Annotated in this window: 46 protein-coding genes and 5 pseudogenes (2 of these 51 cut by a window edge); 21 read left to right on the forward strand and 30 right to left on the reverse strand. The window is 40.1% G+C overall.

The window, feature by feature from the left end:
- Positions 1–375, reverse strand: partial view of a magnesium transporter gene (locus tag PLL47_RS01730; protein ID WP_324444128.1) — the 5' portion only. 183 nt of this gene lie to the left of the window's left edge; the window shows 375 of its 558 coding nt (coding positions 1–375); the start codon lies at positions 373–375; its stop codon lies off the left edge, out of view.
- 17 nt (positions 376–392) lie between these two features.
- Complete coding sequence (locus PLL47_RS01735; RefSeq protein WP_324444131.1) at positions 393–1,019, reverse strand: magnesium transporter; 627 nt, start codon at positions 1,017–1,019, stop codon at positions 393–395.
- Positions 1,020–1,625: 606 nt separating this feature from the next.
- Here PLL47_RS01735 and PLL47_RS01740 point away from each other — a divergent pair.
- From PLL47_RS01740 to PLL47_RS01765, 6 genes and pseudogenes are all read left to right on the forward strand, one after another.
- The gene (locus PLL47_RS01740; protein ID WP_324444133.1) at positions 1,626–2,834 is read left to right on the forward strand and encodes a C39 family peptidase; all 1,209 of its coding nucleotides are present in this window, start codon (positions 1,626–1,628) and stop codon (positions 2,832–2,834) included.
- Positions 2,835–2,860: 26 nt separating this feature from the next.
- Positions 2,861–3,505, forward strand: coding sequence for a UPF0228 family protein (locus PLL47_RS01745; protein WP_324444135.1), 645 nt, complete (start codon positions 2,861–2,863; stop codon positions 3,503–3,505).
- 198 nt (positions 3,506–3,703) lie between these two features.
- A pseudogene (locus PLL47_RS01750) lies at positions 3,704–3,958 on the forward strand (transposase-like zinc-binding domain-containing protein); the annotation flags it as partial.
- Between the two features lie 388 nt (positions 3,959–4,346).
- Positions 4,347–4,780: pseudogene (locus PLL47_RS01755) on the forward strand (IS1 family transposase); the annotation flags it as partial.
- A gap of 61 nt (positions 4,781–4,841) precedes the next feature.
- Positions 4,842–5,564, forward strand: coding sequence for a phospholipase C/P1 nuclease family protein (locus tag PLL47_RS01760; RefSeq protein ID WP_324444137.1), 723 nt, complete (start codon positions 4,842–4,844; stop codon positions 5,562–5,564).
- Between the two features lie 643 nt (positions 5,565–6,207).
- On the forward strand, positions 6,208–6,702 hold the full coding sequence (locus PLL47_RS01765) for a hypothetical protein (protein ID WP_324444139.1): 495 nt from the start codon (positions 6,208–6,210) through the stop codon (positions 6,700–6,702).
- Between the two features lie 238 nt (positions 6,703–6,940).
- Here the strand turns inward: PLL47_RS01765 and PLL47_RS01770 are convergent.
- Positions 6,941–7,105: pseudogene (locus PLL47_RS01770) on the reverse strand (magnesium transporter); the annotation flags it as partial.
- 641 nt (positions 7,106–7,746) lie between these two features.
- On the opposite strand from PLL47_RS01770, the gene PLL47_RS01775 reads away from it, so the two are divergent.
- The 6 genes and pseudogenes from PLL47_RS01775 (at position 7,747) to PLL47_RS01800 (ending at position 13,502) form a co-directional block, all read left to right on the forward strand.
- Positions 7,747–8,877, forward strand: coding sequence for a matrixin family metalloprotease (locus PLL47_RS01775; protein ID WP_324444141.1), 1,131 nt, complete (start codon positions 7,747–7,749; stop codon positions 8,875–8,877).
- 107 nt (positions 8,878–8,984) lie between these two features.
- Entirely contained in the window at positions 8,985–9,674 is a 690-nt protein-coding gene (locus tag PLL47_RS01780; RefSeq protein ID WP_324444143.1) for a hypothetical protein, read from the forward strand.
- A gap of 40 nt (positions 9,675–9,714) precedes the next feature.
- A pseudogene (locus PLL47_RS01785) lies at positions 9,715–9,969 on the forward strand (IS1-like element transposase); the annotation flags it as partial.
- Between the two features lie 623 nt (positions 9,970–10,592).
- A pseudogene (locus PLL47_RS01790) lies at positions 10,593–10,999 on the forward strand (transposase); the annotation flags it as partial.
- Between the two features lie 31 nt (positions 11,000–11,030).
- Positions 11,031–11,369: a hypothetical protein gene (locus PLL47_RS01795; RefSeq protein ID WP_324444145.1), complete on the forward strand. Its 339-nt coding sequence runs from the start codon at positions 11,031–11,033 to the stop codon at positions 11,367–11,369.
- A 138-nt stretch (positions 11,370–11,507) separates the two neighbouring features.
- Entirely contained in the window at positions 11,508–13,502 is a 1,995-nt protein-coding gene (locus PLL47_RS01800) for a DUF2079 domain-containing protein (protein WP_324444147.1), read from the forward strand.
- Positions 13,503–13,572: 70 nt separating this feature from the next.
- On the opposite strand, the gene PLL47_RS01805 is transcribed toward PLL47_RS01800, so the two are convergent.
- From PLL47_RS01805 to PLL47_RS01835, 7 genes are all read right to left on the reverse strand, one after another.
- A complete protein-coding gene (locus PLL47_RS01805) occupies positions 13,573–14,535 on the reverse strand; it encodes a lysylphosphatidylglycerol synthase transmembrane domain-containing protein (RefSeq protein WP_324444149.1) in 963 nt (320 codons plus the stop codon).
- A 251-nt stretch (positions 14,536–14,786) separates the two neighbouring features.
- Complete coding sequence (locus PLL47_RS01810) at positions 14,787–15,920, reverse strand: glycosyltransferase family 4 protein (RefSeq protein ID WP_324444151.1); 1,134 nt, start codon at positions 15,918–15,920, stop codon at positions 14,787–14,789.
- Positions 15,917–16,861, reverse strand: coding sequence for a glycosyltransferase family 2 protein (locus tag PLL47_RS01815; protein WP_324444153.1), 945 nt, complete (start codon positions 16,859–16,861; stop codon positions 15,917–15,919). The genes PLL47_RS01810 and PLL47_RS01815 overlap by 4 nt, the downstream gene beginning before the upstream one ends.
- Positions 16,851–17,087, reverse strand: a complete 237-nt coding sequence (locus tag PLL47_RS01820; protein ID WP_324444155.1) for a Rossmann-fold NAD(P)-binding domain-containing protein — start codon at positions 17,085–17,087, stop codon at positions 16,851–16,853. The genes PLL47_RS01815 and PLL47_RS01820 overlap by 11 nt, the downstream gene beginning before the upstream one ends.
- 548 nt (positions 17,088–17,635) lie before the next feature.
- Positions 17,636–18,808 carry a glycosyltransferase family 4 protein gene (locus PLL47_RS01825; RefSeq protein WP_324444157.1) on the reverse strand — a complete coding sequence of 391 codons (1,173 nt, stop codon included), beginning with the start codon at positions 18,806–18,808 and terminating at the stop codon, positions 17,636–17,638.
- A 9-nt stretch (positions 18,809–18,817) separates the two neighbouring features.
- On the reverse strand, positions 18,818–19,963 hold the full coding sequence (locus PLL47_RS01830; protein WP_324444159.1) for a glycosyltransferase family 2 protein: 1,146 nt from the start codon (positions 19,961–19,963) through the stop codon (positions 18,818–18,820).
- A 234-nt stretch (positions 19,964–20,197) separates the two neighbouring features.
- A complete protein-coding gene (locus PLL47_RS01835) occupies positions 20,198–20,368 on the reverse strand; it encodes a hypothetical protein (protein ID WP_324444161.1) in 171 nt (56 codons plus the stop codon).
- A 459-nt stretch (positions 20,369–20,827) separates the two neighbouring features.
- Here PLL47_RS01835 and PLL47_RS01840 point away from each other — a divergent pair, with 459 nt between their 5' ends.
- On the forward strand, positions 20,828–22,942 hold the full coding sequence (locus tag PLL47_RS01840; RefSeq protein WP_324444162.1) for a glycoside hydrolase family 15 protein: 2,115 nt from the start codon (positions 20,828–20,830) through the stop codon (positions 22,940–22,942).
- A gap of 54 nt (positions 22,943–22,996) precedes the next feature.
- On the opposite strand, the gene PLL47_RS01845 is transcribed toward PLL47_RS01840, so the two are convergent.
- From PLL47_RS01845 to PLL47_RS01875, 7 genes are all read right to left on the reverse strand, one after another.
- A complete protein-coding gene (locus PLL47_RS01845; RefSeq protein WP_324444164.1) occupies positions 22,997–23,434 on the reverse strand; it encodes a GNAT family N-acetyltransferase in 438 nt (145 codons plus the stop codon).
- A gap of 40 nt (positions 23,435–23,474) precedes the next feature.
- On the reverse strand, positions 23,475–24,734 hold the full coding sequence (locus PLL47_RS01850; RefSeq protein ID WP_324444167.1) for a M20 metallopeptidase family protein: 1,260 nt from the start codon (positions 24,732–24,734) through the stop codon (positions 23,475–23,477).
- Positions 24,735–25,198: 464 nt separating this feature from the next.
- Positions 25,199–25,618, reverse strand: a complete 420-nt coding sequence (gene nikR, locus PLL47_RS01855) for a nickel-responsive transcriptional regulator NikR (protein WP_324444169.1) — start codon at positions 25,616–25,618, stop codon at positions 25,199–25,201.
- Between the two features lie 297 nt (positions 25,619–25,915).
- Positions 25,916–26,371, reverse strand: coding sequence for a nickel-responsive transcriptional regulator NikR (gene nikR, locus PLL47_RS01860; RefSeq protein WP_324444219.1), 456 nt, complete (start codon positions 26,369–26,371; stop codon positions 25,916–25,918).
- Between the two features lie 464 nt (positions 26,372–26,835).
- Complete coding sequence (locus PLL47_RS01865; protein ID WP_324444171.1) at positions 26,836–27,327, reverse strand: PEF-CTERM sorting domain-containing protein; 492 nt, start codon at positions 27,325–27,327, stop codon at positions 26,836–26,838.
- 277 nt (positions 27,328–27,604) lie between these two features.
- Entirely contained in the window at positions 27,605–32,461 is a 4,857-nt protein-coding gene (locus tag PLL47_RS01870; RefSeq protein WP_324444173.1) for a DUF3344 domain-containing protein, read from the reverse strand.
- A 1,046-nt stretch (positions 32,462–33,507) separates the two neighbouring features.
- Complete coding sequence (locus PLL47_RS01875; RefSeq protein ID WP_324444175.1) at positions 33,508–36,777, reverse strand: DUF3344 domain-containing protein; 3,270 nt, start codon at positions 36,775–36,777, stop codon at positions 33,508–33,510.
- Between the two features lie 892 nt (positions 36,778–37,669).
- Here PLL47_RS01875 and PLL47_RS01880 point away from each other — a divergent pair.
- From PLL47_RS01880 to hisE, 3 genes are all read left to right on the forward strand, one after another.
- The gene (locus tag PLL47_RS01880) at positions 37,670–38,485 is read left to right on the forward strand and encodes a YkgJ family cysteine cluster protein (protein WP_324444177.1); all 816 of its coding nucleotides are present in this window, start codon (positions 37,670–37,672) and stop codon (positions 38,483–38,485) included.
- 213 nt (positions 38,486–38,698) lie between these two features.
- Positions 38,699–39,961 carry a 3-isopropylmalate dehydratase large subunit gene (locus PLL47_RS01885; protein WP_502883668.1) on the forward strand — a complete coding sequence of 421 codons (1,263 nt, stop codon included), beginning with the start codon at positions 38,699–38,701 and terminating at the stop codon, positions 39,959–39,961.
- A gap of 78 nt (positions 39,962–40,039) precedes the next feature.
- Positions 40,040–40,354, forward strand: a complete 315-nt coding sequence (gene hisE / locus PLL47_RS01890; RefSeq protein ID WP_324444180.1) for a phosphoribosyl-ATP diphosphatase — start codon at positions 40,040–40,042, stop codon at positions 40,352–40,354.
- 204 nt (positions 40,355–40,558) lie between these two features.
- Here the strand turns inward: hisE and PLL47_RS01895 are convergent, their stop codons facing one another.
- Positions 40,559–41,434 (reverse strand): CBS domain-containing protein, encoded by an 876-nt coding sequence (locus tag PLL47_RS01895; RefSeq protein WP_324444182.1) that lies wholly within the window; start codon positions 41,432–41,434, stop codon positions 40,559–40,561.
- A 514-nt stretch (positions 41,435–41,948) separates the two neighbouring features.
- Between PLL47_RS01895 and PLL47_RS01900 the strand changes: the two genes are divergently transcribed.
- On the forward strand, positions 41,949–42,962 hold the full coding sequence (locus PLL47_RS01900) for an NOG1 family protein (protein WP_324444184.1): 1,014 nt from the start codon (positions 41,949–41,951) through the stop codon (positions 42,960–42,962).
- 10 nt (positions 42,963–42,972) lie between these two features.
- Here PLL47_RS01900 and PLL47_RS01905 read toward each other — a convergent pair whose 3' ends face one another.
- The 7 genes from PLL47_RS01905 to PLL47_RS01935 all read right to left on the reverse strand — a co-directional run bounded on the left by PLL47_RS01905 (position 42,973) and on the right by PLL47_RS01935 (position 50,123).
- The gene (locus tag PLL47_RS01905) at positions 42,973–43,860 is read right to left on the reverse strand and encodes a cytochrome c biogenesis CcdA family protein (RefSeq protein WP_324444186.1); all 888 of its coding nucleotides are present in this window, start codon (positions 43,858–43,860) and stop codon (positions 42,973–42,975) included.
- Positions 43,861–44,118: 258 nt separating this feature from the next.
- A complete protein-coding gene (locus PLL47_RS01910) occupies positions 44,119–45,231 on the reverse strand; it encodes a pyridoxal phosphate-dependent aminotransferase (protein ID WP_324444188.1) in 1,113 nt (370 codons plus the stop codon).
- 109 nt (positions 45,232–45,340) lie between these two features.
- A complete protein-coding gene (gene hxlB / locus PLL47_RS01915) occupies positions 45,341–45,955 on the reverse strand; it encodes a 6-phospho-3-hexuloisomerase (protein ID WP_324444223.1) in 615 nt (204 codons plus the stop codon).
- 535 nt (positions 45,956–46,490) lie between these two features.
- A complete protein-coding gene (locus PLL47_RS01920) occupies positions 46,491–47,003 on the reverse strand; it encodes a hypothetical protein (protein ID WP_324444190.1) in 513 nt (170 codons plus the stop codon).
- Positions 47,004–47,017: 14 nt separating this feature from the next.
- Positions 47,018–47,377, reverse strand: coding sequence for a divisome-positioning protein B (dipB, locus tag PLL47_RS01925; RefSeq protein WP_324444191.1), 360 nt, complete (start codon positions 47,375–47,377; stop codon positions 47,018–47,020).
- A gap of 5 nt (positions 47,378–47,382) precedes the next feature.
- A complete protein-coding gene (gene dipA / locus PLL47_RS01930) occupies positions 47,383–48,024 on the reverse strand; it encodes a divisome-positioning GTPase DipA (protein WP_324444193.1) in 642 nt (213 codons plus the stop codon).
- Between the two features lie 1,076 nt (positions 48,025–49,100).
- Positions 49,101–50,123 (reverse strand): PhoU domain-containing protein, encoded by a 1,023-nt coding sequence (locus PLL47_RS01935; protein WP_324444225.1) that lies wholly within the window; start codon positions 50,121–50,123, stop codon positions 49,101–49,103.
- Positions 50,124–50,334: 211 nt separating this feature from the next.
- On the opposite strand from PLL47_RS01935, the gene PLL47_RS01940 reads away from it, so the two are divergent.
- The 4 genes from PLL47_RS01940 (at position 50,335) to PLL47_RS01955 (ending at position 53,825) form a co-directional block, all read left to right on the forward strand.
- Positions 50,335–51,216, forward strand: coding sequence for a shikimate kinase (locus PLL47_RS01940; RefSeq protein WP_324444195.1), 882 nt, complete (start codon positions 50,335–50,337; stop codon positions 51,214–51,216).
- Positions 51,213–51,500 (forward strand): chorismate mutase, encoded by a 288-nt coding sequence (locus PLL47_RS01945; RefSeq protein WP_324444197.1) that lies wholly within the window; start codon positions 51,213–51,215, stop codon positions 51,498–51,500. The genes PLL47_RS01940 and PLL47_RS01945 overlap by 4 nt, the downstream gene beginning before the upstream one ends.
- A 21-nt stretch (positions 51,501–51,521) precedes the next feature.
- A complete protein-coding gene (locus tag PLL47_RS01950; RefSeq protein WP_324444199.1) occupies positions 51,522–51,917 on the forward strand; it encodes a 5-(carboxyamino)imidazole ribonucleotide mutase in 396 nt (131 codons plus the stop codon).
- A gap of 747 nt (positions 51,918–52,664) precedes the next feature.
- Entirely contained in the window at positions 52,665–53,825 is a 1,161-nt protein-coding gene (locus tag PLL47_RS01955; protein ID WP_324444201.1) for an ABC transporter permease, read from the forward strand.
- A gap of 155 nt (positions 53,826–53,980) precedes the next feature.
- Here PLL47_RS01955 and PLL47_RS01960 read toward each other — a convergent pair whose 3' ends face one another.
- The 5 genes from PLL47_RS01960 to dph5 form a co-directional block, all read right to left on the reverse strand.
- Positions 53,981–54,652, reverse strand: a complete 672-nt coding sequence (locus tag PLL47_RS01960; RefSeq protein WP_324444203.1) for a diphthine--ammonia ligase — start codon at positions 54,650–54,652, stop codon at positions 53,981–53,983.
- A gap of 128 nt (positions 54,653–54,780) precedes the next feature.
- Positions 54,781–55,680, reverse strand: a complete 900-nt coding sequence (locus PLL47_RS01965) for a carbohydrate kinase family protein (protein WP_324444205.1) — start codon at positions 55,678–55,680, stop codon at positions 54,781–54,783.
- Between the two features lie 270 nt (positions 55,681–55,950).
- Complete coding sequence (locus PLL47_RS01970; protein WP_324444207.1) at positions 55,951–56,340, reverse strand: DUF555 domain-containing protein; 390 nt, start codon at positions 56,338–56,340, stop codon at positions 55,951–55,953.
- A gap of 216 nt (positions 56,341–56,556) precedes the next feature.
- On the reverse strand, positions 56,557–56,838 hold the full coding sequence (locus PLL47_RS01975) for a DUF357 domain-containing protein (RefSeq protein ID WP_324444209.1): 282 nt from the start codon (positions 56,836–56,838) through the stop codon (positions 56,557–56,559).
- 57 nt (positions 56,839–56,895) lie between these two features.
- Positions 56,896–57,671, reverse strand: partial view of a diphthine synthase gene (gene dph5 / locus PLL47_RS01980; RefSeq protein WP_324444211.1) — the 3' portion only. Its footprint extends 25 nt past the window's final position; 776 of the gene's 801 nt are visible here — the last part of the coding sequence; the start codon falls outside the window, past its right edge; the stop codon is at positions 56,896–56,898.

Consider the following 57,671-nt stretch of genomic DNA (forward strand, 5'->3'; position numbering starts at 1 on the left):
GATTTCAAGCAAAGTAATGAAAGGCATCCCAAAACCCATAAGCATGCTTGCAATGAAAACCAGTATACTGACCGAGACTGAAGAAACTAAACCTACAATTGAAGCTGCAATAACGCTGTTGTGCACCACAGGGTTTCTGTAAATCCTATCTCCGAGCCCCATATGAAAGGCAGACGAGAGCCGGGCTCCAAGCATGCTGCCGGTATCTCCTCCTATTTTGACCAGAGAAGGGATAAGAATAAGAATTGCAGGCATGGAAAGAAGGCTGTTTTCTCTTGTGTTAAGGATCTGCCCGACAATAATTCCCATTACACAGGTGACAGTAAGCACAGGAAGCCCGCGCCGAATGATGCCCTCTACCGTGTAATAGCTCATATGCCTCCCGTTTTTCCTCAAAGCATCACCACCAGTTTTGCAGAGAGAAAAAGCATGTACATGGAAACAATATCCCCTATGGTTGCAATTGATGGTGTAACGACGTTATCCGGGTCAAAGCCGTACCTGAACGTACCTATGGCAAGCAGGACAGCGATAAAAGAGAGGATTACTCCGGAAGTAAGGGCAGAAATTGCGCAGATGAGCACAAGCTTAAAGACTCCTGCACTTTCAAATCCCAGGGCAAGAGTGACGTAATGCCCCAAAACCCCGAGCAGGACAGCCATTATAAACCCGAGGAGAAGAGAGCCTGAAATGTTGTTCATCAGTTCAGGGTTGTTCCTGTCGATATCTGTGATCAACCCCATATGAATTGCACTGCCGAGCCTGGAACCAAGGGTTGAGGAAACATTTCCGCGCAGTCCGAGCACACCCGGATAGATCACAATTAGTCCGGGGATCATCTCAAGTTCATTGGTCATTCCTGAAAGAATTATTCCTGCAATAACCCCTCCTACAGTCGCAAGAAGTTCAAATGGAAGCGCCTCGCGTACAATTGACGAAATGCTCGCATATTCGCTGAGGTACATGTCTATATACTGGGATTCGAAGATATCCTCGTCCCTGTGCGACTCGGAGGACATGCGGTTGTATTATACACTGATAATATTAAAATAATAGGTTGTATCTGAAAAACAAGTCTGTGAAAAATTTCTTTGTTAGTATGAAGGTTTTCTTACATGGATAATCAAGGTTTATCTTAACTAAGCTCTTCAAAAAGAGCAGAATATTTCTCTCTCAATGGTTTTTTGAGTTCTTCATTCAATAATGCTTTGTTGAGCGTTAATTGTGCTTTATTAAGTGTTTTTACAGTAATCAGGTCTAAACTTAGTAATCCCAAAAATAAAAATCAACTTATATCACTCTTTATCTTCACACTTGATTTATTATATAAACATTTGAATATGAGTTAGGGAAATGTCCTTATATATATATCTTCTCTCCACACCATCAAACAATCAAAGTTCAGGGAATAATTTCAGATTCAAAATGAGTATGAAAACAAGATAGTTTGATGGAATGGACAGAAAACTTATAAGGAGTTAGGTAAGAGGAATTTATGGAGTTCAAAAGTAGTTTCCAGATCACCCGAACTCCATAAACACGCCCTAAGAGGCAGTGATTATGTTATCTTTGCGTGTATTTAAGCTTGCCTGATCCTGCCTCCTGGGGAATAAGGAGGATAAAGTATGAAGCGTAATAAATGTGGAACAGGTATATTTGTTTTAGCAATGCTGCTAGCTGGTATGGTATTTATACCGGCAGCAAGTGCACAGGAAGAAAAAGACTATTCCGTAACTGCTGAGGAAGCCTTTAAGCATGCAAATACCCACATGATATTTTTTATAGCAGTTGATTCTGATTTTGCAGAGTGGAAAGAGGCATCTATTGATCCCAAACCACTTGAGCTTTATGACATAAATGATAAAAAATTATTTTATGAATTTTCTGTATGTAAAAACAACGAAGTGATCGGTAATATTAAAGTTTGTGCTGACAAAAAATTGGGTCAATCAGTCCAGTCCCTTGAATTTAATCCAAAGTCATTTGATGCCAATGAAGCCATAAAAAAGTCGATAGAAATCGCCAAAAATACTTACCTAACTGGGGAAATCAAATCAACTAAGATGGTTGTGTACAATTATCCTGATGTAGGGGCGATGACTGTAGTAAAGGACAAAACTACAGGAAATGAACACCGGATATTTGTAGATGCATACACTCTGGAAGTGATACCAGATAAACCCGCAACTGAAACAGAGAATGGAGTTTGGTCATTTTATGAAGATAGATTGAAGAATGGAATAGATAAGAATTTGAAGGACTGGCAGGAAAGCGACAATGTTTCTAAATTTATTGAACAAGAAACGACTGAAAAGGGGAGCAATACATCTGCGCCAATTACTGAAGAAAAAATAAGTGCACTCAGTAGTGATGCAACTATAACATCAACTACTACAACTAAGACACTTAATGTTCCCTTATGCGCACAAGAAACAAGCTATTACTGCGCTGTAGCAAGTGCCCAAATGATTGCTAAGTATTATGGTATTACTACCCATAGCCAAAGTTATATCTATCAAATAATGGGTGGAACTGGAGGGACGCTCAATAATACTCAACAGTTAGTTTATTATCAAGGATCTAATGGATTAAATAAACCGGGTTCTATATATGTAACCTCAGGTTTGACTTTTAATAGTGCAGTCGCAGAGATTAACAGCAACAGACCATTTAAGAGTGCAATTACTAATCATGCTCGAGTTTGTAGAGGATATACATATACTAGTGATGGGATACAATATTTGAAGATTAATGATCCAGCACCTGTAGGATCTGGTTCCAATAAGATAGAAAGTCCAGGTCAAGAAATTAATCGGATATATGTGAGGAGTTAACTCCTCATCTTTTTGCGGTGGCTGATATGAGCAAACTCAATAAGGAAATAGCTATTTTTATTGTTTTTCTACTTCTTATCATAGTATTTTGGGGAATTTTTATAAAAACACCAGATGATACGAAAACATCAGTTGATACGAAAACATCAGTTGATACGAAAACACCAGATGATTCGGAAACACCAGTTCAAGAAGCGAGAGTAGCTGGCTTATTTATTGAATTTGAATATGGTATTACTGAGCAGGAAATTAAAGTTATTCTTGAAAACTATAGTATGCCTAGAAACTATAACATAGATTACGATTCCGATATTATGCCCAAAAGGTATTATATAACCGTAGACCAAAATAAGAGAAAAGATATAGAAGATGAGTTGAGAAAAAAAGAAAACTGGACTGATCCTGTATTCCCTAATTTCAAGAAAGGAAATAATTATATAATTACGGTAACCGAACAAGCTATTGAGGATAAAAGTTTTCTTGAATTAATGGAAAAGAATAACCTTCAGGTAAAAAGTTCCTTCTTATGTTATATTCATTTTGGAGATGGGTCTAATAATTGGAGTGACCCAAAGAATTGGATTATGGGGAAAGATGCGATCAGAATAAAAAATGACCTTGAAACAAATGAAAAGGTTTTGCTTGTAATTCCTGACTATATTGAAGGATAATGAAATGGAGAAGACCAGATAGGGAATAAGACAATGTTTTATCTCGAATTATTTCACTAACAGCATTGATTGGCAACTTTATCTTGAAGGATTAGGATTCCGCTCAATAGGGCGATTTTTAGGGTAAGGGCTCGTCATAAAATAATTTGGCTTTGGTACTTAAACATAGTTATATCTTATGAGACCCTATAGTTCTGTATGGACTGCCCAAGATGCAATAGTTCCTCTCACAAAAAGAACGGCATAGTTGATGGACGTCAACGATACAAATGCCATGATTGTGGATATAACTATTCCGTAGAGATGAAATCAACTGCTAGCCCCACTTCTGTAAAGAGACAGGCTTTGCAACTCTATCTTGAAGGATTAGGATTTCGCTCAATAGGACGATTTTTAGGGGTAAGTCATGTTTCTGTTCAAAAATGGATAAAGAAATTTGGTAGAGAGATAGACCGGAGTTTCTAAGATATCAAAAAATAAAGGCTCTTGGCTATGATTATTTACAGTATAACAAAAAATTAATTAAGTTCCAAATCCATTTAATTCAATTTTGGCGTCACCACATCTTGAATTCGCTCAAAGATTGGTACTTATGTGTTTTCCCCTTCCCTATAAGGAAGAAAACAATATAGGGCGTCCTGTTATATGGATTATGCGTTATACCCTACATAATGGGAATTTAGCTATTTTTGTTACACACCCGGTTATATTAATAATCATATATTTGTCGATTTCATACTAAAATGCTTTGAATTGGTGCCAAACTTAATTAATTTTTTGTTATACCCTACATTTTATGCATCTCTTGATTCTGTTTTATACTACAAAGTATAAACTCCGGATAGAGGACCTGAAAAGCGAAAATGAAATATCTATTGTTGAAATGGATGAGATGCACACTTACATCGGTAACAAAAAAAATATTGCTGGATATGGATTGCTGTTGATAGGGTTGGGAAAAAATTCATCAACTGCTCTTTTGGTAGCAGAGGAACGGAAACTGGACAACTACTCTGGGAAAAATTAAAGAATAAAAAGATTGAAAAAGTGATGACTGATCACTGGAAACCATATGCAGAGTTTATTCCAGAAACGATTCATACTCAATCAAAAGCAGAAACCTATACAGTTGAAGGATATAACAGCATATTCAGGCACTTTCTCGCAAGGTTGAGACGAAAAACAAAGTGTTATACTAAAAGTCTTGAAATGCTAAAGTACTCTGTTCTTCTATTGATGAAACACAGAAATAAAGAATTAGCTATATTTAGTTAACAATGCCGAAAAGTTAAAAGCTGATCTACAGGATATCTGGGATAGGTATCCGGAAAAGTTTGTGGCTGCTGATAATCTTGTGTTGTGTGATGTGGCTAAGATTACAGATAAACATCTTATTGCTAGTATTAATCCTAGCGAAATCGAAATTAAGTGGGGAGGCACTCCTCATCAAGATTTTGCCTACTATGCATGTGATGGATCTACTTATAGAAATTATGCTAAAAATGCAGCTGACGACCCGGACAATAGTACCTTTGATCCTTATATTTATAGGTACTATAACCATTATGAGGATGCTTTTTGGGGTATCGGAGGCGCACCAGGTAGATGTGATGAGTTTTCGGACATAGCGATCTCTGCGAGAAATAATGGGGACCAAATAGCAGCGCATCAGAATTTTGGATTCGCAAGTCACTATTTGATGGATGTTGGTTGTCCGTTTCATAGTAAAGGAGCTATAGATTATCTGGGATCGTTTAGCAATACTCTGTTCAGTGCTGTCGTTCATACTTCCTATGAGAGTTATGTATCTGGTAATTGGACTACAGGGGAGAATTATCGTCGACATGTCAGTGGAAATTCTCAGAGTATTACTGTAACTGATCCAGAACAGGCAGTTGAAGATAATGCTGATAATAGTGCCCAGTATTACGATTATATTGATAATAAGATAAGGACCAACTCAAACTGGCGATCAGACCCAACGTTGATTTACTATACTAGCATCTGTGTCCAAGAGAGTGCTAAGTATGCTCATGGCTTGTATGACTACATAATGTGAGGTTAAGGTAATCTTAAATAGGATTTAGATTTTAAAGAGGTGTTCTCGACACCTCTTTTTTCTATTGATTAGGCTACACTCGTAGTAAATATTTGGGAGGACTTTAGCTAATATTCCTGATTTCGAATTGAAATGCTAGGTATTTTCAAAACAGATTAGGTCTTATCGTATGCACTTAATTATGGTAATCAATAAGAAACTAATTGTAAAGATAAGAAATTCTAACGTATGCAAAAAATTAATTAGTTCTAAAAATTCGATATACATTAATTTGTCACTCAGTACGATATATCAACAGTTTCCACTATTGTTGAGATTAATACTGCAAAATAAGAATTAACCAAAAATAATTTTCCTGTATCCCATTTTTAACCTTCATAACTTAAAGATTCATGATGAACTAATAAAGCAGTCATATTTAATTCTTCCTCAAGAGTATATCAGGTGACGGAACATGAGGACTCGTTACAAAATAGGAATCGGGTTTGTAATATTAATCATCTCTGCCGGGTTGTTGTCTATATGGTGGCAAAACCAGAAGCAGCAGATGTATGATAGTAGTTTCATGAGTAGTTATGATTACGATGTAATATTAACTGCAGACTCGACCCTAAGCAACGTAACTCTTTATCTTCCACTTCCGGTGATAAACAACACATCGTCTGTGGGTATGGATATCGTAGAGCAGAACTTCAATAACAAAGATCCTTCATGGGAATACGCTTTGGTGGATACGGAACATGGGCTTATGCTTTCTATGAAAAATGAGAAGGCAAGAAGTATAGATCTTAGTACTATGGTATTCTCTAACCAGACAATAGATACAATGAACCCGCTTGGCAATGAAATGGTTCTTATGCCCAAATACAATCTCACGCATAATGTCAACGCCAGCGGAACATACTCACGGACGTCTGAGCAACTTGATTATGAAAGCCGAATCTATGCCTATTATGAGACCTCCTCGGATGTAAACGTCAGCATTTCCATCTACCTGAACGGACGTAATGAATGGTGGATCGGAGGATGGCAGTATAACAGCTATTGGGAAACCATGGAAACTATGCTGTCCGGTTCTCAGAATGGATGGACAACAGTAAATGGTCAGCTTGTTACAGGAGAAGGAACGTACTATTAGTATGAAACGTCGCCTGTTTTAACAGGCGGCTTCCTGATTCATTACCTGTTATGCCCTAATTTATCCCAATATTTTTTCCTGCAGAATTTGACCTTTAAGAAAAATGCAGTTAAACTCAAGAATTCAAAAAATAATTCTGAATCTGATTATGGTAGTATCTCAGATGAAAACGAATCAAGCAAAAATAACTCTATTCCAGACTTCGAGACTTCGGTTTATTTAAAAGCTTAGTCTGCCTGATTCCTGAAAGAATTATTCCTGCAATAACTCCTCCCACAGTCGCAAGAAGTTCAAAAGGCAGCGCTTCGCGTACTATTGATGAAATGCTCGCGTATTCGCTGAGGTACATATCTATAAACTGGGATTCGAAGATATCCTCGTCCCTGTGCGACTCGGAGGGCATGCGGTTGTATTATACACTGATATTATTAAAATAATATGTTGTATCAGAAGAGAGAATCTGTGAAAAGTTTCTTTGTTATTGGGGGGTATGTTAGGTTCTGAACAAATCTCATCAAGTTTCATCTAAAAAAACGAAAGACTCATGTTTCAGGTTTTTTAAAAAGGTCAGGATACTCCTCTCTCAATGGCTTTTTGAGTTCTTCATTCAATAGTGCTTTGTTAAGCGTTAATTGTGCTTTTTAAGTGGTTTTTACAGTAATCAGGTCTAAACTTAATAATGCCTGATACAAAAATCAACCTGTTTTCTACTTCTTTGCTACACTTTATCTATTATAAAAACTCTCGAATATGAGTTGGGTCAATATGCTCATATATATAGTCTCTCTCCAGACCATCAAACAATCAAATATTAAGAATTAATTTCAGACTCGAAAGAACTATGAAAAACAGATAGTTTGATGGTATGGACAGAAAACTTATAAGGAGTTAGATAAGAGGAATTTATGGAGTTCAAATGTCGTTTCCCAATGTCACCCGAACTCCATAAACGCGCCCCAAGAGGCAGTGATTATGTTAGCTGTGCGTGTATTTAAGCTTGCCTGATTTTTGCCTCCTAGGGTAATAATACTAGGAGTGAAGTAAATGAAATATTGTAAAAGAACATTGATAGGAACGCTTTTATTAACAATATTCCTGATAAATATAGTGGTTCCAGCATCAGCATATTCATATTCTGGATATATGTGGAAATCCCATCATCCCTATATTCAAAAGGGTTCAACAATTCCGAGTTCTTGGTCAAGCGCTCTAACTGCATCTACAAATACGTGGGACAATGCAGGTGCAAATTTTTCTTTTCATTGGGGACAGACCGCTGTTAACAAACTAAACTACAAATCTTTTTATCCAACATCAACGCTAGGTATAACATTTCCAGTTCCCAATGCTGACGGTTATTTAGGTAGTTGTTATACAAATTTCAATAGTAATGTTGTTTGGTCAACAAGTGGAGAATCAGGTAAATTTGATGTGCAGAATGTTGCTACTCATGAGTTAGGTCATTGGTTAAATTTGTTAGATTTGTATGATTCTGGCTCTACTGAGAAAACAATGTATGGCTATACAAGTACCGGCGAAACAAAGCAAAGAACTCTTGAATCAGACGATATAGCAGGTATCAAGAGTATCTATGGAGTAACCTCGAATTTATTATTCTCCGATTATACAAATGATAATGTTAAGCTGGCGAATAATACTGATGGATTCACAGGTACAAATGATCCACTGGACGTCAAAATAAGCGCATCAATCATAAAATGCACTCATGCGGATTTAAAGAATAACTCCGATATAATTGTAACAGGAAAAGTCAAAGAAATACTTCCAAGTAAATGGAATACTATTGACGGAGATAAACCAAACAAAGAAAATACTAAATCCGATCAAGATTGCATCATTTACACTGATATCATTATAAGTGTAGACAAATATCTCAAAAACCCATTATCATCAAAAGAGGTTATTGTGAGAACATATGGTGGAAAGGTTGGAAATGATAGCATGACATTAGATATTGAAGCAGGTTTCAAATCGGGTGAAAATGTTTTGCTATATTTAGAAAAAGATCTTTCAACAAAGGCTAATGATGGTTCTGAATATTTCTATGTTTATGGATCAATGCAGGGCAAATTCACATTGACTGACGACGGAAAAGCTACAAGACCTGATGAAACTGTTAGTCAGGAAGAATTGCTGAGTACAATCGAAAAGTAATTTAACTATTCAAATAGCCTTCGAAGACTACATAATTTTTAGGATTAATAAATTGAATATGAAATTAATCCTTTTATTTTTTACAATGAAGAAACAGGAGAATTTTAATGAAACTATTGGGTTCATTTTCCATATTATTAACATTCGTTCTGCTTTTTTTGACTTCAACTCTCGCAGCAGCTTCATTTGCCTCAGAAGCTGCCGAAATCCCTTACCAGATAAATAATTCAGACCGCATAATTGTTGGTACAGTAAGTGAGATTAATATGTCCCGTGACCATACAATTGCTACAATTAAAGTTAATGAATGGCTCTATAATCCCTTGCCTACAGAAACCATAAAAGTGAGATCAGAAAGGGGAACTAATTTATTGACTACAGTCGAAGTTGAGTTCGTCCAGAACGAGTCAGTTCTCTTGATGCTGAATGATGTAGATCTCGATAAACAGCTTTTCCGTGTTGGAATCGGAGTTCCAGGAAAACACCCTGCTTCAGATAGGGACGCGGTAATCGAGGAATTGAAAGCTCAAGGTAAATGGAAGGGAGAAGACCAAACAGGTAATGAGACAAATGAGACCGAAATGATAAAGAGTACAGAAACAACAGTTAATCAGAAAGAGAATATAACAGAAAACACGACGGTGGATACTGGACAAAAAGAGAATACAGGAACAATAGATAAGCAGGAAGAAAAATCCAATACCAGTCAGGAACCAAACAGTACTCCTTTTATAAGTTCTTTCTGGTTGTTTGTAATAGTGCTCGGGACAATTATGTATGTAAGAAAGACAAAATAACATGTTTTACCCGAATTATTTCACTAACAGCGTTGATTGGCAACTCTATCTTGAAGGATTAGGATTTCGCTCAACAGGGCGATTTTTAAAGGTAAGTCATGTTTCTGTCCAAAAATGGATAAAGAAATTTGGTCAGGAGTTAGAGGATCTAAAAAGCGAAAATGAGATATCTATTGTTGAAATGGATGAGATGCACACTTACATCGGTAACAAAAAAAATATTGCTGGATCTGGATTGCTGTTGATAGAGTTGGGAAAATTCATCAACTGCTCTTTTGGCAGCAGAGGAACGGAAATTCGTCCCTGTGCGACTCGGAGGGCATGCGGTTGTATTATACACTATTAAAATAATGGGTTGTATCTGAAAAACGAGTCTGTGGAAATTTCTTTGTTACTTGAGGGGTATGTTAGGTCCTGAACAAATCTCACCAAGTTTCATCTAAAAAAACGAAAGACTCCTCTTTCAGGTTTTTTAAAAAGGGCAGGATACTCTTCTCTCAATGGCTTTTTGAGTTCTTCATTCAACAGTGCTTTGTTAAGCGTTAATTGTGCTTTTTAAGTGGTTTTTACAGTAATCAGGTCTAAACTTAATAATGCCTGATACAAAAATCAACCTGTTTTCTACTTCTTTGCTACACTTTATCTATTATAAAAACTCTCGAATATGAGTTGGGTCAATATGCTCATATATATAGTCTCTCTCCAGACCATCAAACAATCAAATATTAAGAATTAATTTCAGACTCGAAAGAACTATGAAAAACAGATAGTTTGATGGAATGGACAGAAAACTTATAAGGAGTTAGGTAAGAGGAATTTATGGAGTTCAAATGTAGTTTCCCAATGTCACCCGAACTCCATAAACACGCCCTAAGAGGCAGTGATTATGTTAGCTTTGCGTATATTTAAGCTTGCCTGATTCCTGAAAGAAAAACAAAGAGAGACTGGGCTTATTTCCTGGAAGAAATAGAAGTTCAATATGAAAATGCAGATATAATTACGTTGGTAATGGACAATCTAAACACGCATATACCTGAATCTCTCTACGAAACAATTCCACCAACCAAAGCAAAGGAGCTATGGGACAAATTTGAGTTCGTGTACACACCAAAACATGGAAGCTGGTTGAACATGGCAGAAATTGAACTGAACGTACTTCAGGTCAATGTTTAAAAAGGAGAATGGATAACATCGAGTTTGTTAGGAAAAAAGTATTCGTATGGCAAAATTACAGAAACAACAAAAATTCAAAGGTTAACTGGCAATTTACAACAGATGATGCAAGGATAAAATTGGCACGACTTTATCCGACAACTGGAGATTGACACGACACTACTCGTAGCCAGGAGAATGAATATGAATTCTTCTTTAATATTTTTAGTGCTTGTAATTGCTTCTACGGGATTCAGTCAGACTCTTTTGAAATTGGGGGCAAATCAAGCTCATGGTAAAAAGTTATTTTTAGCTTACTTTAATCCCTATACATTAACTGCATATATCCTGTACATGGCGGCAACTATTTTTACTGTGTATGCCCTCAAAGACATCCAATTAAAGTCATTTTATTCGACTACTTCATTAAAATTTGTACTTATTCTCATTTTATCCAGGCTGATACTTCAAGAGAAGATTGACCATAATAAAGTAATTGCTGTAGGGTTGATTGTTTTTGGTGTTATTATATTTAACATGTGATTGACAGAAGGCTTCAGCAAGAACAATATGAGATCTTTAATTATCCGGAATCAGAAAGAACTTAAATAAGAGTTACTCCCTGAAGTGCAGAAGAATCATTAAATTTATAAAGAAAGTGAATCCGATCCAGGTTATAACATGTTATTAAAGGCTGAGTATATATTCACCGCTCTAAACTCAAGACTTGAAGAATATTTTAATTTAAGAAAGGTAATTCACAATCTTAAAGGATTATCTTCAAGATACGATTTTTTTGATGCTTTAGTTCTGTTTTTATTTATTTTTAACTTTTTTTTCTATGTTTTTTTACTTAATTCAACTTATGCAAATATGTGTCCTTTTAATGCTTTTGACAAAGGAATAATGTATCAACTTTTTCATAATACTGTTGTCCATGATCATTTCTTTTATTCATCAATAAACGGAGGAGGCATCATAGATTTTGTTGGCCACCAAAGGTACATATTTTTGTTAATTCTACCTTTTTTTTACATTTACCCTCATCAGATTACTTTTTCAATTATCAGTTCTTTTTTGTTATCTTCAGGTGCATTTCCCGTTTACTGTTTAGCTAACGAAGTGTCCAGATCTAAAAAGATAGCATTTGTTTCAGTCATGATGTACTTCTTACACCCAACCGTAAGCTGGCTGTTTTTGGAAAGCGTTAAAGAAGAGATATTTGCGTTACCCTTCCTTTTATTTTCTTTTTATTACATGTACATTAAATCTTTTAACAAATTTTTATTTTTCCTCTTCATTGCATGCATATGTAAAGAAAATATACCTTTAGTAGCCATAATGTTTGGAGTCTATGCCTTTATAGAGAAATACGACAAAAAATGGGTTTACGCCCCTTTAATATTAGGTACGGGAATTTTTTCTTTTGAATTATTGTATTTAAAGCCTTATTTCGCAGATTTATCTCATCAACTTTATGGTTATGTTTTTACAACCCAATCCGGAATGCTGGCTGGCAGATATTCTTATTTAGGCACATCAGCTGTTGATGTGATATTTAACATCCTGACAGACCCCCACCTGCTTTTCGAATATATGTTCACTCAAGAAAGTTTGAATTATTTGCTAATTTTATTTTTGTCTGTAGGTTATATTAGTTTTTTTAGTCCCAGAATCCTGCTAATCGCATCTCCTGTGTTTTTACAGAATCTATTAGCAAATGCTCCAGCCCAGCGTATGATTAATTTCCATTACTCAGCGGTAATAATCTTTGTGATTATTTGTTCCGCCATCTTCTCTCTTTCGTCTATCAGTAAAAAAATTAGTACCAAAAAACTCAATCTGGTTTTAATTGTTTTAATCGCTCTGAATCTATATTCTTTTTCTACCTATGGGGGAGCTGGTAAAGCAATTTCAGATCTTAATTCTGCCCCGAAGGATGAAGCTAAGGAATTTTTTAAAAATGTCAGCCAAATTCCTGGAGACAGCAGTATTCTTTGTTCAGGGGACATGGGTTGTTATTTTTATAAAAATCTTAACGTTACATACATGGGTGATTATCAAAGAAGTAATCCAGATTCATATGATTATATAATAATAGAAAGGACACCGTTAGCCAGTTATAAAGTATCTCTAGATCTCAGTTCCTACTTAAAAAACCACAAGTTTTTTTATTTTAACAGCCACTGCTTTATCCTTGAAAGGCAAAACCAGACTTCTGAGTCCATCAGTTCATATGATGATAATTATGTGTACAATAATTTGTTCTTCAGTAGCCAAAAAAATACAGGCTCACTCATATACGATGAACAGATAAAAAAGTATGCTTTTTATAGTGATAAAAGTTTTAATGAGTCCGGTTATTTAGTTTATGGGCCATATATGTCATTGCCTGAAGGAAAATATACTATAGAGTACATTTTAAAGGCAGAAAATATTACTGATTATTCTCTCAATGTTACAAGCATAGATATCTCGTTTGTAAAAGACGGAGAGCCGGGAATTGATTCTGCGAAGGACATATACGCAGGTGATTTAATTGAAGGAGAATATTGTTCTCAGAATTTGACATTAAATGTTGAATCTGAAGATTCCAGGGTATTTGAATTCAGGGTATTTCAACCGCTTTCCAGCAACCTGTATGTTGAAAGAATTAACATACACAAATGTGTTTAATACTGTAACTTTTTAGCACATTCAGAATGGTGATATTTTCAATAAAATGTGTGGTATAATTATTGAGGTATTATTCTTTGCATAAATATTGGTACCCATACATTCCCAGCAGAACATAATAAATAATTCCTATAATATGAATTACTATACCTGAATTAATTGCAAGTTCCTTAGTCAATCCTATTCCGATAAAACCTATTGCCCATCCAACTTCATAAGTCCCGAACCCTCCCAAACCTTGAACTGGAAGCACGGACATAAAAACTACAAAAGTAGAAGCCAGTAATACCTCAAAAAATCCAATGTCTATATCTAAAGATTTAATTAAAGTATAGTTCAAAGAATAGAGAATAAACCATATGACAAAGGAAATTAAGAACAGTTCCATCATTTTGCCGTTGTTTTTTATGTTTGTAAAACTGTCAACAACCTCCCTTGCTTTTCGTAAAAAGAAGTTAACTGCACTATTTTTGTTTAGCTTGATAGTTATGAAAATTGCATTAGCAAACTTCAAAAAAATTTCACCTGCATATAACAAAACTATTAAAAAAATAGCCAGCAAAGCAGTAAATAAAACAACTACCCAAATAATATTAGAAAACATTTCAGGCAAATCGCTTACAAACAGAGAAGAAATAAAAAACAATAATGAAATCGTAATGAAGTCCAGTACCCTTGCAACCATTAATGTTGCAACACCTTCTCCAGTAGATTTATTGTGATATTTTTTTAATATATAAATGTAAGAGAGTTCCCCTGATCTTGCTGGAAGAATACTGTTTACCATATTGTGAACGCAAACAATATGAAAAAGGTCATTGAGGGATATTTTTTTGTCTAAAAGAATATGAAATCTTAATCCTCTGAAAAAATAGCTGAGTGTATACAGGAAAAGTCCCAGAATCAGGTAAATTTTGTTAATATTTTTTACAGTTGTAATCAGATCCTCAATTCTGATCTGAGATAATATTATTCCAAGAAGCAAAAAAGTTACAAGCACAGTTATAAGCTGTTTCCTGGTAATAAATTTCATAAGATACTTTCCATTTTTGCACAAACAATATATGTTTACTGCATCACGGCGGTGGTTAGCAATGACGATACTCTTTATAAATATTTTTCCTATTATATATACTCATCCATACTGCAACTTCCAAATTTCTACCTCTATTTATGGAATAGAAAGTTCAGAACTCATTTTCATGTCAGAAACTCAACTAATTTGTTTTTAACATAGAATTCAAGGAACAATTTTGAGTTTTGGGATCGACTCGTTATTATTTCTCATTCCAGTATCCTCAGATATTCTTTACATATCCTTTTATCTTCGAATTTCTTAACTTCTTCTTTATTATACTCAGAAAAATTAACTTTGAGCTGGTCATCTTGCTTAAATTTATTTATCATATTAGCCAGAGCTTCAACGTCTCCATAACGAACAAGATATCCATTCTTTCCTTCTTTTATAAAGTCAACCTGGCCACCGTTATCAGTTGAGATTATTGGAAGGCCCGCCTGCATAGCCTCCTGTAAAACGATCCCGAACCCTTCATGTACCGAAGAAAGCACATAGACATCAGAATTTTGAAGATATTGAAACTTCCTGGTTTCTGATACAAACCCTAAAAAATGAATTCTATCCAAAACATTTAATTCTTTAGCTAAATTAGCCAGATTCTTTTTTTCAGGGCCATCACCAATAATTAATGCATGAACATTATCAGGAGTATTTTTTATAGATTTGATCAAAAACTCAAAACCTTTTCTTTTCACCAGCCGTCCAATACTTACGGTATAAAATAAATTCTCATCCATACCCAGGTCTTTACGGCTGATTCTTTCAAATATAACAGGCTCGTAAGCTACAGGAATAACGTTTATTTCTTTTTCAACATTATAGTGCTTTAACGCATTATCTTTAATATTAGATGATTCTGCAACAATATATCTTGAATTGCTTAATACCCACTCTACTACTTTCTTTAAATACCACTTTTTGTGAGGGGATATATTTTTAGAAGGGTCATAGATATCTCCCCCGTATATGGATAGAATATTTGGCAGGCTAAATTTACGGGATATCCAGATTCCAAGAGGACCGGTAGGAACAGCAAAATGAGTATTTACAAAGGAATATTTGTTTTTCCTGCACAGCTCGCATGCTTTCTTATATGCTAAAAAAGGGAAACTGACCATAGACGGGACTGTAGCAGTAGATAGTTTCATTCTCCCGATAACATCCACTCTGTAAACATTAATCCCATCAACTTTTTCGTACTTTTCCAGGCCATTGAATCCGGTTGTAATATAATCAATTTGATATCCAAGTTTGATGAAGCCTTCTGCAAGTTTTTTGGCAGCTACGCCCCCACCTCCGCCAAGTGGAGGAAATTCGTAATTCAACATCAGCACTCTCATTCAATAATCCTCTCAACCAGGTAATTCTTCCGACCGTTCTGGCTATAGTATATTTTTACCAGAACATCTGCAAGAATTCCAATGGTAAAAAACTGTATGCCTATGACAATAGACATAATACTTACCGTAAACAGGGGTCTGTCGGTAATTCCAACTCCGTAAAATAATCTTAAAATAACCATATATAATGAAATAATTCCGCCAATAAAGCTCAAAAGAATCCCTATGCTTCCGAAAATATGAATTGGCCTCAGGGAATATTTCTGCCAGAAAGTTACAACCAGAAGATCAAGGAAACCTTTTATAATTCTTTTCCAATTATATTTGGTTCTCCCGTTTTTTCGTTCCCTGTGATTTGTTTTTATTTCTCCTATTTTATACCCCTTCCAAAAAAGCATAGCAGGGATGTATCTGTGAAGTTCTCCGTAAAGCTCAAGGCTTTCAGTGCTTTCTTTTACATAAGCTCGTAGAGTACAGCCTGAATCATGTATTGTCTCCCCAGTAAACGATTTCCTTAACTTATTTGCGAACTTTGAAAAAAGCTTCTTTAAAAAAGGATCCTTTCGGTCAAATCTCCATCCACATATAACATCAAAATCTTCCTTTTGGAGTTTCTCCAGCAATTTCGGGATATCTTTTGGGTCGTTCTGGAGGTCTGCATCCATTGTAATAATATTTTTTCCAGTGGCGCAATCAAGACCAGCTCTTAAGGCTGCGCTCTGCCCGAAATTCTTCCTTAACTTAATCACTTTCAACCGATCATCATTTTTGCTAAGGTATTGAAGTTTCTTAAAAGTCAAATCAGTAGAGCCATCATCTACAAATATTATTTCGTAACTAATCCCGAGAGGCTCAAGAGCATCTATAATTTCCCGGTAGCAGAGTTCGACATTTTCTTCTTCATTGTAAGCGGGAACCACAACTGAGATTTCAATGTCCATTTTGCATACCCTCAAGACCATCATCTATTGATATTGCAGGTCTCCGTCCAGTTTCCTTCCATGTTTTATATGAACCTTGAAGAGTGAGTTCTGCGTATTCTTTCATAGAATCGGAATAAACTATATTATATTCACTTTCGTTAACCTCAATAATTTTCGAGGCAAGTTTATCAATTGTAACAGAGCGTCCATTATCTGTTTTGTATACACCAGTTCGTTTTTTCATGAACATCAGATTCGCCTGTATTTTTTATTAATCATTAAGAACTTTCAGGATGATGTTTTCATAAGCTGAAATTGATTACTCAAAACATAAAATTCAATAAATAAATTTTGCATTTTAGAATGGGCTCTAAAATATCCCCCTGATACTATAACTATGTTTATAATATCTTGAGAATTAACTCTTAAGAGGAAGATACTTTTGTAGCTCTATCTATGCATTAAATATTCCTGGCTATCAGTATTCAAGCCACTTAGGTCTGGACTACAATCCTGACCTATTTTTAATTACTCCCCCCACTAAATAATGTAAATAGGAATTTAACTACTTTTCTAATAAAAACTAGGATTTAATAACTGTTTTCATAGTTAAAATTCAATTATTCTTTGTGAAGAAAATTATTATTTTTGCATATTATTTAACCCTGGTAGATTTTATAAAGAGAGTTCAGTATTCCAGGTATGAAAGTGCTCTTAAGTACAGCCATTTTTTGAGAATGTATTCAAAGAATATCATGTTTGTTTTTTTCATAAGGACAGATAAATCCAATTTTAATGTCTTTTCAGAGAATATTCGTACACCAAAAGGATATTCTCAACTATCCCATCCCAATTGTATTTTTTAGCTTTATTAAATGCCGCCTCTGAAGCCTTCCTGTTATCTGAGATCGTTCTAATTATTTTTTCCACAGCATCTGCAATTTCACTCTCTTCAAGCTCCACAACAAACCCATCAACCCCGTCTTCTATGAGTCCCTGTGCCGCGTTATATTTTTCTTTCACCGTGATTACAGGCACTCCGCAGGCAAAAGCCTCGATCACAACCATTCCAAAACCCTCCCTGCTTGAAGGAAGAACAAGGACCTTTGAAGCTTTAATTTTTCCGATTAATGCCCTGTATTCCTGAAACCCTTCAAATTTCACACTATCCTGCACGCCAAGATCATGAGCAAGCTTCTCGAGAGTTTTCCTTTCCGGTCCATCTCCGACGATACAGCAGCAGATTTCAGGAAAACTTTTTTTCAACAGTTTGATTGCTTTTATCAAAACATTGACATTTTTTTCTTTTATGAGCCTGCCTGCGAAGATAATATCGTAAATTTTACTCTCCTGATTGCCTGCATAATCCTGGCCATAAGGCTTGATTTCTGAGATTAACTTCAGGTCGATCCCATTGGGCAGGACTTCAATCTGCCTGTTCATCCCCACAAGGGTTACAAGCCTGTCCTTAGTCCAGTTCGAAACTGCAATATTGTTCTTTGAGATTTTTGCAACTGCGGTTTCTATCAAAATCCCGAAAAAACCCTTTCTTTTTCCAAGGTATTCATACCAGTAATCTCCCCATACCTCGTGCCATGTAAATACTGCAGGAATCTTTTTCAGGATTGAAACTGCTTTTACGGTAAAACAGGAAAAATAGGGAAATACACTCACATCAATGAGGTCGAATTTTTCTTTCACGAGAGCTGGAAACAGCTTTACAGAGAAGACGAATGCTTCAGAAATCGAACGTCTGCCATTTACATAGAGGTTCATGGCTTCACATACTCCATGAAGGGTCATGCCCTCATAATGAATTACATCTTCGCCTTCCCACCATTTAATCCCGAAAAGGTGCACATCGTGCCCCTTTAAAGAAAGCCGCTTCCCCAGTTCATGAATGCGCACTTCTGCGCCTCCCTTGACCCAGGGATAGACAGCATCATATACAAAAGCGACTTTCATTTCATCACTTTACCAATCAGTATCAACTTCAAGGAGCATTACACTCAAAAAGACCGCAGAAAAAATCAGCTGAAGCCCTATTGCTGCTAGCACCATTGAAATTACAGCAGATTCCACTTCTTCAAGAGAGCCATACCCGGTACTGATCCATGAATATGCAACTTTCAGTCCAAGAACTAAGCTCGAGACCAGAAGAAGGGAACCTCCTATCAGTTCTTTTTCAAGGGAATGGTAGCTCAGCAATTTTTTGCTTTTTTTGTCGTCACGATACATGCCATGGAGAAGACCGTATGTTTTCATGTATCCTCCAGTAGCAAGAATCTGACCGCCAATGATTAAGAGCATGCTGCCCAAAATAAACGAATGCAGCCGGTTATATGCAGCATTCTCTGTAAGAAGAAGGGAAGAAGTAATAAGAAAACCCAGGATAAATACGCAAGCTCCGGGGATATAGAGGAAAGGGACAGGCCTGTACAGCATCATAAACCTTACGTGTCTCCAGCCGTCCTGAAATGAGCGCAGTTTCGAGGGAGCTTTCCTTGAGTAGTATGTTATGGGCACTTCCTTAATCCGGAGACCGCACCTTGCAGCTTCAATTATCATCTCAGATGCGAGTTCCATGCCGTGAGTTTTAAGGTTCATTTTCTCAAGTGCTTCTCTGGTAAAAGCCCTCATTCCGCAGTGGGCATCCGAAATTTTCGTTTTGAAGAGGAAATTGAGCATTCCGGTCAGAATAGGATTTCCAATATACTGGTGCAGCCAAGGCATAGCTCCGGCTTTGATTTCACCCTTAAGCCGTGTTCCCATTATAAAATCGGCTTCACCTGCCAGAAGGGGGTCCAGAAACCTGTCAAGTTCGAGGAGGTCGTAAGTATTGTCTGCATCAGCAATAGCAATGTAATCTCCTCTGGCTTCAGCCAGCCCTTTAAGGTAGGCATTTCCATATCCTTTAATCGGACCTATAACTTTTGCACCCATGGATGCTGCTATCTCTGCGGTTCTATCCGAAGAATTATCAGCAACTATTATTTCCCCCTCTATACCATATTTTTTGAATATATGCTGAGCTTTCTGTATACAGATACGAATAGTTTCTTCCTCATTCATGGAAGGCATTACTATAGAAAGAGAGGGCATGCCCAGCTTATACATCATATTTCTTAATAACCATTTTGATACCTCATAAAGATCAGAAGCATGAAATTGATCCTATAAAGAAACCGAACTTCTGTTAAAAAGCTATGTCAGGTTATTTTGTTTTTGGAACCCGAATTGCAAAAAAATTGCTGAAAAATAAGAAACTTAAAAATAAAAAGGACGGAAAAACGTTCCCTTCTCCCGGGGTGTTTTCCCATTATTTTTGAGTTCTTTTGCCTTAATTCAGAATGCTCAGCTAAAGCTTGGTACGGTTCTGCCTCTGCGTTCAAACCTGTCCTGAGCTGTTGCCAGGCATGCCAGAGTGCAGTATACTGCTTTTTCCTCGGCATTCTTTAGGACAAAGAATTCTTTCCCGCATACGGGGCATATTTTTTTTACATAAGCCATAGTAGACACGCACATTTTTTGGATGTGGATACTTTCTTTAAGATTTTGCTTTTTTAAAGCATACTAAAAAGAACGCAACTAAATATAAACTTTTGTATTTATTCGATATATATTTTTAATAAGAAATAAAATTCTATCCATAGGGTTGGTTGTTCTTTGTTTTCAAAATCCATATGCTGTAACTGTGCATTTTCAAATTCTAAATATTTTTTAATACTTTTTTTTTGTAAAGTTGTCGCCCCTAACAAAAATATTCTTTTCAAACTAAATCCCGGCATATGTACCGCATATACTGGCAGGGCTAAAAAACAATTCCGATTTTAAGTGGCTGTCTCTAAATGGTTAAGTTCTAATGAACTCCAGATCCAGAGGGCGATACAGATTTATTAATAGGTCCGGCTCGAAAAGAGTGTTAAGCTCTAAAATAATAAAATATGAAAATCCAACAGACCCAGGTTCATATAGGATTCCGAAATGAATTACTTCAAGAGAAAAGTATTAGCAAAAACAAATCGAAATAACAGAAAACGAAGTAAGATAAATAGAGCTGGAGGTGTCCGGATTAGGCCGCTGATTTTCGGAAACGGAAAATTTCTGATTTGTGAAGATGAGAAAGGGACCATAAGGGACGTTTACTTTCCTTATGTAGGGCTCGAAAACCACGGGAATTCAATAAGGATCGGTATATGCGACCTTGATTCTCTTTATTGCAGCTGGCTTGAAAACTGGAATATCCGGCAGCAGTACAAGTCGGAGTTTGAGGTGGACTTCTGCAACAGGATTCTTGATATCTCCGAAAGTCCGAATAAAGAAGAGACGGCAGAGAAAGGGGCAGATGCTGCACAGGGAACCGGCAATAATACAGTACCTGAAGCCTGCAATGAGGTAATCTCAAACATAGGGGAAACAATTTTTGAAAATCCGGATCTTGGGCTCAAAGTCACTGTCTGGGAAGCAGTCCACCCTTCTACGAACATTTTCTACAGGACATTTGAGGTACGTAATATCTCTAAATCTTCAAGGCGCCTCCGCCTATTTTCCAACCAGAATTACAGGATACTCGAGACCAAGATCGGAGAAACTGCCGTAATCGATAAGCATGTACTTATCCATTACAAGCGTGATCGTTATTTCCTGCACGCCAGCGAACCTTCATTTGACCAGTATGCAGTAGGAACTGCTGAATGGAAAGGGCTTGAAGGTACCTGGAAAGATATGGAAAGTGATGCAATCCTTGGTGGAAACCCTGTAGCTCACGGTTCGGTAGACTCAACACTCGGCTGGACTCTTCCTGAGTTAAAACCAGGAGAAGCGACAAGGGTACATTTCTGGATCGTTCTCGGGAAAGATTACTGCGGTGTGCTTAAAGTGCACAAAAGGGTAAAGGAAGCCGAAAAAAGTGCCCTTTTCCACCACAACTTCAACTTCTGGAATTCCTTTACCGAACGTATATCCGTCCTCCCTGAGTATGCCTGGATGCCGCAGCTCCCTGACAGAGTAATCAAATGCTTCTACAGGAGCCTTCTTGCATCTGTAGCCCACATGGACATCACAGGTTCCGTGATTGCGTCCTGCGATTCGGATATCAGGCAGTTTGGGGCAGACCTTTATACATACTGCTGGCCCAGGGATGCCGCCTGGGTCTGCCTTGCTCTTGATAGGGCGCGGTATCACCACCTGAGTGCAGAGACATTTGAGTTTTTTTCAAAAACCATTACTCCAAGAGGAAATTTTCTTCATAAGTACACGCCGGCAGGAGACTTCGGAAGCACCTGGCATCCGGTGCCCATGGTTCAGATTGACGAGACAGGTCTTCCGCTCTATGCTCTTTATAATAACTGGGAGATTGCAAGGAGTGTATGGACAACAGGCAGGTATTACAGAGGCCTTGTAATTCCCGCAGCCAATTATCTCATTAAAGCAATTGACCCGGAAACAGGTCTCCCAATCTCAAGTTTTGACCTGTGGGAAGAACGAAAAGGCGTACATACCTACAGTGCCTGCACGGTTTATGCAGGGCTCATGGGTGCCTGCAAACTGGCCCGTTCCCTTGGAGATTATGGCAACGCAGACATCTGGAAAGAAGCTGCAGTCAGGTTAAAAGAGGTTATCATTGAGAAACTTTATGATGATAAGCTCGGGCGTTTCAGGCGCTCTCTTGAAGAATCAACTCTTGATTCCGCGGTATTTGCAGTCTGGTATTTTGGAATACTTCCTCCTGATGACCCTCGAGTTGTCCGGACCATGGAAGCAATAGAACGCGAACTTTTGCGTCCATCTGGCGGGATTGCCAGGTATCCCCATGACAGCTACTTTGGTTATATGAACAGCTGGATTATCTGCACTCTCTGGCTCTCTCAGTGGCATTCGGCAATTGGGAACCTGGACAGGGCTCTTGAGCTTATTGACTGGTGCGCGGTTCATGCACATCCTTCAGGTCTTATGCCCGAGCAGATAGACGACAGAGGCAAACCCCTTTCTGTTCTCCCTCTGGCATGGTCCCATTCAGCTTTCGTGCTTGCCGTGCTTGAGTATCTTCAGGCTCTTGCAAAAAGAAACGGCGGTTCCTGTGTCTTGCCTGAAAAATAAAACCTCCTGCAGGAAAAGTAAATCATAGATCCTGGCAGAAGATAAACCGGTTTTTCAAAACCGTTTCTCATAGTACAGATATCCTTTTTTTTCTTCTATGAAAGAAAAACCGTGTTTAAGATACAGGTTTATTGCTTTTTTAAGGGTTGAATCGGTTTTAAGCACGGCGCCGGCACAATTTTTCCGGGCAAAATCCAGAGCAGCCAGAAAAAGCTTTTCCCCATTGCCTTTTCCCCTGTAACCCTTTTTGAGGTAGATGCGCCTTATTTCGCACAGGTTCCCATCAAGTTTGCGGACACCTGCAGTACCCACAACCCTGCCTTCATCAATCCCTACAAAAAAGGTGCCTCCTTTAGAAAAATAATACTCATTAATATCCTTCAGGTCAGCATCTTTAAGCCTGTCATACTCAAAACCATGCTCCTGCAGAACTTCCAGGATAACTTCGCGAACTTCTTCAATTCTGGAGTCATCATATCTCTGGATTATCATGTTTTCTCCTTATGTTGAAATGAAAAGCGCCTGTATTAATTCAGGCTTTTTCGAGATACTCATGAAGATCATGGCATTTCTGGCTGTTAAGATATTTTTCAGGGTGCTTGAGGAAATCCATGGATATGGTGTAGAAAATTTCAGTTCCTTTTAGCAGGATATCTTCATCAATATCAAACGTGCAGGAGTGGTTTATTTCCACGATCCCTTTTTTCTGGTTCAGAGTGCCGAGTGAAATGAAAATTCCTGGAACTACCTGCAGATAGCTTGCAAAGTCTTCTGCAGCGAAAGTCTTTTCGATTTCAGGATAGATCGTGAGTTCGGGGAAGCTTTCCTGCAGTTTTAAGTTAACTGCATTTGTGAAAAACGGGTCATTTATCAGGACAGGATAACCGTGCAGGATGTCAAGTTCATAATCCGGAAAGCCTGAAAACTCTTCTCCGGGTTTCACATATTTTTGTTTTACTCTGTCAAGGCACTCTTTTATTGTCCTGTCAATAATGGCTGTAGTTCCGCTGTCAAATGTCCGGTAGCTCCCAAGGACTCCTACACTGTCAGGGATTCTGTTGAACTGGGCTCCACCCTGGATCCTTCCCACTCCAAGGACATATTTATCCTGTTCAAGCCTCTCGTCCAGAGAAGAATAGAGGCTGTTTATAAAATCTACTGCCATCCTGACCGGATCAATGCATTTTTTTGGCAGTGAGATATGCCCTCCTTTTCCTTTAAATATGATTTCGAAACGGTTAGTGCTTGCCATAAAAGGTCCGGGGCGCAACCCCACGCTTCCGGATTCATGAGTGGTAAAAATGTGCATGCCCATAACTGCATCCACACCTTCAAGCCCGCCTTCGGCAATAACTCTCTCCGAGCCTCCCGGGGGTATCTCTTCTGCAGGCTGGAAAATCAGGCGGACTTCTCCCGGAAAATCTCTGTTTTCAAGAAACAGTCTTGCAGCCCCAAAGAGCATTGCCATATGCCCGTCATGCCCGCAGGCATGCATTACTCCATCGTTTCTGGAAATATATTCCCTGTTTCTTTCTGTGAGCTCTTCCTGAACCTCGAGCCCATCAGTATCTGTCCTCAGTGCAATGCAGGGTCCAGGCATAGTGCCCCGGATTCTTGCAAGTACGCCGGTGTCTGCAATTTTCCTGGATTCTATTCCCAGTTCTCCAAGGACTTTCAGGATTCTCTTCTGGGTATCGTATTCTTTGAAACTGAGTTCGGGGTATTGGTGGAATTCTCGCCTCAGCCTGATAATCCAGGCTTCAAGCGATTCCGCACTCGGGTCATCTCTCAAATTTATTACCTCGGATCTTCTTCAAATGCAGTTTTTTCCGTTTATTTTTGTGATTATGTTCAGTATTCTTTATTTTACTTCTTTAGTATATATTACTCCGGGTATATTATTTCATTTTCCTACTTCCAGATAATTATTTAACTGCTGCATCCTGGCACTTAATTCAGGGTAAACATGAACTTATATTTAATTCAAATTGGTAATACAAATATCAAATATAATATCATTAAATATTATGAAATATTGCAAAAATATTATGTACTAGTTTGACATACATACTATATCTGAAAGACTCAAAAACAGACACGCCTCCTAAATAAATTAAATATGCAACTCTGGAAATTCCTCGCCTGTAAATGCGGAAAGGTGGGGAATTCCAGGCGTGAGGATAGAACAGGATCAGACATGTGGAAACAGCATGAGTATATCCACACTTTATAATGTAAATTAACTCCACAAATTCCTTATTTTACATCTGGTGCTATTGTTGTTAGTTTTGAAAATTTTACCCCTTTGATAGCTATTATAGCCCCGGCAAGTTCCGTTATTTCCTGGCCGCTTCCATCCAGGACTATCAGTTCAAAACCTTCTTCATGACCAAGGTATAAGTGTACGGAATATTTAATCAGGTGCGAGTAACGGTGCTGTACTTCTATTAAAGCATTAGAAAGTCCGTGTTTTGTGAGGTCATAAATAACTGCAATTGTCCCTACGCGATGACCTTTAATATCCCCCATCCATCTGTAGTAAGTGATATAACTCGTAATGGCATCTCTTATGGCTTCCGAGCGAGACGGATAGCCTTTTTCTTTAATTATTCCATCAAATTTCTCCAGAAGAGCATCGGGAAGGGAAACACCTATTCTCATCAGTCCTGTTTCCATAGTAGCACCAAATGTAATTAATTAGTTATTTAATATAATCTATTGCTAAAAATTAGTTAAAATTATCCAGAATATAATACATTATTAATTATTAGTACTACTATTTGAATTTGAGCAGGAAAATCTTGTCTCAACCCGGTGACTTTTCAATTAAATCCTTTCAAAAATTAGTTCTTCTGCCGGATGAAAACTATCAGTATTTTTTATCTTGTATCAGGTCAATTAAACTTCTACCTTTTGTTCCATAATTATGTACTTAACATATTAATGGCGAGTTTTCAGAGCAACTAACGAGTTTTATGCAGTAATTTTCATATTCTCTGAAGGATCCTGAATTGTTTCGTTAGAATCTACAGTTGTGAGCTTTGAAAACTTCACTCCCTTAAGAGCCATCAGAGATTCGGCAAGCTCTGCTATTTCTTCACTTTCCCCTTTCAAAATAACTACTTCAAAACAGGCTTCATTGTCGAGATGAATATATACAGAGGACTTTATAATGTGAGAATAATGATGCTGTATATCTGTAAGGGCATTTGAAAGCCCGCGTTTTGTAGAGTCGTAAATAAATGTAATTGTTCCTGCACGGTGACCTTTGATATTATTCATCCATTCGTAATAAGAAATATAAGTCCTGATAGCATCTCTTACTCCCTCAGATCGGGAAGAATAACCTCTGCTTTCAATAATACCGTCAAATTTGTCAAGGAGAGTATCGGGAAGGGAAACCCCTATTCTCATAAGTTCTTTTTCCATCATATCGCCCACTGGTAATACTTACTTATCTTTAAGATGTTACTTAGTTAATTGTATGTAATACTATATATGTTTTTGTAACTCAAAGAATAATATAAAAAAGTCTGGCAAAATGTGATACAAAAATTAAAAAATATAATATAGTACAACAGTTTTATCACAAATGAAGCATATATGGAATATATCATCAGTATGATACCTGCAATGGCAGATGATATCTTCGATATCCACCTCTTTAAAAAAAACATGTACGATTGTTTTTTTCGGAAGGCCTGATTTGTAAAAGGATTACTTGTTACAGCACAGATGCTTCAAAGATCAGTCTACTATTACAAAAAGTCAATTAAATCCATAACAAAAAAGTAAACAGGAGGAGCAGCCCCTTTATCAGGACAGCTCCTGCCCGAAAGTATCAATTTCTTATATTCTAACACTTGATAGTATTTTCAAAGCATCACACATGCTTATTCTTTTTTGCGTCCAAAGACAATAACCAGGCCAAGGACAGCAGCCACAGGCAGTGCAATTGAAGGGAATTCAGGAACCTGCTGAACATTAGGGTTAATACCTGACTCGTCATGCTCAATAGTAAAACTTAAGTCTTCATAATTATATCCATCTGCTATAACCACATGATAGGTTTTTCCAACCTCAGCATACTCAGGAACCGTAATATTTAATGTTGATGTCTTTAGATCTCCTTGTTTTTCAAGAGTGAGTTCCTCAGGGTTAAAAATATAACTCCAGTTAGGTTGCGGATTTTGGATTGAAAAACGCTCTATCTGCGGGAAACCCGGGTCTTCTGTTGCATTTACTGTTACAAGATAAGATATAGTTCCCCCTGCTGTAACATTTTCATCTTCCACAGGGGTAACTGTCAATTCAACTGCTGCCGAACAGGTATTAGCCAGAAGCAGCAAGCTTAATAAACCAAATAAAAATCCTATTTTTACCACTAAATTCACCTCAAACCATTAAAACTTGACCAGCAAATGTCCGAGCTCCAGTTATGATACATGAACCCGACAAAACTGCTGGTGTACGCTTAGATTCAGATTTTTAGACTCAGATTCAATTTCATATTGCAAATTAGTCAGATGACTACAATTCAGGAAACCATCTTTTCCAAAATTTGTTCATACTCTCAACTCTTAAAAACAAAGAAATAAAAAAATCAAAAATCCCATGAATGGTTCACGGGAGAAAACATTTCTTTGCATTAAATCACCCTTTTCAGGATATTGCCAGGTATCCGGTATCAAATCCGGTAATAGAAGACGTTTCTGAGTTCACATTAGCCCTGAAAAGTTTACGGCCGGCAGCAGTTCCTTCAGGAACGGCAATTTCCACCGGAACGAGGATTTCTTCTCCTGCCTTCAGAGTTACAACTTTTTCAGTCCAGTTAAACCAGGAAAGGCCTGCCTGATAAGATGCAGGAAGTTCGCTGACACTTAGATGGACTTTAAAAGTGTCATCGATGTTCTGTGTGTTTTTCACTTTGATAGAAAGAGAAACTGTATTTCCTGCTGTAACACTGCTGGACCGTGGTGAAACAGCAATATTAGCACCGCCGGAAAGCTGGACAACATGGTAGGGTACTGAAGTTTCGACAGTATTTCCAGCAGCATCCTTTGCCGTGATCTGGAGAGAATAATCTCCAGGTGACGAAGGAGCAGTTATACTGCCTTTCCAGATGCCATCTGTATTTATAAGCTGTATATCTCCTGCTTTAACTTCAATAACTTCCACATCATCAGTTGCACTCACTTTGATCTCGATTGTGGAACCTGCGGTTGTATTTGCAGGGAACAGAACAACCGACTCAATCACAGGTTTTGTCGTATCCGGGGTTTCCGGAGATGAGACTGTGATATAGTCCGTTTTTGTTTCACTGTCAGTTCCACCTGCACTGGTAACTGTGAGGGTCACAGAGTAAATGCCAGCTGAAGTGTAGGTATAAGACGGGCTCTGTTCAGTACTATCGACATTTCCGTCATTGTTAAAATCCCAGGCCCAGGAGGTTGGAGAACCTGCAGACTCATCGGTGAACTTGACATCCAGGGGAGAATCACCTGAAGTCGGGGTAGCTGTGAATGCTGCAACTGGTGGAGTTACATATTTGACTTTTAGAGTAGCAAGGGTTGTTTTGTAAGAACTACCAGCTGGGTTGGAGTATACAAGAGTACTTGACTGTCCAGAAATGATATCATTTGTCACGTCCCAGGTGTTCAGTCCATCGTAGTTGGGCGTATTGTTTCCGCCTGTTTTAGACACGCCGTTGAAAGTATAGATGGTAGCATCTTTAGTGGATACCTGGCGAATCTTGCTTTCAGCACTGACCCATCCACTGGTGAGCCCTTCGGTATCAAAGGTGGTTAGTCCGCTACCTGAAGTTGAAATCCAGTCTCCTCCGTGATTCACCCAGTAGTATGTTTGGTTTGTGGATGCTGGATCATTGTAGGCAACAACTAGTGTAATTCCTTTAATCCTCCCATCAAAGCTCTTTCCGCTAATAGCTTGTTCTTTGACATTGACTGCCGGATTAACTGCTGATATCAGGCTGGTCACGTCGTACTGAGCTTCATAGTCTGAGAATACCTTGTTTACATGGTCGTTGAGCGGATAGGAGTTGGCGTTATTTTCGGATGCTATGTCCATAGTCTCGCTACCAAGGGTAGTTTCGAAGGTGCTGTCTCCATTCCCATCGAACTTTACTGTGGAGATAAGGGCATAGTTGTTACCTGCTGAACCTGAGTAGGTATTCACGTACAGCTTAGCCCATTCGATGTTTCCTACTGCTGCTGCTGGCAGGTTAAAAGTCAGGTTTAGTTCAGGGTGAGCAACCCATGTATCTTTTGAACTGACCCATGTCGTTGGTGAACTAAAGTAAAGGTCACCTGAGACGTTTCCAGTCTGGATAGTAGTAAGAGGTTCGCGTCCTGTAGCTACTGCAATGTAATGCAGCTTTGTCTCATCATCACTCCCGCCGCTATTGGTTGCAGTAAGACGGATGTCATATGGGCATGCGGTATCAAAGCTATAGGTGGGGTTCTTCTCAGTAGAGAACTGTACCCAACCTGAGCCGTTATTGTATTCCCAGTTCCATGAGGTAGGAGAGTTCGTTGACTGATCTGCGAAAGTTACGGAAAGAGGAGCTGTGCCAGCTAAAGGTGTAGCTGTAAAGGCTGCAACTGGTGCTCCAGGCAGTGGTTCACTTACTACGATGTATTCAGTCTTTACTTCAGAATCACTGCCGCCAGGTCCGGAGACTGTGAGGTTTACGGCGTAAGTTCCGGCTGAAGCGTATGTGTATGAGGGGTTCTGCTCAGTGCTGTCCACTTTGCCGTCGTTGTCAAAGTCCCATGCATATAAAGAGATAATGCCGGTTGATGCGTCGGTGAACTGGACTGTTAGAGGCGCATCTCCAGAAGTAGGTGTTGCAGTAAACGCTGCAACTGGTGCTTCAGGCAGTGGTTCACTTACTACGATGTATCCTGTCTTTACTTCAGAATCACTGCCGCCAGGTCCGGAGACTGTGAGGTTTACGGCATAAGTTCCGGCTGAAGCGTATGTGTATGAGGGGTTCTGCTCAGTGCTGTCCACTTTGCCGTCGTTGTCAAAGTCCCATGAATAGTAAGAGACAACACCAGTGGACTGGTCGGTGAACTGGACTGTTAGAGGGGCATCTCCAGAAGTCGGTGTTGCAGTAAACGCTGCAATGGGTGCATCTGCCGGATATTCGATTACAAGGATTTGCTGGAGAGCGACCATACCTCCGCTTGTCGTTCCCTGGATGCCGGCTTCGTTACCGGTTTCACTGATATAGTTCGTCGCATTAAAGACCAGGGGACTTGCGGTGTTGGAGCTTCCCCCCCATACATCGGTTGCCACAGTATTTCCGTTGAAAAGAAGGTTTCCTTCTTCAGGACCGGCACTTCCCGCGAAACTGTACAGCATGGCTTTTGTGACATTTGCCCTGTCAATAGACATGCCGGTGAATGGAGCATAGGCTGTTGCCTCTTCAAGAGTAGTTGCATAACTTGACTCAGATAATCCCAGTTCGTCGCATTCTTCATTAATGAAGATATGCTTCCGGGTTTCGTCGGGGTTCCGGTAAATCACAACAAGAGTGCTGGGGTACAGTGCAACTTTATTGTAAGAACTGTCGTAGGGATTCGTTACAAGGCTGTTTCCTTCGGAGCTAAACTTGTCGGTTACATCATAGACACAGAGCCCATATTCATAATCAGGATATGAGCCAAAATTGCTCCAGTCCCTGTAAAGGTTTCCGTTTCCTGTAGAGAGATTCCCGTTATCAAGGATGTTTCCGTTGAAGTTAAGGGTTAACCACGGATACCCTCCAGGTGTCTGGTCCCAGTTATAGGCAAAATAAAGGAAGACCTTTTCTATAGTGGAACCGCTCGGGACCGGAAGATCACTTGCACTCCAGGTCTCTGTCCTGGTAGTCCATCCAACGCCCCTGTAAGCAGATTCCGGCTGGGTGGAGTACAAAAGGTTACCATGAAGATCATACTCATGTTTGGTGGTGATATCACTGCCGCCTTCCCAGTAGCGTTTGCCCTTGTACCCGTTATATTTGACATATTTGGATGCACTTTTCTTGTTGTTGTTGGTCTCATTGGTTTCTGAAATCAGGTTATCAGGATCAACAACTGCTGTATAGGTTACAGTGCCACCCTCAAGGCTGCGGATCGTTGGATCTATAAGGGTTACAGAAGTTGATCCTCCTCCTGCCAGAGATTCAATCGTTGTCGTGTTTACGGGAACTGTACTGGATACGTCACTCGCATACAGTGCTACAGGGATGTTAGTGATGGCGGAAGAGCCAGTGTTTTTGATCGTATTGACTTTTACGGAATTAGGTTCCCGGGCAAAGACCGCGCTTGAAGGGACCGTATTTACGATTCCTGAGATCGTGAGGTCATTTGTTGCCGCTGCTTTTACTGTAATATATCCGGCTTTCACCTCAGAGTCGCTCCCGCCTGCGTTAGTGACTGTAAGGTTAACTGTGTAAGTGCCGGCTGATGTATAAGTGTATGAGGGGTTCTGTGCAGTGCTGTCAATTGAACCGTCGTTGTTGAAGTCCCATGCGTAGGATGAGATGGTGCCAGTTGAAGCATCGGTAAACTGGACTGTAAGAGGTTCTGTTCCGCCGGTCACATTTGCAGAGAAGTCAGCTACCGGGGCAGATACCTGGGACTCGGCATATTCGGCTGTCAGAATACCAAGGGCATTTTTATAGAAGCCAGCAGCTCTGTCGTAGGTCAGCATGTTTGTGCCGGAGTTAAAGTAATCCTTGACGTCCCAGGTATTGGACCCTGTGTAAGTTCCCTGAGGTGTGCCTGAAGCAAGCTTATTACCGTTGAAATTATATGTTCCATCCGTGCTTGCCATATGCACAACTGTAAGCTCTGCATCGGCAAGGGATGCCCCTTCAGGTAAGGATGCCTCAAAGGCTGTACTTCCCTTATAATCTTCGCCCAGTTCGTCATCGCTGTAATAAGTATCCGCATCATGCCCGCGGTTGACCTGATACCATATCCTGTTGCCACTGCCGTCGTTGTATGCCACAACAAGAGTTATCAGTTTTACCCGCCCATCAAAAGAATTATCGAGAGGCGCTGTGTTTACGACAGCTCTGTTTTCCCCTGCTTTAACAAGGTTTGTGACATCATAGTACATCATGTAGTCACTGGTTACCCTGTTAACGTGGTCGTTTACCTGAACGTAGCCGTCTCCTCCGTTGCTGATGTAGGTGAAGGGCACATTCAGGGTTTCGTTTCCGAGGGTTTGACCGTTAAAGCTTACATTTGCCGTACCCTGATAGTTATTTTGCATATGGCCGCAGTATACGGTTGTGAGAAGCATTGCCCATTCAACGTCTGCGTCAGCCGGAAGGGTAAAAGTTTTGTCTATAGTTTTAACGGTATGTATTTCCTGAGTTCCTGTTCCATAGTAGCTATCAAAATAGACACCACCGTCTACTGTTCCGCTCTGGACAGAAGTAAGGGGGATACCGCCTACGTAATTATCAGCAAGGCAGACTCCGCTGCTCAGGATCAGAGTCAACAAAATTAAAATTAGTTTCCTGTTCGTAAATTTTTCCTCCTGTACCATTTTAGAGAAAAAAATCCTGAGGTAGTGCGCAACAGCTCCTGTCAAGGACGTAACAGAAATCCAATCTGTCTTATAAAAAATAAAATAAGGTTGCTGTTATGGTGATATGAAAAACTTATTAATTTCTTTTTTATCTAATTCTCTAAATTTTACTGCGCTTATATGATTTTATTAACTATCCTGTTCAGAATTTATTTTCTCCATAACTTCTTCCCATTTGTTCCTAAATATTAATACTAATTAACTTTTTATTAACAACTTTTCAGATATATCAATCTTTCTAAATGCTTCTTGAAGGTATGCTTTTTTCTTTATTTATGTGCAACAAATAGCAATTTTGTGGCAGGAGGCTTGAAAGAACTGACCTTTTCAATAAATTATTTATTAGCAGACATTCAGCTCAAATAAAAAGATATAAATCGCTTCTATTTGAAAATAAAATTCCCGGATTTTAAACAGCTCAACAATTGCTTTTCAAAAAATATTCAGCTCCCACTTACGCAGAATGCTTCAAAGGATTTTTTTTAGAGATTTTATCAGTAATTCTATAGGTATTTTGTTTGCATATTTAATAAACAATTAACTAGAATATTTAATTTATATTCATAATATTATTCATAAAAGTAATAATTATTAATATTTAATTATTACTATAGATGAAAAATGCTCGATTACAATTGAAACTATTAATTTCAGAAAAATGTTGATTTTATGCGTATCTTTTTTACTTTTTTTCATTGTTTTTGTTGATGGATGTTTTGATTCTATAGCAGTTAACGGCATATTTTTAGCTTTACCGGAATATGACCCGGAAATCAGCCGATGTAAAAAAACATTAACAGAAGTCAGTGTCTTGATTTCTCCGGACATGCCCTTTCATCCTCTGAATATCTGGCAGTCTGATAAGCCCAAAAAACAGGAATTTTTCCGGCAGGGATTTCAACATTTTTCAGAACTTTTTTCCGTTACCCTCGCCGAAAAATAAAGAAACAGCCTTATCAGGCTGCTTCTGCCCAGAATATAAGGCTTCCCTGGAACTGTCCTGAAGACGAATAGTTAAGCGGAAGGTCAAGCTGGACTTCCGAGGTTTCCGAGCTATCTGCCGCTATAGTTTTGCTGTAGCTGGACCAGATATTCTGGTCAAGAAGAAGTCCCGTTACAAAGGGACCGTTCTCCTGATCATTCACGTCGGCTGTCACTTTTATGCCGGTACCTCCACTGTTTTTAAGGGTGAGGGATACAGACTGGCTTGGAGTTCCCGGAGTTACTGTTCCGAAATCTACCGAATCAGGCGAGACCGTCAGGCAAATTGCAGGTATGATAGTCACATTAAGCGACACTTCTGCAGAGGAATTTGATCCAGAAGGCGAAGAAGACGCGGTTTTTGCCTGCTGGGTAAGATCTGCACCTGTATAGCCTTCCTTGCTTGCTGTTGCTGTAATGGTTCCTTCGCAACTTGCATTTACAGCAAGTACAGCTATTCCACTGGCATCAGTCGTTCCTGAACCTGTTGCACAGCCGCTCAGGTTAACAAGTGCTCCTTCAACCGGCGTTCCTGAACTTGTTACAATATAGGTAACTTCGGTCTCTATTCCTGCAGGCAGGTCGAGAGTGCTTGCAGAGAGGAAAAGTGCCGGAGTAACAGGAGTTCCGGTTTCAGATACTGCCTGCTGGATAAGATCTGCACCTGTATAGCCTTCCTTGCTTGCTGTTGCTGTAATGGTTCCTTCGCAACTTGCATTTACAGCAAGTACAGCTATTCCACTGGCATCAGTCGTTCCTGAACCTGTTGCACAGCCGCTCAGGTTAACAAGTGCTCCTTCTACCGGCGTTCCTGAACTCGTTACAGTGTAAGTAACGTTAGTTTCCTTTCCTGCCGTCAGGTTGAGAGGGCTTGCAGACAGGGAAAGTGCCGGAGCGGCAGATACTTCACCCTTATAACTGACAACAAGGACTGCACCTGAGGGGGCGAGGTAATCCCCGCTGTTATCCGTAACTAAGGGTGGTACTATCCTGGCCCTGTTATTCCCGGACAGAAGATATGTCCCGACAGACCTTGCTTCATCAATATCCAGATCCGAGTAAGGAGTTGAGTCATAAACTCCAGAGGCATTCATTTCATTAAACTCCAGGGATATGCCTGAATGCCCTCCGGATTGGACTGTAGTCCAGAGGCGGGCTCCCTCTACATTACTGAGATTTATCGAACCTTCTTCGAATGGGATTTCTACAGTAGCCTCCTCTGGAGTCAGCCCTCCTGAGGTGCTCATTGTACTTACCATGTCGCAGCCTTCATTGATCCAGTATTCGATTTCCTTGCCTGAAGGGTCTTCGTACACTACAAGAAGGGCTATCCCATCAACGCAGAAATAATTGCTTGAGTCGCTGTTTGTGTTTGTGACTGTTGTGGTATAAGTTCCATTTTCACTCACAAGCCCTGTGACATTATAAGCCCATGTTCCTGTCGGGTAGTCGTACTGCGACCCCCAGCCTTTCTGGTCGCTGTATTCGGCTTCAGGAGTCAGAGAATTCCCATCAAACTGCAGGCTCATGGAAGGAGTTACTCCAGTAGTGCCTGTTGCGCTCCAGGTCCAGAAATTATAGAGCCTTGCAAGCTTTACAGTTGCTCCATCTGGAAGATCGAGGGAGTGGCTTACGGAGTATGTGCCTCCAGAGGTTATCTTGTTGCTGTAAGTGCTGTTTCCGTAATCATAAATAACGTCTCCCTGAACGATACCGTGGGCATAAGTCTCAAGAGGATTATCTCCGGCATAACCATTATGCATTACTGGCTGGACTTTGCTCAGTTCATTATTTGTCGCGTTCGTATCACTGATAGTAGAGCCTGGAACGACAACTGCCTTGAGAGTGTAATTCTTTACTTCTTCCGGCTTCCAAGTAAATTTAAACGTTTCCGAAGCGCCGTTTGCAAGTCCAGAAATTGGTTTGCTTTCAATAATGGTTCCTTCTGAATAAAGTCCAAGTGCAAAACTGCCTGCATCCTCGGGTCCATTATTTATTACAGTAACATTTACCGTATTGTTCAGATTGTCCCAGGCTTTAGTAGCATCATTGTGAGAGACTTTGATAGCCTGTATGCCCAGGTCAGCTGAAGATGTTTCTCCCGTGGTATTTGAGGTATTGTCTGTAGTGTTACCTGAAGTATTGTCTGTAGTGTTACCTGCAGTATTGTCTGTAGTGTTACCTGAGGTATTGTCGGTTGTGTTACCTGATGTGTTGTCGGTTGTGTTACCTGAAGTATTGTCTGTAGTGTTACCTGAGGTATTGTCTGTAGTGTTACCTGAGGTATTGTCGGTTGTGTTACCTGAAGTATTGTCTGTAGTGTTACCTGGAGTATCGTCCGTCGTGTCATCAGAAGATGATATCGAGTATTCAGCGGTCAGGATGCCGAACGCATTCTTGTAAAAACCACCACTTCTGTCATAGGTCAGGGTGTTTGCACCGGATGATTTAAAAGAATCTTTGACGTCCCAGGTATTGGACCCGCAGTAAGTTCCCTGAGGTGTTCCTGAAGCAAGTGTTTTCCCATTGAAAGTGTACGTCCCGTCCTCGCTTGCCATGTGCACCAGTGTGAGGTCTGCATCAGCAAGGGATGCACCTGCCGGTAAAGCGGCATTAAAAGATGTGCTCCCCACATAATTTTCTTCCAGATCTTCATCACTGTAATAAGTGTCCACATCATGCCCGCGGTTGACCTGATACCATATCTTGTTACCGCTGCCGTCATTGTAAGCCACAACAAGGGTTATCAGTTTTACCCGCCCGTCGAATTTATCGTCAGTGGGTTCTGTTTTTACGGTAGCTTTGTTTTCCCCTGCTTTTACAAGGTCTGTGACATCATAATACATCATATAGTCACTCGTTACCCTGTTCACATGGTTATTAACCTGAGCATATGCTTTGCCGTCATTTCCTCCATTTGTAATGTAGGTAAAAGGTACGTTCAGGGTCTCTGTTCCGAGGGTTTGACCGTTAAAGCTTACTTTTGCAGTCCCCTGATAATTATTTTGCATATGGCCGCAGTATACGGTTGTGAGAAGCATTGCCCATTCTACATCGGCATTAGCCGGAAGGGTAAAAGTCTTGTCTATAGTTTTTGCATCGTGTATTGCCTGGGTTCCTGTCCCATAATAGCTGTCACAGTAGATACCACCATCTACTGTTCCGCTCTGGACAGAAGTAAGGGGAATACCGCCTACGTAATTATCAGCGAGGCAGACTCCGCTACTCAGGATCAGAGTCAGCAAAATTAAAATTAGTTTCCTGTTCGTAAGTTTTCCTCCTGTTCCAAATTAGAGAAAACATCCTGAGTTCTATGTACAATCAGTTCCTGGAAAAGGATAACAGGAATGAATAATGTTGCCAGTAAAATCAGAACAAATAAATTGCCACTATCCTTAGAAAAAAAACCTTGTGCGCCTATTTTCTGGCAGAAGGGGGATTAAATATGTTCCTGCCTCCGATAGGGTTCTTTTTGACATAGTTCTCAAGTACTTTTTCTCATAGTATTCCAGCTTGTACTTAATATTTAATACAAATAACAAGATTATTAACAATATTTTTGATATATCAAGCTTTCTAATTGAAATTTAGAATATATCTTTTGAGATTTTTATGCCATATTACACAATTTGTATTTAAATTTATGAAATACATATATGCATACAGGTTCTGAGATACGGAATTCTGCCTTTCAACAGCTATTAAGCTTTAAAATCTTTATTTCTACCCTATTACTTCATAGGCATTATAGTCAATAAAAATACTTTTAATTAATATATCCTGACTATTTTAATATTTGTTAATATTTTTTTAAATAGTAGTAACATTTAATAACTATAATATCATTAGATCTGAGCTTAAAATGCCTGAGAATAAAAACAGATTGTCCTGAAAATGATATTTCTCTGAATGCTTTCCCTGAGATATACTCAAAACTTAGCAAATAAAACCAGTATTGAGATATACCGTCCTCTTATTCTTCAGTCCCTTACCTTACTTCCTGAGTAAAAATATTCCTTGAGAGGGTTCAGGGAATGAAGATTATTTTTTACGTGCATACTCTTTATTTATAGCTCCATCTTCTTCATCAATCATTATCGCGTTAATTTGATGTACCTTCAGGGCAGGAATCCATACATGGAAAATTCAGGTTCAAGCAATAACAACAAATCAGGAAAAACAAAATATCAGCTCACTCTTATTGCCGCCCTTAAAAAAGAAATTGAAATATCCCGCAGACTTGACCCTGAAAAACTTGCAGCCGAAATTGAAAAAACAGGTTTTTCCTGCCAGCACTGCGGAAAGTGCTGCAAAAGGGCTTTCGGAGACAACAGAGTAGTTTTGACACCGCCGGAAATTGAAAAAATCATAGAGTACACCGGGCTTTCAAAACTTGAGGTTGCAGGCCCCCTTATCCCTGATGCCTGCCTCCCTGAAGAAGACGAAGGCGAAGAAGAGGGCAGAGATATAGAAAACTCTTCCGTAACACAGGAAATAGACGAAGAAGCCGCTTCAGAATCCCTCAGAGTACTTGAGCTTTTAAAAGAAGACATCGATTCGGAGGGAAATATCCACGCTTATGGATGGATGCTCAGGCGGAAAAGAAATGGGGACTGCATTTTTCTGGAAAAGGGTACAAACAGGTGCAGGATATACCCTGTCCGCCCAATGCTCTGCAGCACCTATCCTTTCTACCTCGAAGAACTTAAACTCTACACCTGCGAATGCGAAGGGCTTGGAGACCATATTTCTTTGGAAGAAAGCAGGAAACTTGCAAACTCTTTACTTTCCAGATATATCTCAGAATTAGAAGATACACTTGCGATGTATGAAAAGTATGAGGATTTCGAGAGAACGGGAAAGGGTCTGGAGATTGCCAGAAGTAATCTGGAAAAAGGGACATGCGTTTACATAGTACATGACAGCAAAGGAAGTACAAAAATCATTGATTGAGCCGCAGGATTAAAGAGGTGCCTTATTGCAGCAGATAAATTGACGGGTTTATAAAAAAGGCATACAGGTACTGAAATTAAGAGAGGCATATATCTGAGAATAATCTACTTCTGTCCTGAACCTCATTTCTTTTCCGAGTCATCAATTAAATTTATTTATTAGAAAGCGCCAGTTATCCCCATGACCGGAATGTCTGGCAGTGACAATCGTCCGATGACCGTTTCGGAGAAGATCTTTTCAAAGGCCTCCGGAACTCCCGTGAAAGCCGGGGATTTCGTACTGGCAAACATAGACCTGGCAATGACCCACGACATCACAGGTCCGCTGGCAGTCCAGGGCTTTTACGAAATCATGAGAGATGAAGAAGAAAAGAAAGTATGGGATCCAAGCAAAATAGTAATAATATTCGATCACCAGGTCCCTGCAGACTCAATTAATGCCGCGCAAAACCACATCATGCTCAGGAAGTTTGCAAAAGAGCAGGGCATTTTAAATTATGACGTTTATGAAGGAGTCTGCCACCAGGTCCTGCCCGAAAAAGGACATGTGAGACCAGGAGACCTGATTGTGGGTTCTGACTCCCATACATGTGCATACGGATCTTTAGGGGCATTTTCTACCGGAATAGGATCCACAGACATGGCAGCCGTTTTTGCTACAGGCAAACTCTGGTTCAGGGTTCCCGAAACCTTCCGCTTTGAAATTGAAGGCAAGCTGCCGAAGCGTGTTTATTCCAAAGACCTTATACTGCATCTGATTGGAGATGTGGGCGTAGAAGGAGCCAGATATATGGCAGCCGAATATGCAGGTTCTACAATCCGCTCCCTTTCCATCCCCGAGCGCATGACCATATCCAACATGGCAATCGAGATGGGGGGAAAAGCAGGAATCATAGAAGCTGATGAGGTTACTGAAGCGTACCTTAAAGAGCGCATTCCAGGCTACAAACTTGACCCTTACTGGAAGTCCGATGAAGATGCCAGATATCTGGATGTCAGGCATTACGATGTCTCTGACCTCGAGCCCCAGGTAGCCTGCCCGCATAACGTTGATAACGTAAAACCGGTAAGCGAAGTAGAAGGTACGAAGCTTGACCAGATCTTTATGGGCTCCTGCACGAACGGCAGGTTTGAAGACATTAAGATAATGGCTGACATTATGGGAGATGAACCTGTTGCAAAAGGTCTTAGACTCCTGGTCGTGCCTGCCTCAAAGACCGAGTACATGAAACTGCTGAAAGCCGGATATATTGAAAAACTCATAAATGCGGGTGCAATCGTTGAAGCTCCCTGCTGCGGACCCTGCATGGGCGGCTCTTTCGGCCTCCTCGGTCCCGGAGAAGTTGGGCTTGCTACCTCAAACCGCAACTTCAAGGGCAGAGAAGGAAGCGCAGAGTCTTTTGTTTACCTTTCTTCTCCTGCAACCGCAGGAGCATCCGCCCTCACAGGAGAAATTACAGATCCCAGGAAGGTTTGAAAACCCTCCTGTTTTCTTCTTTTTAATTTTTCATACTTAGATTCAATGACTTATTAGTTATATTAAAAAGGTGTTATAGTGCCGGAGGCTGACCTATCCATATTAAACAGGGTGTATGAGATCATCCTGGACAGAAAAGAGAATTTTGATGAGAACTCGTATGTCTGTAAACTTTTGAACCACCGCAAGGGGATGAACAAAATCCTTGAAAAAGTGGGCGAGGAATCCATTGAAACAATACTTGCAGTCAGGAACGAAGACCATAAAGAGATTGTCTCGGAGAGTTCGGACCTTATCTTTCACCTTCTGGTACTGCTTGCAGCAAATAACGTCACACTCGATGAAATCGCAGCTGAGCTAAGCGCCAGACACGAAAAAATGAGAAGAGATTGAATAATATATAATAAAACATCCTAAAACGAAATCAACTCTAAAACGAAAGTAATTCTTATCCTATAAACGCTGAATGACTTCTAATTAATATTTAATGAAATAAAAGGGAACTTTAAGTAGAGTTGAAGGGTTTAAAAACTCGAAAATTCTGTCCTTCTATCTTTTATTCCCTGATAATCCTTTTATTTTCGATCATCCGTATTTTCAATAAACTGCAAGTTCGTTCAGCACATCGGTTTTTGACAGGGTCCCTTTGGGAACTCCGTTAATTGTCACGATAAGCCTTCCTACATTGTATTTGTGGAAGAGTTTTACGACGTCATAGAGCTGCATGTCTCCGTCAACAGTTATCAGCTCTTTTGTCATTATATCTTTGACCTTTACGTTGGGTTTTCCCTGGGCAATTGCATGTGCAATATCGGTATAAGTTATTATTCCTACAATTTTCCCTTTATCTTCCACTGGGGCTCCGTGTACATTATTCCGGATAAAAAGCCTTGTAGCTTCCTGGATGCTGGCGTTAAGGTTCACAAGGAGCGGAGGGTACTTCATATAATGTTTGACGTGTTTTTTGGGAAGAGAGATCATCTCTGTAATGTTAAAAAGGATTGAGTTGTTGGTGTCGTCCCTTCCAGTAACCTCTCCACGGACAATGAGGCGGTTTACAGGTGTTGGACCTACCTGAAGCTTGTCGTCCATTACAAAGTCTTTGATATTTCCTATTACCCTTACTACTCCATTACAGGCATCGGGATTCCTGACAGTAGTAAAGCTGATTTCTGCAGCTGTTGCCCCGTTGACTATTACGTTATTCCTGTAAAGGGGAACCACGGATTCATTTTTCAACTGCTGGATGCGTAAAGCATCATACGCTGCCCCTGTTGGTTTATATCCCCCCTTTGGTCCGGGTACACCTTCAACCAGTGCGAGAGCTTTTAATAACTGCATCTGGTTGCGGACAGTTCCGGGGTTTCTCTGGATAACTTCGGCAATCTCTTCACCTTTAATTGCCCTGTCTTTCTGCCGCTGAAGATTGATTAATGCAATGATAATGTCTTTTTGAATCGGAGTGAGTTCCATAATATCACCATCAATTTCATATACCTTGTATCAGGATGATGTATAATACCTATACATCGAAAATAGTGCAGCCCTTAATTTGCCATAATTAATGATTACAAATACCTAATACAAATTATAATTACAAATATAAATAAAGTCCGGTTCTTCTCAGAAATCCAGCTGATTTTATATTCGTATTTAGTTTATTATAATAATTTGTGATTAATCTTCTGAGAACTATAATTATAATTTGCTTATTAAGAATGCAATTGAAAATCTAATTGACATAAGTAAAATTAAACAGTAATTTTACAGATATCAGGTGCTGCTTCAAATCTATATATAAAGAAGTGAAGTAAAACATTCTTAAGTTATATTAAAATTTCGAATATCGAGACACTGTAAGACCAGAGCTTATTATTACGGCAATTTTTGCGAAACATTGACTTGCAGACTTTTAGATTTTTCTGTTAAACTTCTCCACCCAAAATAACCTTTATATAGATTAAAAGAGCCCCCAGAGGGTTAGAAAATGATGATCTTTGAAAAAATTCACACAGTCCCGACTTCCGAGGAGCTGACCAATAAAGCATTTAAACGGGCAGCCAGAGCCATGTCCGGTAAAACTATTGACGGGAGAGACAGCCGTCTCAGAGCCAACGAGTCCATGGTATTGACAGCAGCAAACATTTTCACAGATAACCTTGCAAACATAGTCAGAAGATTCCCAAGTTTCGAACAGTTACCCAGATTCTATTATGAACTGACCGATATCCTTGTAGGCGTAGAAAAACTCAAGATGTCCCTTGCATCAGTAGACTGGGCGAGCAGAAAAATTCATGAGATTGCAAGGAGTTACGTGGGAAAAATCCGGGATTCGGACACTCCAGAAACGGTAAGAAAAGAAGCATTCGGCAGGCTCGCATCTATAATTAACTCCATCAATAAGGACCTCCTGTTTCTGAACGAAGCCAGGAATATCCTCAGGAAGCTCCCTGATGTTCAGGACGAGCCAACGATTGTAATCGCCGGCTATCCCAATGTGGGAAAGTCAAGTTTTGTTTCAAAGATTACCGGTGCAACCCCTGAAATTGCCCCGTATCCTTTCACAACAAAAGGAGTTACCATAGGTCACTTCATACGCGACGGAGTCCGCTATCAGGTAATGGATACTCCAGGTCTCCTTGACCGCCCCATGGCTGAGAGAAACGATATTGAACGGCAGGCAATTACTGCAATCCACTATCTGGATGCCGTTGTAATGTTCATCATTGACCCCAGTGAAAGCTGCGGATATGAAATTAAAGACCAGAAACGCCTGCTTGCCGAAATAAGAGAGAATTTTAACCTTCCCATGCTCGTGGTTGCCAATAAAGCTGACAGACCAGAGTTCACAAAGATGGATGAGGTCGAGCTGAACATGTCTACAATTACAGGAGAAGGAATTGAACAGGTAATGGACCGGCTTCTAGAGATGATTGAAGAAAAGCGCCTTAAATCTCTGGGAGAGCCGTCTTCAGAAGAACCTGATGAGTCTACTCTTTGATTGCCTGTATTCAGAGTATCCTGAAGTGCATCAGCAGGGCAAGAGAAATAAGTATCAGCCCTGTTGTAAGCCTTATCCCCACTCTTTTTCTTTCTCTGAATTCAGTTACTTTTTTCGGGCTCAGTCCAAAAGCAAGTGCTAGTCCAAGAAGCACTACAGGCAGAAGGAGCCCGAGATTGTAAATTCCCATGTACTCTATTCCTCTTACGATATCGGTTTTCATTGCGAGAAGACTCAGGATTGAGAGATAGACTGCTCCGACACATGGAGCTTTGACCAGAGAGAACATGCCTCCTGCAAGGAAGGAAAGAAGGAGAAGATTTTTTTCGCCCATCCGGCTCATAAAATCCTTCAGGGGTTGCGGAGTCTTGAAAGTGGATTTTGCATGCTTTCTAAGCCAGTAAGCATCATAAATGTGCCAGAGTCCAAGAAGTGCAGTCATCAGAACCGCAATTTCTGAAAAGCAACTCCGAATTTGAGGCAGGAAATTGACAGTGCTCAGAATGCTTAAGCCCGCAAACATATACATGGTGAAAATCCCAATGGAAAAACCCAGAGTGATTTTGAGCATCTCTTTTTTTCCTCCCTTCTGGGCAAGAGTCACAGAAGCCAGAAAAGCCATTACTGCGAGCAGGCAGGGATTAAAACCGGCAAGGAAACCTGCAGTAAAGATTAAGAAAGGACTCATTATTGCGATATGCTTGTTTCTGCTTTCTTTGTTGCTGATGAGAGAGTATGAAGATTCGGGGGTAAAAAGCAAAGCAGGAGTTTCTGGTGTGTTTAACAAAAAAACTTTTATTGTGTTTCCACTGAAGTAAAAACTGCCATCTGATCTGTCCGAATATGAGACTGCCGAACCGGAAGCAGGGCTAAGTAACAAAAAGATGGATAGAAACATAAGAGTTCTCTTGCTTACAGGCGGCGAGAAAAACGATTTCTTTTTCATACTTTCTTCCGAAACTACTTTTGTGGAATTTTCTCTGTATCAGGGTATTTGGGTGCCTCAATATAAGTTTTCCCAAAGTTAACAGCATTTCTCAGAGACAGGTCAATCGAATAAACAAAAGAAGTACAGGAAAAAGAACGCAAAGAAAGAAAAGTAAAACAGGAAAAGATGTAAAAAAAGAAGAGAAAAAGGAGCTCCCCTTTAAAAAACTCAGAGCACTTTTTCCATGATGCTCAGGGCTTTTTCAATATTCTTCATTGAAGCTGCGTAAGAAATTCTTATGTAGCCGTCACCCTCGCTTCCGAAGGCTGTTCCCGGAACAACAACAACGCCGTTAGAGATCATTTTTGAGGCAACTTCAGCAGAGTTTGCGACTTTCGGGAAGGCGTAGAAAGCTCCTTTAGGAAGGGCGCATTCCATCCCCAGATCGTTCAGCCCTTTTACAAGCACATCTCTGCGTTTTCTGAACTCTTCACGCATAGCATTTACAGAGTCTTTTGGTCCGATTACTGCGGCATAAGCAGCCTTCTGGGCAATTGAATTTGCACACGCCTGTATGTACTGGTGCACTTTGAGCATCTGGGCTATATACTCTTTTCTTGCCGCCATGTACCCGAGTCTCCAGCCTGTCATAGAATAGCTTTTTGAAGTCGCGTTTACAGTGACCACATTGTCCGAATAGCTGGCAGGGCTAACATGTTCGCCTTCGTAAATGAAGTACTCGTAAACCTCATCAGAAATGATGGTGATGTTGTGGTCGTCTGCAATCTCGGCAAGAGCCCTGATATCTGCCCTGCTTGAGACAGCTCCTGTGGGGTTGGATGGAGAGTTAAGGATAATAGCTTTTGTTTTCGGAGTAATTCTCTCAAGCACGGAATCCGGCTTCATGGTAAGGTCTTCTCCAAGTGGGACGCTTACTACTTTTCCGTATAGAATTTCAGTCAGGGCATTATAGGATACAAATCCGGGATTTGAAATAAGAACTTCATCTCCCCTGTTCAGGAGGGCTGCAAGGGCAATGGTAAGAGCTTCAGATGCCCCCGAGGTCACAATTATTTCCTGAGGCGAGACAGAAAACCCGTTTTCCTCCTGAAACTTATGGCTCAGGGCTTCCCTCAGTTCAGGGATTCCGGGACCTACCGTATAACCAGTAAAGCCTTCATTTATGGCTTTGATCGCTGCAGCTTTTATGTGTTGAGGAGTATCAAAATCAGGCTGCCCCAGTCCGAGATTTATGGCATTTGAGCCTGCAGCTTCGAAAATCTTTCTGATTCCGGATGTGTCTATCCGGGATACGTTCTCTGAAAATTTAATTTCCTTCAAGTTGTGCCCTCCTTACGTCCCTGAAAATTGTATCCTCTGAATTTTGCTTGATCTTAAATTAGCCGGCTGCGTTAAGGAAATTTAAAGCCGTAATTCAATATTCAGCCCGTTATTCGACATTTGTATGCATTTTCTTGAGATCTGCTTCCGAAACGCCTTTAATGGTTATCAGCTCGGCAATTACTGAGTCCAGGAAGACAAGTGAAGTAATTTCAAAAGCAGTGCCCAGTGGAGGCAAGTTCTTGTACTCTCCTCTCATATTTTTCTCAAGGGAGCCCCCTGCATCTTGATCGTTTTTGGTCTTGCTTGGCAGAACCATGACAATATCAGAAATTCTTCCGAGTGTCGAATCCTTTTTGGAGGTGACAGTGATAAGGGTCGAGCCAATACCTTTCACTATTTCTCCCAGATCTGCAATAGAACGAGTTTCGCCAGACCCCGAAATGGCAATAACGACATCATTTTTTCCGACAGCAGGCGTAGTGGTTTCTCCCACAACATACACTGTGAATCCGAGATGCATCAGCCTCATTGCAAAAGCTTTGGCAACCAGCCCTGACCGTCCCGCCCCCATAACAAAAATTCTTTCCCCATCCAGGATTTTCTGAAGCATGTTTTTTATGGCTTCACGGTCAAGTAGCTCAATCACCTCTTTTATGTTTTCCACGATAAATTCCATTGACGACATTACATCTTTGCAGTCTTTTACCTGATATTTTATCATGTTTTTCTGAAGCATGTTTTTTATATCTTCACGGTCAAGTAGCTTCACCACCTCGTTGATGTTGTCCATGATAAATTCCATCGATGATATTACATCTTCGCAGTCTTTTACCTGATATTTTATCATGTTTTTCTGAAGCATGTTTTTTATATCTTCACGATCAAGTAGCTTCATCACCTCGTTTATGTTGTCCACGATAAATTCAATTGACGACATTACATCTTTGCAGTCCTTTACCTGATATTCTATCATATAAGTTCTCCAAAAAACATTGAGTTGAATTCTCAATAACTAATAATTATTAACTTTTTATTTACTTCTACCGGATAACTAAAAAAAATAATCTCAAGACAATGGCATCTCGAAAAACTGGCGGAGTTTCTGAGATCAACTGCACAGCACGACTTAACTACTGAGACTATAATTTCCTGAAATCCCGTCCAGATAACCTTTTTTCATTTTCTTAAACTTATTGGTAGAGATTTCAGGAAAAAACCTTGAAGCTTTCACTTTATCCTGCTGTTGTGCCTGCCCATTATCGGCTTGTTTGCAGCTCTGTCTTATAATTAATAGCTTTTAATTCCCAGCTCTCGATATTGTTTCTGAACTCATGGTAAAGCCTCTGTATATCGCAGTCACTTCCATTCCAGTAGAAATCCTTCCGCACTTCCCCCTTCTGGAGTTCTTCGAGTACGAACTTGGACAAATGGAAAAGAGCTTTTTTGTTAGAAAACGGAATGCTGTAATTTACACGATAACCGCCGGCGGTTTTACCATAGGATACAAGGATATATCCTTTGCTTTCATACTCCGTGATCTCATCAAAGTCGCAGATAATCTCAAATTCATGAACTGCAGAGGGATCTACCTTTGAAATCCCAATGAGTACCTGCGCTATGATATAATCAGGAACTTTCCGTCCGAACCATACTGCGATTTTTCCGTAGGTACAGACTACGTCAACATCGTTCCTGCCCATCTCAAAGGAGCCTAGGGACTGGGGAGGTGATAATTTTGCTTCCAGGTCTTGGGTCTTTTGGGCACACATTGTTTCCACTTCGTTTACTTACTTGCAGAGACAAGTGCACTTATCAAATTCCTATCTTTTTTAAGGGTTTTGAGCTGGTTTGCAGGCCCTATAACCGTAAGTCTCTTGCTGTTCTGTTTTTTGAAAATCTTCCCCAGCAAAGAGGCGTCCGCATTTGCAGGGTAGCTCTGCATCTCTATTCCTGAAAACACGTCAGGCTGAATTGCTGACATGGTCATTTCAATGAGTTTGGCTTCCTCCATAGGGTTGAGACCCTTTTCAAGCACAAGGATCTTGCCTTTTCGCACCTCATCGATTATATACCGGACTTTTTCCATGGAAGCCATTTGAGAAATCTTGGCTTCGGATACAAGATCAAGTTGGATTCCCTGCATTTGGATCACCCGAACTGTTTTGCCAGAGCTTCATAGAATGAGTCCATTCCCACTCCTTCGAGCGCCGAGACAGGAACCATGGGGTGCTGGGGGAAGGCTTCCTTTATAACTCCCGGGTCAGCATTAGGCAGGTCTACCTTATTTGCTACTATGAGAAGCGGAAGGTTTCTAGCTTCCATGTTTCCTATAACAGTTACATTAACCTGAGTATAGGGGTTTTCCGTGGAATCCATAACCAGTATGACTCCGTCAAGGTCATCCAGCCATTTGACAGCCTCAATTACACCCTCTGTTGCTTCTTTGGATCTTTTCTTTGACTCAACATCACTCATTCCCTGTTCCATAAAGTCGTGGAAATCGATCTTGGTTGCAAGCCCGGGGGTATCTACAATATCGAGGCTGATAGTATGCCCATTAGTCTCGATAGTAACTCCGTTTCTCCTTTTTGCATGCCTGGTTTCGTGGGCAATGTGTGAAACCGATCCCATGGTTTCCTCACTGCCGACCCAGTCTTTAAGGATACGGTTACTGAGGGTTGTCTTGCCGGCATTTGGTGGGCCGTATATGCCGATACATGCTCCTTTTTTCTTGAACAGTTTATTGAATATTTTTGAAAAGCTTACCTTAAATCGTTTTATCATATTCATGGCTTCCCTCCATTGGGAAAAGCATAACACCAAAGGATTTCTCGGATTGCTTTCCTGTATGGGTTACTGGTGTTTTCGTGACCTTTTTATTTAATTGATCATAGCATATAAATAATTTCCACTTGTTGAGCTGTGGGAATCAGGAAATTGGAGATACTGACTTCTCCTTTTTAGTATACCTGGAATAAATAGCAAACATAGGCCCTTTCTACGTAAAAAATAGAAAGTGCCTGCGTGAAATAACACCAGAATATAAATAAATTACTTCTTATCGCCTGATCCCCGAATATGTTTAGCAAAAAGTTTTTTTATAATGAAAATATTCAGTCTGTCTGTAACTCAGTTACATTAAATTTTCATGTTTTTACAGATTTTCTGTACTTTCCTTTATATCTTTTCCTATTTTTATTCATCATACCTTAAAAATATAAATAATAATTATCCTGTTAAGGGTTTTGCAGTCTTCATTCCCTTAATACTCTTGCGGCCCTCCTGTTACCATGATCCCAAAAACCTGACCTGCTGAACCTCAGTCCCTTATCTGACTCACCGCATTTATGCACCAGTTTTGATCTGTTACTCTGCCCAGTATTTCAAAAGTAGCCCTGAGAATGATTTCTATAGAGTCCCTCCAGACATTTTGATCGGTATGAAATTCTATATTGACTATTTACTCTTTTTTATAGTGTGAATTGTATATTTACTTGCTTATCTGGAAAAATTATATATAATGCTATTTTTGTCTCATAATGTTAAGAATTAATTATATATTTTCTTTGAAAGTAGAGTATTCATTAATACAAGGGAATCTCTCTACTTACGGGTTTTAAAAACAGGATGGAGCACAAGATATTATTAGATAAAAAATGCTTTCCCGGCTGGAGACGTAATTTATACTCAAGATGTTTTTGTTACAAATACCGATTTCTCTTAAGGAGCTTATGGATATTTTATCCTGATTGCATACTTGCTAAAGCCTTGCAGCGCAGGACAGAAAAACTGAAGACTCTACATTTGTTGCTTTTAAGTAAGATCAGCAGATACAACAGGTCTCCCGGATTTATTTCAAATAACATTTATTTGTCCTTTATTGCAGAATTAATAGCTATTTCAGCTATGTTAGAGCCAAGATCCCCTATTCTTGAGAGACTATCTACTATAGTCCCGAGAGATATCATAGTTTCATGAGACTCAAGCTTAAGAATGGATGCACGCAGTTCCGCCACGCGTGAATGCACGCTGTCTATACTGTCTATTACCTGGTTAGCAAGTGAGGTATCAGAATTATAAAGGGCGTCCACTGCCTTTTCAACCAGTTCCATATAAGTACTGCTGAGCCCCTCTATGACTTTCATAACATCTTCTCTGACAGGTTCCTGCATTTCTGATGCAACGGTTGCTATCCTCTGAGAGTGGTCCGCAATCCTTTCAATAGGACCTGCCGCCATTCTAAAGTCATGATATTCCTCTATACTTGTTTCCGAGGAGTCTGGCATTCTTCCTCCGCAGAGAATTGAACGGAACTGCTTGGAAATAAGGAGGCATAACCTGTCAACCTCGTCATCCCTCTGAGTTACATCAAGAGCAAGGTCGTGATCGCCAGTTTTGAGGGCCCTTATGGCATCTTTTTGCATGGAAACCGTAATCAGAAACATCCTGTGTATACCTTTTTTTATATGGAGCTCATTGGGATTGAGAAGGTCCTGAATGACAACGCAATTGGAACTTTCCTCAATGATTTCAGGCCCTATAAGCTTGTAACAGACCTTCCTTATGACCTGTTTTTGTTCGGCAAGTATTCTTTTTGAGGTAAACTCCATCCTGTCATAACCATAGAGATATGCAGCAATAATATCTCTTTCGAGAGCTTTCGCTTCATAGCCCGTAACGTCAATTCTTTTTGTTTTTATTGTGCGTCCTTCAAGGATAGGATCGATTAACAGCTTTCCGTCTGGCTGAGCCTGAATGGAAACTCTTGTCCCTGTTTCGATTCCCACTTTTTCAGCCCACTGTTTCGGGAGGGAAATAATATAAGTGGATCCGCCTGTCTGCTGTACTTTTCTGGTCTCTATATGGATTCCCCGTTTTTGCTTGCTCAGGACCTGCCTGGAAATTGGATGATACTTACTTAATATGTGAAATATTTATAGTGTTTAGATGTGGGTATAATGTATATACTATTCGGCTTTACTATTTATATCTCGATAAGTATTCTTTTTTGAGGAATAAATCCGGAGTCATCTATTTAAACCTCACTATCTGCCCGTAATATAGGTAAAAAATATTAAAGAGCAGAGCATTCTGGACTTAATGACACTTGAAGGGCATGCCTGTGCTTTCGGAGCTGGAACCATAATAAACGCCATAGCTACCTGGAAAGGTGCAGCATTCGGAATTGATTTAAAGACTTTTGCAAAGGTAAAACTCTCGGAAGGTGAATCTGCAATTACTGGCTCAATAGAGGAGATGCCTGAAGGAGATACTCGCCTTATAGAACGTTGCGTTGAACTCGTCCTTGACCGATTCGGGCTGGAACTAGGAGGAACGGTAAAGACTGAGAGTGAAATCCCCCTTGCAGGCGGGCTCAAGAGTAGCAGTGCTGCAGCAAACGCTTCAGTCCTTGCAACCCTCCGGGCAATCGGGGAAACAATGCCACCTCTTGAGATCGTAAAACTGGGTGTAAAAGCTGCAAAGGAAGTAGGAGTTACGGTAACAGGAGCTTTTGATGACGCCTGCGCCTCCTTTCTGGGTGGAATTGTAATCACCGATAACCGAAAAATGGAACTTGTCAAACGCGAAGAAGCCGATTCGAAAGTCCTTATATTTGCTCCGGCTAAAAAGGCTTTCAGTGCGGATACTAACGTAAAGCGTTCAAGGCTGATCGCCCCATATGTGGAGATGGCATACGATCTTGCTCTCGCGGGAGAGTACGAACGCGCAATGACGCTTAACGGCTTTCTCTACTGCGGAGCCCTCGGGTTTGACACTGAATACATGCTCAGGGCTCTGGAATGCGGAGTAAAAGGAGTCAGCCTTTCAGGAACAGGCCCTTCTTACGCAGCCCTGGTAAAAGCCGAGCAGATAAAAGAACTTAAGTCCGCCTGGGAAAGCTGCGGTATGGAAGGAAAGGTCATAGAAACCAGTATAAATAACAGTGGCGCAATATCCTTTAACAGGGAGGGGTCCTCTTGAGTGAACTTGAAGCCGTCCGCAAAGAAATAGAGGAAATTGACAGGGAAATCCTTTCCCTTATTGATAAAAGGGTTAACCTTGCTGAAAAAGTGCTTGAATCAAAAAGAATAAATGGAACTTCCATAAATGACCGTAAGCAAAATGAGGTTGTAATCAACAGGGCATTGAATACTGCAACCGAGCTCAACCTTGATGTGGGATCGATAAAGGAAATTTTTGAAATTCTTATCAGGATGAGTATCGAACGCCAGAACGAGTTAAGTGGAAAGGGAAATCTGCCCTGACCTGCCTCAAAGGAGTAAAAAATGGTTGATATTTCACTGATTATGGGCTCTGAGTCTGACAGGGCAATCGCCAACCGCGCTGTTTCGGTAATTGAAAAAACCAGGTACACTTATGAAGTGATGGTCATTTCTGCCCACAGAAACCCTGAAGAGCTTGACAGCTATATCTCAAATACAGACGCAAAAGTCTTTATCACTATAGCAGGTCTATCAGCAGCCCTCCCGGGGGTAGTTGCCTCCAAGACGAAAAAGCCTGTAATAGGTGTGCCTGTAAGCGCAAAACTTGGCGGGCTTGACGCCCTTCTTTCCATAGCCCAGATGCCCCCTGGAGTTCCTGTAGGCAGTGTAGGAATTGACAACGGGGCAAATGGGGCATACCTTGCCCTGAGAATTCTGGATTTAATTGAAAATCCTTGAAAGCGCTAGAACTCAGTTTTTGATTTGTTTACTCAGGAGTTAAATTTCCAAAATATTTTTTCATATTTTTAAATTTTTTTCCATGTTTTACCCTTTTGCTTTTAGCATAGTGATTCTAAAAAATGAGGAATTGAATTGGGGATAGGGCATCTGAGTAATGGGAGTGTGGGATATGGGATAAAAGAGTTGGCTGAGGTTTACAGCAAGAAAAGCTTTTTCTCCTCAGATGCCCGATATAATAATATAAATTTTAATATATAAAATTTTGGAAATGCTGTTGGGATTAAGGACATTTTTATTGTATTCATCTGCAATTAAGTGCTGGATAAAGTAATATCAGGGAAAACAAGCAGGTGAGATAAGAATTATTGACACGACCTCAACTCGAAATCCTTTTTAATTCGCTTATTGTAAAATAGATGCTTAGGCACCAAAGCGATGTAGCAGGTAATCTAACCTTAGCCATGGTTAAAAACACGCAATTCCAACGTTTGTCATATCCTGACCATAGGTGTCTGGCACCGCCGGTGAATATGGTGCTAAAAAACCTCATTTTACAAAGAAGTAATGATATAGAGATATTTACTAAACAAAAAAACCAGCGTGGTTCACTTCATCACTACCTGAAGGTCAGGGCATTCGTGATCCTCTCGCTTCCTTAGTAATAAATTCAAAGAAACCTAAAGTTCAAAGAGAAAATGCAAATTAACGGTAACTGGAAAAACTTAGAAACAGATCTGTGAACTCATGCGCTACGAACTATTTATCTCTTTCAGGCAGATTCGGGCAAGAAAATTCCAGACAATTCTTTCGGTTGGAGCTATAGCTCTTGCAGTGATGGTACTTACTGTTTCCCAGGCGCTTATTGTTGGTTTCACAGGTGAGCTCTATGACACTACCGTCAATAAGATTCCTCACGTTTCTGTCTCGCCGCAGGAAGGTGAAGACTATATTTACCTTTACAGAACCCTTATTGACAGGATCGACAAAATCGAGGGCGTTTCTGCAGTTTCTCCTTTTTTTACTGGAACAGCTTCTTTCAGGTTCAAGACAAATTCCCGTAACGCCGAGATGAAAGGCATTCTTCCTTTACAGGAAAATAATATCATCGATATTGAAGACGATATAGTAGAAGGAGATTTCAGGGAACTTGAATATTCGAAAAACACGGTGGTAATTGGCTCGAAGCTTGCAGATAAGCTTGAGGTTAATCTGGGAGATTCTGTCGAAGTGTCTTTTCCCAACGCAAATCCTTTGTCCCTGAAAGTTGTCGGGATCTTTTATACAGGCTCTCCTATGGATGAATCACTTACTTATACCTCCCTGAGTACTGCGCAGGAGTTCTACGATGTTCCGGATGTGATTAATGGGCTTTCGATAAGGCTTGAGAATTTTTACAGGGATAGGGAAGTTGCTGCCGAAATTGAAAATACAGGCTATAAGGCAAAAGGCTGGAGCGAGACAAATCCAGAGATACTTCGGACTATTGCCATTGAAAGTACATCCAATAAAGTTTTATTTGGTCTTATTATCGTAATCGCTTCTTTTGGCGTGGTCAGCACTCTGAATCTCTCGGTTATCGGTGCAATAAGCCAGATTGGTATGCTCCGCGCTATGGGTGCCACTATTTCAGGTATCCGGACAATTTTTATTCTTCAGAGCGGTATTCTTGGTCTACTGGGTGCTCTCATAGGTACCTTTTCCGGTATCGTCATCGCCTTTTTGATCGGCGAATACGAAACTCCAGCCCCCATCCATGGCGGACTTACAACCATTCCCGCCGTTATCCGTCCCCAGGACGTCATTTTCATAATTGTTGTAGTTTTTCTGCTGAACCTTATTGCCGGGATCTATCCTGCCCAGCAGGCAGCAAAACTTGATCCTGTAAAGGCTATTAGTTCAAGATAAATCTATTAAATTACTATTGAATCAGGTAGTAGATGTGAGTTATTGAAAAAAATATGGACTCTCTCTGCATTTTCCTCAAATAAGATGTATGTACCTGCTTTTTCAGGATTGGTCAATAACTCACGTACACGACCAGAAATCAGTTCATACAAAAATCAGTTTTTGTCGACCAGTCTTGCATCAAGGATCTTTAATGAGCCGGTGTCGCCTTCCCATTCAATTTCACTTTTCACAATTTCTATGCGCTTTTTGAAGAAAGGAGCGTCAAGGACTACAGTCTCATACTCTCCGCCTTCCCCTGCCATATGGACCATACGCCTGCGGTTAAGGGCTTTGAGGTTTTCAATTGAATTTACATTAATAGGGCGCCCAAGCCAGGACCTGTCCAGACCATCGGCTGCAACCCGCACAATCCTTATATCGAGAACTTTTGACATCTCGGTCAGAAGTTCTTCAGGATCCCGGTGCCAGAGGGGAGCATAGACTTTGAGCCCGAGGGAATCACAGATCTTCTGTACCCTGTTTGCCTGGTACTGTGACTCAATAGCACCTACAGATACCCCATCAACGTTCACTTTTCTCAGGGCAAGGGCAAGGTCATCCAGCTCAAGCTCTTTGATTCCACTGGACTGCTGCTGGATCAGCGGGATTTCACTGGCGGCAGAAATCAGTTCTACCATGTGAAGGTTAATTGAGTGGTACATGTAGGAGTCGTCCCTTGCAGGGATTATATTAATGAGGTGGGTGACCTCATGTCCCTCTTCAAGGGCTTTTTGGATAGCAAAGATCGAGTCCTTGCCGCCAGAAACCAGTGCTGCGAGTTTCATCTGCATCCTCTTCCTTAATTATATTTATTCGTACTTCCAGGTAATTCGGGAATTATAGTGTGTGGATCATTATAATATTTTATATGTCTTTCCTTTCTCAGCAGCCCACTTCAAGTATTTTTGCAGGTTCAGATTTCTTCCTCCAGCGTTCCAAAATTGGCTTCATATCGGGATTTCATTTCATCCCAGGAAGGAAGACCGGTCTGGCAGCCCTTTGTCTGTACGGCAAAAGAAGCTACAGTTGACCCGATTTTTCCGCAGGTGGGAAGGGAATAACCTCTTGTGTACGCCAGCAAAAAGCCTGCCCTGTAAGCGTCTCCTGCTCCTGTGGGGTCTAAAGCTTTTACGGAAACTACAGGAATTGCCCATTCTTCACCGCCCCTGTAGATCCTGCTGCCTTCGGAATCGTAAGTAACAACAATAACATCAATCATGGCCTTGAGTTCGGAAAAGCTCATTCCGGTCATTTCTGATACCCGCCTGATTTCATGCCTGTTTGCAAAGAGGATATCAGTATGAGAAAGAATTATCTCAAGATTTTCCTTTGAATAAGTGACAAGATCCTGCCCGGGATCAAAGGATACAAAACCTGAGACCTGTGCTATCTTTGCATTGTAGACACAATCTGCCGTTGCAAGATGGACAAAATCTGCAGGCTCAGGTTCCAGCTCTTTGAATTTTGAGGAGGCTCCCCAGTAAAAATAGGTAGTCTGGTTATCTTCCCTGTCCGTAAAAATGAAAGCCTTGGAGATTTTCTGGTCTTCAATAACATAAAGGCGGGAGAGATCAACGCCTGCATCCTTAAGAAGCTTCTCATATCCCGAGCTTGAAAAATCTGTGCCAACAGGAGATATCAGCTGGCTTTTTCCTCCCAGCTTTGCAATGGCAACTGCAATGTTTGCAGCCCCTCCCCCGGGATATTCTTCATAGTCAATTACAGGGGAAGACTCGTTTTTTCCTGCGATATTTTCAACGTCCACGATATAATCAAGGGCAGTATGCCCCACAACGGAGATTATTCTGTCCATGCAGTTTCCTCTTTTTCGGGTCTGGGAGAGGCCCAGGAATTTGTTTTTTAGGATTGAATATATTCTTAAAAGATAAATGGAGTAAAAACTCAGAGAAAGATAAAACTACTGATTTTATCCGTTATTGCCACGGCAGATATCAGGGCAGATTCTCTTTATCACAGTAGAGATTTATTGAGTTCTGGCTATGCGAAGCTGCCTGTATAAGAAGTAGTAAAGATCCTCCTTCCTCTGCCTGGCATTTCAACATATTTTAGGAAGGAAAACTGTTTATTTATTTGCCTTGCCTTTTTGCTGCTTCTCGCCTTTTTCTCCGGACCTCTCAAATTCGGTGACTTCGACAACTGTCAGCGGAACATCGCGGAGAGATTTTCCTATTACAGATTTTGCGATCCTTTCTGCATGTTCTGCAGATTCGGCATCAAAAACCTTCATTTCAAAAATAAGCCCTACAAGTGCGGTGTTTGCTGCTATGAAAACACTGCTGAAAGGCTCACCACATGCCGGGCAGGATGTGGTTCCCACATCCACCTCTACAAAATCAAGTTTGGGGTTCAGGCGTTTCCCAGCCTCAGAAATCGCAACCCCTATTGCATCATCAGCCGTTTTTACATCTCTAACCAACCAAGCTGCTTCAAGTACCACATGAAAGTTCTTCATAATTGTCCACCGTAGTTATAGTATACGTTTTTAGATTATTCCCTGTGGGGAAAAATTACTGAAACCTTAAGAATAGAGTAAAGTACATAAATTATTTCGGCTTCGAATACGTATTTGTATTTATAAGTTTTACGTATTATATGGTTTTTCAGTTTAATCTTTTGGATTATTAATCTGGCATATAAGTTTTAATATCTCATCATAAATCTTCCCTATTTATATTGTAAAAAGGGTTTCATCGTCCACCGAAAAAACCCCAAGTTTTGCCCCTGCATCAAGCCAGGCATGCCCGTAACTGAAGGATGCCAGGGCATTTACAGGGTCCCCGTTTTCAAGAAAATAAACTCCATCTTTATAGTAAGCTTCTGCCATTGTGTAATAATCCTCTGCTACCGCATGCATGTGGGATTCAGGGATTGGGGCGTACTTTGCTTTCTGCAGTGCTCTTTTCAACATATCCTCGTACCGGTTAACCTTTTCATTCAAATCTGCAGGCATTTTTGATCACCAGAGAGCCTATTTAGCAGTTATTATTAAACTGGTCTTTAAACAGTCTTATTCAATGTTTTCCATAATTTCTTCAGGCCCGTCTGCAAGTTTCACAAGGGCTTCAGCTTCAAGAAAATGCAGTTTTCCAGGAACTACGAGAATATGAAGAGGATTTCCAAAATCAAAACCCTTCAGGTTTTCTGCATAGTCGGCTTTGACTACAGGTTTTTCTGAGCCTGCCCTTGCTATTCCCACAGCAACAGCCTTTTCCATCACTCCTTCTCCCCTTTTTCTTTCGACTTCAAGGAGAAGTTCAAGGGCAAGGTTAACTGACATATACCCTTTGTCTTTATCAATATCCAGAAAAACAAGAGTGTGAAGCCCAAGCGCAGAGTTTTGTTTTATGGTATCATAAGGGGTTTCCGATATGACTTTTGTCCCTCGCCTGCTTTCGTAAGGATAGGGGATACTTGCAGATTTTCCAAAGCGGTAGTTCTGGAGCCCTGTAAGCCCTGAGACGGCTGATGTGATGGATGCCCCGTGAATCAGGCGGGTCTCTATCCCAAGCTTTTCAGCCCTGAGGCGCAGGTCAACGTGAGTCGTGGAGACCATTGTATCTCCGCCTGTAAGGAAAGCAACTTTTTTGTCTTTTGCATTATGGAGCCAGTCAGGTTGCTGTTCCACATCTTCCCTTGAGAGCAAATGGATCTTCTTTCCGTAGAGTTTTTCCATTTTCTCAGGGTTTGTTCCCATGAGACAGGATGTATAAAACTCAGCGTATACAAGGTCAGCTTCCTTAACAGCTTCAAGTCCCTTTAAGGAAATGTCGTATTCATCAAAAA

It is taken from the genome of Methanosarcina sp., from assembly GCF_035390745.1.
Taxonomy (GTDB): Archaea; Halobacteriota; Methanosarcinia; order Methanosarcinales; family Methanosarcinaceae; genus Methanosarcina.

Coding starts and splice junctions, on each gene's coding strand:
- PLL47_RS01885 (WP_502883668.1), top strand. CDS start 38,699: ATGACCGTTTCGGAGAAGATCTTTTCAAAGGCCTCCGGAACTCCCGTG.
- PLL47_RS01955 (WP_324444201.1), top strand. CDS start 52,665: ATGCGCTACGAACTATTTATCTCTTTCAGGCAGATTCGGGCAAGAAAA.
- PLL47_RS01965 (WP_324444205.1), bottom strand. CDS start 55,680: ATGGACAGAATAATCTCCGTTGTGGGGCATACTGCCCTTGATTATATC.
- PLL47_RS01830 (WP_324444159.1), bottom strand. CDS start 19,963: ATGATGTATAAGCTGGGCATGCCCTCTCTTTCTATAGTAATGCCTTCC.
- PLL47_RS01740 (WP_324444133.1), top strand. CDS start 1,626: ATGAAGCGTAATAAATGTGGAACAGGTATATTTGTTTTAGCAATGCTG.
- PLL47_RS01810 (WP_324444151.1), bottom strand. CDS start 15,920: ATGAGAGTGCTGATGTTGAATTACGAATTTCCTCCACTTGGCGGAGGT.
- PLL47_RS01775 (WP_324444141.1), top strand. CDS start 7,747: ATGAAATATTGTAAAAGAACATTGATAGGAACGCTTTTATTAACAATA.
- PLL47_RS01970 (WP_324444207.1), bottom strand. CDS start 56,340: ATGAAGAACTTTCATGTGGTACTTGAAGCAGCTTGGTTGGTTAGAGAT.
- PLL47_RS01825 (WP_324444157.1), bottom strand. CDS start 18,808: ATGAAAGTCGCTTTTGTATATGATGCTGTCTATCCCTGGGTCAAGGGA.
- PLL47_RS01880 (WP_324444177.1), top strand. CDS start 37,670: ATGGAAAATTCAGGTTCAAGCAATAACAACAAATCAGGAAAAACAAAA.
- PLL47_RS01735 (WP_324444131.1), bottom strand. CDS start 1,019: ATGTCCTCCGAGTCGCACAGGGACGAGGATATCTTCGAATCCCAGTAT.
- PLL47_RS01805 (WP_324444149.1), bottom strand. CDS start 14,535: ATGAAATTTATTACCAGGAAACAGCTTATAACTGTGCTTGTAACTTTT.
- hxlB (WP_324444223.1), bottom strand. CDS start 45,955: ATGATAAAATATCAGGTAAAAGACTGCAAAGATGTAATGTCGTCAATG.
- PLL47_RS01900 (WP_324444184.1), top strand. CDS start 41,949: ATGATGATCTTTGAAAAAATTCACACAGTCCCGACTTCCGAGGAGCTG.
- dipB (WP_324444191.1), bottom strand. CDS start 47,377: ATGCAGGGAATCCAACTTGATCTTGTATCCGAAGCCAAGATTTCTCAA.
- PLL47_RS01895 (WP_324444182.1), bottom strand. CDS start 41,434: ATGGAACTCACTCCGATTCAAAAAGACATTATCATTGCATTAATCAAT.
- PLL47_RS01800 (WP_324444147.1), top strand. CDS start 11,508: ATGTTATTAAAGGCTGAGTATATATTCACCGCTCTAAACTCAAGACTT.
- PLL47_RS01905 (WP_324444186.1), bottom strand. CDS start 43,860: ATGTTTCTATCCATCTTTTTGTTACTTAGCCCTGCTTCCGGTTCGGCA.
- PLL47_RS01780 (WP_324444143.1), top strand. CDS start 8,985: ATGAAACTATTGGGTTCATTTTCCATATTATTAACATTCGTTCTGCTT.
- PLL47_RS01845 (WP_324444164.1), bottom strand. CDS start 23,434: ATGATAATCCAGAGATATGATGACTCCAGAATTGAAGAAGTTCGCGAA.
- PLL47_RS01820 (WP_324444155.1), bottom strand. CDS start 17,087: ATGAAAAAACGAACTGGTGTATACAAAACAGATAATGGACGCTCTGTT.
- nikR (WP_324444169.1), bottom strand. CDS start 25,618: ATGGAAACAGGACTGATGAGAATAGGTGTTTCCCTTCCCGATGCTCTT.
- PLL47_RS01835 (WP_324444161.1), bottom strand. CDS start 20,368: ATGTGCGTGTCTACTATGGCTTATGTAAAAAAAATATGCCCCGTATGC.
- PLL47_RS01920 (WP_324444190.1), bottom strand. CDS start 47,003: ATGTGTGCCCAAAAGACCCAAGACCTGGAAGCAAAATTATCACCTCCC.
- PLL47_RS01815 (WP_324444153.1), bottom strand. CDS start 16,861: ATGGACATTGAAATCTCAGTTGTGGTTCCCGCTTACAATGAAGAAGAA.
- PLL47_RS01795 (WP_324444145.1), top strand. CDS start 11,031: ATGAATTCTTCTTTAATATTTTTAGTGCTTGTAATTGCTTCTACGGGA.
- PLL47_RS01975 (WP_324444209.1), bottom strand. CDS start 56,838: ATGCCTGCAGATTTGAATGAAAAGGTTAACCGGTACGAGGATATGTTG.
- nikR (WP_324444219.1), bottom strand. CDS start 26,371: ATGGAAAAAGAACTTATGAGAATAGGGGTTTCCCTTCCCGATACTCTC.
- PLL47_RS01840 (WP_324444162.1), top strand. CDS start 20,828: ATGAATTACTTCAAGAGAAAAGTATTAGCAAAAACAAATCGAAATAAC.
- dipA (WP_324444193.1), bottom strand. CDS start 48,024: ATGAATATGATAAAACGATTTAAGGTAAGCTTTTCAAAAATATTCAAT.
- PLL47_RS01940 (WP_324444195.1), top strand. CDS start 50,335: ATGACACTTGAAGGGCATGCCTGTGCTTTCGGAGCTGGAACCATAATA.
- PLL47_RS01950 (WP_324444199.1), top strand. CDS start 51,522: ATGGTTGATATTTCACTGATTATGGGCTCTGAGTCTGACAGGGCAATC.
- PLL47_RS01960 (WP_324444203.1), bottom strand. CDS start 54,652: ATGAAACTCGCAGCACTGGTTTCTGGCGGCAAGGACTCGATCTTTGCT.
- PLL47_RS01745 (WP_324444135.1), top strand. CDS start 2,861: ATGAGCAAACTCAATAAGGAAATAGCTATTTTTATTGTTTTTCTACTT.